The 57,671-nt window shown below is 71.1% G+C and carries 41 protein-coding genes (1 of these 41 running past the window's edge); 17 read left to right on the top strand and 24 right to left on the bottom strand.

All coding sequences use genetic code 11. From position 1 onward, the window contains the following. From V6U81_RS01615 to V6U81_RS01600, 4 genes are all read left to right on the top strand, one after another. Window positions 1-2,557, top strand: the 3' portion of a protein-coding gene (locus tag V6U81_RS01615) for a hypothetical protein (protein WP_334483288.1). It extends 317 nt beyond the left edge of the window; only the last 2,557 of its 2,874 coding nucleotides appear in the window; its start codon lies off the left edge, out of view; it ends in the stop codon at window positions 2,555-2,557. Window positions 2,558-2,591: 34 nt separating this feature from the next. Continuing rightward, window positions 2,592-3,770, top strand: a complete 1,179-nt coding sequence (locus V6U81_RS01610) for a hypothetical protein (RefSeq protein WP_334483286.1) — start codon at window positions 2,592-2,594, stop codon at window positions 3,768-3,770. Window positions 3,771-3,880: 110 nt separating this feature from the next. Further along, a complete protein-coding gene (locus tag V6U81_RS01605; protein WP_334483283.1) occupies window positions 3,881-4,480 on the top strand; it encodes a DUF6642 family protein in 600 nt (199 codons plus the stop codon). A gap of 94 nt (window positions 4,481-4,574) precedes the next feature. Further along, window positions 4,575-5,261 carry a hypothetical protein gene (locus V6U81_RS01600; protein WP_334483280.1) on the top strand — a complete coding sequence of 229 codons (687 nt, stop codon included), beginning with the start codon at window positions 4,575-4,577 and terminating at the stop codon, window positions 5,259-5,261. A gap of 89 nt (window positions 5,262-5,350) precedes the next feature. Here the strand turns inward: V6U81_RS01600 and V6U81_RS01595 are convergent, their stop codons facing one another. From V6U81_RS01595 to V6U81_RS01585, 3 genes are read right to left on the bottom strand one after another with little or no spacing between them, the layout of a single operon-like run. Then, window positions 5,351-5,590 (bottom strand): DUF7662 domain-containing protein, encoded by a 240-nt coding sequence (locus tag V6U81_RS01595; RefSeq protein ID WP_420883949.1) that lies wholly within the window; start codon window positions 5,588-5,590, stop codon window positions 5,351-5,353. 17 nt (window positions 5,591-5,607) lie between these two features. Then, on the bottom strand, window positions 5,608-6,801 hold the full coding sequence (locus V6U81_RS01590; RefSeq protein WP_334483275.1) for a restriction endonuclease: 1,194 nt from the start codon (window positions 6,799-6,801) through the stop codon (window positions 5,608-5,610). Between the two features lie 11 nt (window positions 6,802-6,812). Further along, window positions 6,813-8,798, bottom strand: a complete 1,986-nt coding sequence (locus tag V6U81_RS01585) for a GmrSD restriction endonuclease domain-containing protein (protein WP_334483272.1) — start codon at window positions 8,796-8,798, stop codon at window positions 6,813-6,815. A 940-nt stretch (window positions 8,799-9,738) separates the two neighbouring features. Here V6U81_RS01585 and V6U81_RS01580 point away from each other — a divergent pair. Continuing rightward, window positions 9,739-9,954 (top strand): hypothetical protein, encoded by a 216-nt coding sequence (locus tag V6U81_RS01580; RefSeq protein ID WP_334483270.1) that lies wholly within the window; start codon window positions 9,739-9,741, stop codon window positions 9,952-9,954. A gap of 92 nt (window positions 9,955-10,046) precedes the next feature. Here V6U81_RS01580 and V6U81_RS01575 read toward each other — a convergent pair whose 3' ends face one another. Continuing rightward, window positions 10,047-11,363, bottom strand: coding sequence for a hypothetical protein (locus V6U81_RS01575; RefSeq protein WP_334483268.1), 1,317 nt, complete (start codon window positions 11,361-11,363; stop codon window positions 10,047-10,049). Between the two features lie 861 nt (window positions 11,364-12,224). Between V6U81_RS01575 and V6U81_RS01570 the strand changes: the two genes are divergently transcribed. The 6 genes from V6U81_RS01570 (at window position 12,225) to V6U81_RS01545 (ending at window position 26,349) form a co-directional block, all read left to right on the top strand. Then, window positions 12,225-14,225, top strand: a complete 2,001-nt coding sequence (locus V6U81_RS01570) for a hypothetical protein (protein WP_334483265.1) — start codon at window positions 12,225-12,227, stop codon at window positions 14,223-14,225. A gap of 38 nt (window positions 14,226-14,263) precedes the next feature. After that, window positions 14,264-16,321 (top strand): hypothetical protein, encoded by a 2,058-nt coding sequence (locus V6U81_RS01565; protein ID WP_334483263.1) that lies wholly within the window; start codon window positions 14,264-14,266, stop codon window positions 16,319-16,321. A 94-nt stretch (window positions 16,322-16,415) separates the two neighbouring features. Beyond that, on the top strand, window positions 16,416-20,186 hold the full coding sequence (gene pglY / locus V6U81_RS01560; RefSeq protein ID WP_334483261.1) for a BREX-2 system ATPase PglY: 3,771 nt from the start codon (window positions 16,416-16,418) through the stop codon (window positions 20,184-20,186). After that, a complete protein-coding gene (pglZ, locus tag V6U81_RS01555; protein ID WP_334483259.1) occupies window positions 20,183-22,927 on the top strand; it encodes a BREX-2 system phosphatase PglZ in 2,745 nt (914 codons plus the stop codon). The genes pglY and pglZ overlap by 4 nt, the downstream gene beginning before the upstream one ends. Next, window positions 22,924-24,237: a BREX system ATP-binding protein BrxD gene (gene brxD / locus V6U81_RS01550; RefSeq protein ID WP_334483257.1), complete on the top strand. Its 1,314-nt coding sequence runs from the start codon at window positions 22,924-22,926 to the stop codon at window positions 24,235-24,237. Before pglZ ends, brxD begins: the two co-directional genes overlap by 4 nt. Further along, on the top strand, window positions 24,238-26,349 hold the full coding sequence (locus V6U81_RS01545) for a DEAD/DEAH box helicase (protein WP_334483255.1): 2,112 nt from the start codon (window positions 24,238-24,240) through the stop codon (window positions 26,347-26,349). Here V6U81_RS01545 and V6U81_RS01540 read toward each other — a convergent pair. After that, complete coding sequence (locus tag V6U81_RS01540; protein ID WP_334483253.1) at window positions 26,340-26,624, bottom strand: hypothetical protein; 285 nt, start codon at window positions 26,622-26,624, stop codon at window positions 26,340-26,342. The two genes, V6U81_RS01545 and V6U81_RS01540, sit on opposite strands and share 10 nt — an antisense overlap. A gap of 257 nt (window positions 26,625-26,881) precedes the next feature. On the opposite strand from V6U81_RS01540, the gene V6U81_RS01535 reads away from it, so the two are divergent. The 4 genes from V6U81_RS01535 to V6U81_RS01520 all read left to right on the top strand — a co-directional run bounded on the left by V6U81_RS01535 (window position 26,882) and on the right by V6U81_RS01520 (window position 33,721). Next, on the top strand, window positions 26,882-27,352 hold the full coding sequence (locus tag V6U81_RS01535) for a peptidoglycan-binding domain-containing protein (RefSeq protein WP_334483251.1): 471 nt from the start codon (window positions 26,882-26,884) through the stop codon (window positions 27,350-27,352). A gap of 165 nt (window positions 27,353-27,517) precedes the next feature. Continuing rightward, a complete protein-coding gene (locus V6U81_RS01530) occupies window positions 27,518-31,678 on the top strand; it encodes a golvesin C-terminal-like domain-containing protein (protein ID WP_334483249.1) in 4,161 nt (1,386 codons plus the stop codon). Window positions 31,679-31,772: 94 nt separating this feature from the next. Then, window positions 31,773-33,035 (top strand): sensor histidine kinase, encoded by a 1,263-nt coding sequence (locus tag V6U81_RS01525; protein WP_334483247.1) that lies wholly within the window; start codon window positions 31,773-31,775, stop codon window positions 33,033-33,035. Between the two features lie 14 nt (window positions 33,036-33,049). Further along, window positions 33,050-33,721: a DNA-binding response regulator gene (locus V6U81_RS01520; protein ID WP_334483245.1), complete on the top strand. Its 672-nt coding sequence runs from the start codon at window positions 33,050-33,052 to the stop codon at window positions 33,719-33,721. 235 nt (window positions 33,722-33,956) lie between these two features. Here the strand turns inward: V6U81_RS01520 and V6U81_RS01515 are convergent, their stop codons facing one another. The 6 genes from V6U81_RS01515 to V6U81_RS01490 form a co-directional block, all read right to left on the bottom strand. Then, a complete protein-coding gene (locus V6U81_RS01515; RefSeq protein ID WP_334483242.1) occupies window positions 33,957-35,177 on the bottom strand; it encodes an RNA polymerase sigma factor in 1,221 nt (406 codons plus the stop codon). Then, the gene (locus tag V6U81_RS01510; protein ID WP_334483240.1) at window positions 35,174-35,506 is read right to left on the bottom strand and encodes a YciI family protein; all 333 of its coding nucleotides are present in this window, start codon (window positions 35,504-35,506) and stop codon (window positions 35,174-35,176) included. The genes V6U81_RS01515 and V6U81_RS01510 overlap by 4 nt, the downstream gene beginning before the upstream one ends. 365 nt (window positions 35,507-35,871) lie before the next feature. Next, window positions 35,872-36,696 carry a hypothetical protein gene (locus V6U81_RS01505; protein ID WP_334483237.1) on the bottom strand — a complete coding sequence of 275 codons (825 nt, stop codon included), beginning with the start codon at window positions 36,694-36,696 and terminating at the stop codon, window positions 35,872-35,874. A 471-nt stretch (window positions 36,697-37,167) separates the two neighbouring features. Next, the gene (locus tag V6U81_RS01500) at window positions 37,168-37,716 is read right to left on the bottom strand and encodes a hypothetical protein (protein WP_334483234.1); all 549 of its coding nucleotides are present in this window, start codon (window positions 37,714-37,716) and stop codon (window positions 37,168-37,170) included. Between the two features lie 68 nt (window positions 37,717-37,784). Further along, complete coding sequence (locus V6U81_RS01495) at window positions 37,785-38,501, bottom strand: HD domain-containing protein (protein WP_334483231.1); 717 nt, start codon at window positions 38,499-38,501, stop codon at window positions 37,785-37,787. 61 nt (window positions 38,502-38,562) lie between these two features. Further along, complete coding sequence (locus V6U81_RS01490; RefSeq protein WP_334483228.1) at window positions 38,563-42,744, bottom strand: SpoIIE family protein phosphatase; 4,182 nt, start codon at window positions 42,742-42,744, stop codon at window positions 38,563-38,565. A 159-nt stretch (window positions 42,745-42,903) separates the two neighbouring features. On the opposite strand from V6U81_RS01490, the gene V6U81_RS01485 reads away from it, so the two are divergent. Continuing rightward, window positions 42,904-43,524 (top strand): DedA family protein, encoded by a 621-nt coding sequence (locus tag V6U81_RS01485; protein ID WP_334483225.1) that lies wholly within the window; start codon window positions 42,904-42,906, stop codon window positions 43,522-43,524. 421 nt (window positions 43,525-43,945) lie between these two features. Continuing rightward, on the top strand, window positions 43,946-44,110 hold the full coding sequence (locus V6U81_RS01480; protein ID WP_334483223.1) for a hypothetical protein: 165 nt from the start codon (window positions 43,946-43,948) through the stop codon (window positions 44,108-44,110). On the opposite strand, the gene V6U81_RS01475 is transcribed toward V6U81_RS01480, so the two are convergent. The 13 genes from V6U81_RS01475 to V6U81_RS01415 form a co-directional block, all read right to left on the bottom strand. After that, window positions 44,103-46,343 carry a hypothetical protein gene (locus V6U81_RS01475; protein ID WP_334483221.1) on the bottom strand — a complete coding sequence of 747 codons (2,241 nt, stop codon included), beginning with the start codon at window positions 46,341-46,343 and terminating at the stop codon, window positions 44,103-44,105. The genes V6U81_RS01480 and V6U81_RS01475 overlap by 8 nt on opposite strands. A 68-nt stretch (window positions 46,344-46,411) precedes the next feature. Beyond that, entirely contained in the window at window positions 46,412-47,257 is an 846-nt protein-coding gene (locus tag V6U81_RS01470) for a formate/nitrite transporter family protein (protein ID WP_334483219.1), read from the bottom strand. Between the two features lie 261 nt (window positions 47,258-47,518). Further along, complete coding sequence (locus V6U81_RS01465; RefSeq protein WP_334483216.1) at window positions 47,519-48,400, bottom strand: S1 family peptidase; 882 nt, start codon at window positions 48,398-48,400, stop codon at window positions 47,519-47,521. A 198-nt stretch (window positions 48,401-48,598) separates the two neighbouring features. After that, entirely contained in the window at window positions 48,599-49,354 is a 756-nt protein-coding gene (locus V6U81_RS01460; protein ID WP_334483213.1) for a hypothetical protein, read from the bottom strand. A gap of 27 nt (window positions 49,355-49,381) precedes the next feature. Further along, window positions 49,382-49,840: a hypothetical protein gene (locus V6U81_RS01455; RefSeq protein ID WP_334483211.1), complete on the bottom strand. Its 459-nt coding sequence runs from the start codon at window positions 49,838-49,840 to the stop codon at window positions 49,382-49,384. After that, window positions 49,837-50,772 carry a hypothetical protein gene (locus V6U81_RS01450; protein WP_334483209.1) on the bottom strand — a complete coding sequence of 312 codons (936 nt, stop codon included), beginning with the start codon at window positions 50,770-50,772 and terminating at the stop codon, window positions 49,837-49,839. The genes V6U81_RS01455 and V6U81_RS01450 overlap by 4 nt, the downstream gene beginning before the upstream one ends. Then, entirely contained in the window at window positions 50,769-51,329 is a 561-nt protein-coding gene (locus V6U81_RS01445) for a phage tail protein (protein WP_334483206.1), read from the bottom strand. The genes V6U81_RS01450 and V6U81_RS01445 overlap by 4 nt, the downstream gene beginning before the upstream one ends. Next, a complete protein-coding gene (locus V6U81_RS01440) occupies window positions 51,310-53,922 on the bottom strand; it encodes a putative baseplate assembly protein (RefSeq protein WP_334483203.1) in 2,613 nt (870 codons plus the stop codon). The genes V6U81_RS01445 and V6U81_RS01440 overlap by 20 nt, the downstream gene beginning before the upstream one ends. Then, window positions 53,919-54,380, bottom strand: a complete 462-nt coding sequence (locus V6U81_RS01435; RefSeq protein WP_334483200.1) for a GPW/gp25 family protein — start codon at window positions 54,378-54,380, stop codon at window positions 53,919-53,921. Before V6U81_RS01435 ends, V6U81_RS01440 begins: the two co-directional genes overlap by 4 nt. Then, window positions 54,377-54,715 (bottom strand): hypothetical protein, encoded by a 339-nt coding sequence (locus tag V6U81_RS01430; RefSeq protein ID WP_334483197.1) that lies wholly within the window; start codon window positions 54,713-54,715, stop codon window positions 54,377-54,379. Before V6U81_RS01430 ends, V6U81_RS01435 begins: the two co-directional genes overlap by 4 nt. Continuing rightward, window positions 54,715-56,301: a phage baseplate assembly protein V gene (locus tag V6U81_RS01425; RefSeq protein ID WP_334483194.1), complete on the bottom strand. Its 1,587-nt coding sequence runs from the start codon at window positions 56,299-56,301 to the stop codon at window positions 54,715-54,717. Before V6U81_RS01425 ends, V6U81_RS01430 begins: the two co-directional genes overlap by 1 nt. Next, window positions 56,298-57,041 carry a CIS tube protein gene (locus V6U81_RS01420; RefSeq protein WP_334483191.1) on the bottom strand — a complete coding sequence of 248 codons (744 nt, stop codon included), beginning with the start codon at window positions 57,039-57,041 and terminating at the stop codon, window positions 56,298-56,300. The genes V6U81_RS01425 and V6U81_RS01420 overlap by 4 nt, the downstream gene beginning before the upstream one ends. Further along, the gene (locus V6U81_RS01415) at window positions 57,041-57,250 is read right to left on the bottom strand and encodes a hypothetical protein (protein WP_334483190.1); all 210 of its coding nucleotides are present in this window, start codon (window positions 57,248-57,250) and stop codon (window positions 57,041-57,043) included. Before V6U81_RS01415 ends, V6U81_RS01420 begins: the two co-directional genes overlap by 1 nt. Window positions 57,251-57,671: the final 421 nt, after the last annotated feature.

The raw sequence follows: 57,671 nt of genomic DNA, 5'->3' as shown, positions 1-57,671 counted from the left end.
GCTGTCGCCGGCCCAGATGGACCTGCTCCGAAGGGGAAGCGGTGAACCGGCGGGAATCGCCGCGGCCCGCTACGCAGAACTGCTCGTCGACACGGAGGCGCGGCTCGCTCGGCTGGCCGGTGACACTGATGCGGCAGAGCGCCTGATCCGCGCCCGGGACGTTCTCAGCGGCACCTGCCAGGCAGCGGCCCTGGCTTTCAAGGACACGTACCAGCGGGAACTGATGGCGGCGGAAGCTCCTGCGCTCGCCCCTGAGCCGCTGGAGACGCGAGTCATGCGGGAGGTCGCTGCCGACCTGTTCAACGACGCGTGGGCAGGTGTGCTGACGCGACGAGAGCTGCCTGCACACGTGTGGGAATGGCCGACTCGGGATCTCTGGGCGTGGTTGAACGCGCACGAGAAAGCAAGCGGGGAGCTCCTGCCCGAAGCCGTGCCCGGTCTACGTCAGCTGGATGCGCCCGCGTTCGTCCGCCGTGCCCTTGACGACCTCAATGGCCGGCAGGTCGAGGCGGGGCTGGCCCACGTCGCGGTGGCGGAGCAGTGGGTGGCCTACGCCGTCGACATCGTGTCATCCCTACAGGAGGCCCGAGACTCTGCGGAGACCCAGCTCCGACGTGCCGCTCCCTTCGCGCCGGTCAATCTGGTGGCCCGGCTGCGCCAAACCGGAGAGACGTACGCGCGAGGCAGCGCCCGCTGCCTCGAGGCGAGGCTGATCGTCGGAGGATTTCACCTCCGGATCGCGCGGATGTGTCAGGAGGGCTCCGTACAGCGGCTCCGCGCCGAGTGCCTCGCCGAGGCGGTGACCGCCCTGGAAAGGAACGACCCCGTGCTCGGCGCCCTGGTGGCAGCGGCTTGCCAAGAGCACCTGGCTGACTGCGCCGATGCCGGCGTCCGCCACCCGTTCGTCGCTTGCGTTTCGGCGGTTGCAGAGGTGGTGCGGGAGCGCAGGAAGCACGCGTCGCCGCAGCCGCAACCAGCGCTGGCCCCAGCGCCCCAGGAACATGAGCCGCCGTCAGCACCCGCCAAGGACGAGCCCCGCCCGGCGAAGACCCCGGTCGAGCAGCCACCCGATGGGCACATCATCTGCCCGACAGTTCTCAAGCAGTCGCCCGGCAGGACGAAGCTGATGGTCGTGGCCGTCGAGACCTCCTCCCGGCAGGGCAGCTGGTTCGGCTACGGCTGGGTGGACCAGAGCGGACAGAAGGGCCAAGGGACCGGTCAGGCAGTCAACGAGCTGGACGAGGCGGTGCAGGCGTTGTGCCGGATCGCCCTGCGTCTCAGCGAGAAAGCGCCCAGCCTTCATCTCGTCAGCCGGCACCAGCGGGCGGTCAACGTCGTGCAGCTCGCGCTCCGCGCCGGTCAGGTGTTCGCTCCCCTGGACGCGCCCCTGTCGGAAGACACCCGAAAGCAGCTCGAGCGGCTCACCCATCGGCGTCGGTACGTCTCCGTCTCCGCCGAGGCGTGCGTCCGGCGCCACGCGGGTTCCGCGCAGGCAGAGGCGCTGGCTCGGCACACCACGGAGTCCGAGTACGCCCCGGATGGGCAGCACGTGGCGCGCGGCGTTGCCGACCCGTCGTCGGCCGTCCCTGTCGACGACCGGCTCAGCAAGCTCGAGGAGGAGAACGGCACCGCGCGCTGGCTGGACACGCCGGAGAAGGGGTCGATGTCGTGGCGGGTCGCCTTGCACCGAGCGCACCTCGACGGGCATTGGTGTCCGCTGCCCGACAGCCCTCTGTCGGACGACTCACCCGGACGGCAGCTCCGCCTACACCTCAACCACGAGGCACACGGCCAGTCGACCTTCTCACCCGTGCAGCGTGTGGCACTACGACGGCGCGACGGCCGATGGGAGCTTGCCCACCTCCACTGGCCGGCGGACATGCGCCCGGGAACCCTGGTCACCGTCACCATGCATCCCGACCGGGATGTCGCCACCGCCCAGACGACACCACTGTCCCCGCCGGAGCGTGTGGACGGTGTCTACTTCGCCCACCGCTACGACGTGCGTGTGGCGACCCGCGAGAACGGCCCGGGATCCGACCAGTACGGCCGCGTGCCCGACCTCACCGACATGAGCTGGGTCCTGCACACGCTGCGGAAGCTCGGCTACCTCACGGAAGACGGCGAGGCGATCCTCGCCGAGGACGCCCTGGTGCAGAACTGTCTGCGGCTGGGACTGCCGCCCCAGCGGACGAAGGGCATCCACAAGGCGGTCGAGCGGCTCATCGCCGATCACGCGGTATACCGGGTGAAGGGCAGCGTCGACCCGGACGGGCGGCCCTGGTATCCGCCGCGGCCGGGAAGCAGACGATTTCCCCTGCTGCGCTATGTCCCCCGGGTAGAAGCGGTGACGGCGCCGCGCAACACATCCGGCGAGTGGCATCAGCACAAGAAGGGGCACGAGGTGACCGGATTCCTCCGGCGTCTGCCCGCCGGCGCGCAGGCGTCACCCGAACAGGAAGAGGCCTACCTCGAAACGGTTCGCGACGCCAGGATCGTCGATCGGGGACTTCCCAAGGGACGCACCTACGTGAAGCCGCACTACCGCAAGCGATGACAGTCGAAGACCGAACCACGAACGAGGCGGTGGAATGTCGGACCTGACGGAAGAGTCAACCGGTGCCAACTGGTGGACGGCAGCCGAGGTGGCGGAGACCGCCGAAATGCTGGCATCCCGCAGGTCCCGGCTGTGGCAGCGGGTCGCGCCCGAGGACCTGGCCGCATGGGTGTTCGCCGATCCTGACCCGGTGCCGCTCCAGCCGGCGCCGAGTGACGTCGGCACGGACTGGGCGACCGGTCGCAACCGGACCGCCCGTCGCGCCTGGGGCCTGGCCGGTTGGGTCGCTCGGACGGCAATCCCGGAGGCGGCTGCGACTGCCGGGAAGACCTGGCATCTGTCGTACCTGGAGAACGACGGGCCCGCGGTCCTCCGACTGACGGTCGGGGTGCTGGAGATTCTCGGCCTCTACGAGGCCGGTGGGGTCGTCTGGCTGCGGGTACACGCGGGCCCCATCGTGCTGGCCATGGATGCCGGCGTCGCCGACCTCGAAGAGTGGGGGCGGCGTGGCATCGACGTGGAAAGGGACGGTACGAAGACACTGGCGGAGGAGAAGCTTCTACTGACCTGCCCGGATCTGGATACCGCATTCTGGCTGCTGCAACAGCCGTCCGTCGTCGCCGGGTTGCGGCTACTGAGCTCCTGGGTCGCCGCCGGGCCGTATCCGTTCGAGGGCCGTTACCGGCCGGAGGTGGCTGGCCGTGCCTGGCAGGCCTCGGCATCTCTCGACCCGTCGGATCGGGGCGACGGCCGTGACCAGGGCTACGACCGACCGTACGCCGGTCCCGCCATGACCGCCGATCTTCCGACGCAGCGCTCCTTCGACGCGGCGGCATACGGCGCCGGCGTGGCAGAACACGACCGGCTCTGCCGACTGCTGATCGATCACCTGCTCCGTTCCGGCGTACGAGCTGGAGCCGGGCTGGTCGGCATCCCCGTCGACCTGGCCTGGCGCGACAGTGCCGGGCGACCGATCATCGCCGAGGTGAAGAGCGTCGTCGGCGACAACGAGGTGGAGCAGCTCCGGTTGGGGCTCGGTCAGGTGCTCGAGTATCGGCATCGTCTTGCCGCACGTTCGGTCCCGGTGACGGCGGTGCTGTTGGTGTCCCGGTGCGGCGATCTGGCCTGGTGGGATATCTGCGCAGGTGGCGACGTGGTCCTGCTCTCCGCCGAGGACCCAACGACATGGACGCTCGGCGAGACCTCTGGCTGAACCGCTCGTCCGAGGCAGCGTGTGTCCGTAAGCTGACTTGCCGATCAATCGCTGCGTGTTGACCGCCTTGTTAGGGTCGGTGCTCCGACGGGCGAGGGGGCGGCTGCAACGTGGCAAAGCCGGGCGGCGTGTTCTGCGTGGAGGGTCAGTGGAACGACGACCTCGAAGAACGAGGCTCGGTGCTGCCGACACTGGAACTGCTCGAACGGCTCGGCGCGCTCCGCTACATCCACCGGGATACCGCCACGCCCCAGGAGCTGCGCTACTTCCTCGAACGATGGCTGTCCAAGAAGTACGCGGCCTACGAGGTAGGTTTCTTCGCGCTGCACGGCGCCCCCACTCAACTGCAGCTCTCCGACAAATACACCGTCGGGCTGGCGGAGATTGCGAGCTGGCTGTCCGGGCGGTGTGAGGGCAAGCGACTGTACTTCGGGAGCTGCTCCTCCCTGCGGGCCTCCGACATCACGCTCGCCGAGTTCCTACGCGAAACCAAAGCCTCGATGATCTGTGGGTTCACCAAGAACATCGACTGGATCGAGTCCGCCGCGTTCGAGACGGTGGTCCTCAACCGACTCGTCTCCAGCAGCAGGGCCAACGGCATCGAGCAGCTGATGAAATCGGAGCGCTGGGCCCCGCTGGCTCGGCACCTGGGTTTCCGGGTGGTCTACCGCAACGGGGTCTCGTGGGAGAGCGCAGCTTCACGTCGATGACACGTCTCCGTCCCCACTCGACATCGGCCGACGGCGGGATGTTGTCGTACCCGTGCGCTTCGCTGATCGGGCCGCACGACGGGGAGGAAGGCGAATGAATCAGACGGACTGCCCGCCGGGCCATGCCGAGCTGCTGGCCGCCCAAGTGCTCAAGGTGCTCGGCCCCGCCGACGCCTGGCGGCCGGCGCCGTCTGGGTATCCGGACAGCCTCGCCCTGTGCATCCTCGATGCCATTTGGTCGATGGGCGTGCGGTACGGCGCGGTGGAGAACGTCGTGCGCCGTTATCGGGACGTACGACGGGCCGGTGGTGGAGACGTTGACCGGGACGGAGCGTCAGACCTGCTCCGATGCATCGAGACTCTCCACGGGGCCGACGCGTTCGCGGAGCGTCTGCGGAACCGGCAGCGGGTGTCGACGCACGCGAATGCGGTGCGGAAGGCCGAAGCGGTCCACCGGGCGGCTCAGGCCCTGTGCCAGGCCGGGGTAGAGACGGTGGAGGACCTCCGGGCTGCGACGACCAGTCCGGATGAGGCCCGGGTGAAGGGCCTGTGGCTGGCGCTGCCGGGGCAGGGCTCTGGTATTTCCTGGCACTACCTGCTCATGCTGGCCGGTCTTCCCGGGGTCAAGCCGGACCGGATGATCTGCCGGTTCGTGGGCCGGGCCCTCGGCCGCAAGCGGGTCCCACCGGCGGAGGCCGCCTGTCTCGTCAAGCGCGCCGCCGTGCTCCTCGACGTGTCACCCACGAGGCTCGACCACGAGATCTGGCGATACGAACGCTAGGGCGGCAGGTTGGCTCGACCGCGTGCCGTGGCCGTCGGATCCACCTCCCAGCCGGCGGCCACGCCGCAAGCCTCGCCTGAGAGCCCGGTTCAAAGCCGCGGCACGAAGCGAACCCGCTGTCGGGGAATGTCCGCGTGCGCGTCGAACCCGGCGTCACCCCACGACCGGCAGTGCGAGTGGGTCTCGTCGCCGTTGTTCCACCAGGCTGCGTAACGGTAGGCCGAGTTCGGCAGGCCGCCCGGCACCAGGTCCGACACCTCGGCGAAACTCAGCTCCACCGCGCCGGACCGTCGACGGAGATGGTCCCGCAAGAGGTCGTACTTTGCCACGGCGCTCCATTCGCTTCCTATTTGCCGGCCGAGGTGTTCGTGTCCAGGACGACGAGGATGGCCGCGGCGGTCTGCTCGATCCAGTCGATGGTCTTGGTGGCAGTCGGCGCGTCGATGGCGCGCTTCCTGGCGGGGTTGCCAGGGTCCTCGTCGTACTCGTGAGCGATCTTGTGGCGGCGCTGCACTATCTGACGTAGCTGGTCCTGGACCTCGGCCCCGGTGAACGAGATGCCGTCGCCACTCTGCTCGGTGAGCACCTTGGCGACCCTGTTCCAGAATCCGTTGACATCGGCAACCAGCGCGAAGCCTTCCCGGATCTTGTCCGGGTGTTGGTAGACGAGGTGGCCACGGTCGCGCAATTGCTGGTCCAGCGCGTCGACCAGGGTGGCTTTGCCCATGTGCACCTGTTCGACCAGCCCCAGGGAGATCTGGAAGGCTGCGAAGGCCTGTGGCTTCTCTGTGCCGGGCTGCGCCGCCAGTCGAAGCATCCGGGCTCGGATCTCCTGGCGTACCCAGTGGTCCAGCGCCGCGACGCTCTGCACCCAAGCGGCACGGAAGACATCCGAGATCTCGAACGCGCCGACCTTGAGCAGGGCCAGGTGCTGGCCGGCGGTGGCGAGACTGCGGGCGTAGTTGAGGTTCCGCTGAAGGTTGGCGAAGGGCCCAGACATCTCATCCGGCCGGGCTGCGGCGACCACCTCAGGTGGGATGACGACCGCGTCAGGTACCGGTTGCGGGTCGCCAGCGAGCCGTTGAAGACGAGCGACGGTCTCGGCTTGATTAATGCGGTAGACGGTGGTCAGGGTAGGCAGGGCGAGCAGCTCACGCTCCACCGATGCGCGGGGCAGATCGGTACGCGCCCAGGTCACCGCCCGCACATGACCAATCCCGGCGGCCAAGTCCTGGCGAAACTCGTAGGCACCCGTGATCCGACCGAGCGCCACGTCCGGACTCGATCGGCGCAGCAGGAGCACGACGTCGCCCGGGGCCATGCGGGCTCGGAAGGCGAGGAGCTGGATGGAGTATCCGTCCGCGGCCTGGTACGCCACGGATGGATAGGCGGCCAGCACCCGATTGCGGATGGCAGTGAGTGTCGTCGCCTCGCTGAGGTCACCGGTCGCCGACCAGCCCACAGCGATCAGATTCTTGTCGAGGGCCAACTCCTCGTAGCTGTCGTCCCGTCCCGCCCGGACGATCCACGCCTGCGCCATGTTTCCCTCCCTCAATCGGTGCTGGTCACGGGGAACTCGATCCGGTCGCCGCTCCATGGAGCCGGAGCCAGCGGCGGAGCCGCCGACAGGGGTTGCGAAGCGAGTCGCTCACGGTCGAACACCGCACGCCACTCCTCTGGAGTGCCGGTCACGAGGAAGGGGCCGATGGGAACATGGAGAGAGTCCTCCATCATCTGGACCGGCACGGATTCACCCGCGATAGTCACGTCACTGTCGATTCCGGCGATACGAGCCGACTCGATGGCGGCTTCCAGCTCTGTCACACTGGCCGAGCCGATCCAGGAGATTCCGTCGCCGGTGGCGGTGAAGACCATCTGCCCGTCGTCGCGGCGGCTCTCGTAGAGCGCGAGATCCAGCGAGTTGCCGGCGTTCGGGTCGGCTGGCCCGGCCGGCACCTCATCCAGGAACTCCGGCCGGAACCGGTCGAGCAGGGCGTTCATCGCGTCCGCTAACGTGCGGCGTCGCTCGACCAGGAAGCGGGCATAACCGTCCGCGTCGCGCAGGGGCTCGTCCAAAGGCACGCAGTGCGCTCTGAGCTCCTGTTCTTCCAGCGTGGGGAAGTACTCGGCGGGGCTCCTGCCGTTGATCTGCTTGTTGGCCTTCGTCGAGATGAAGACCAGGTTGGCGAGGTCGTTGACGACCCCCTTGTCGAACCGATCGTCGAGCGTCGTGGGTGGATGGACGTGGTGGTGCTCGAGTTTCTGCCCGTCATCGTGTCCGGGCAGGATCTCGGTGCCGTACCACCAGTCCCGTGCGCCGTTGGCCAGCGAGACCAGAAGACTGAGGAAGAAGTACGGGCTCTCTTTCGTGCGTCCCCGCAGCGCGCGATCGGTCACCTCGGCACGCGAGTGCTCCACCTCGAGTCCCTCAAGCAGCGCCCGCACCGGATCGGACTGGCGGACGGCCCGAATGTCCTGGCTCAACTTGGTGTCCGTGGAGATGCTGTAGCGGGTCTGGATCGTGGCAAGGAGCAGCCAGTAGACGATGCCGTCGGTGGTCGTCCGGTCGATCGGCTCGTCATCCCGCTCGCCGAGCAGCACGACCAGCGGGATGAGGACGACCATAGATGGGAACGGATCGGAGCGGGTGAGCCCTAGATTCGCCTGGAGCAGCGGCACCAACCGCCGAAGACCTCGTTTGACAACCTCCCAGCCCCGTTCTAGCTCCACATCCTCCGTCTGTCGGAGGCGGCTGTGCGACCAGATCGAGAGTCCTCGTCCGAGCACCACCCCGGCCAGGGCGCGGGAGAGGAAGTTGACGTCGACGTCCGCGTAACCTCGCTGCGCCCAGTACTGCGCCTCGTCCTTCAGCCTGGCGAGCACGCCAGTCCAGCGGGTCGAGAGAGTCGCCATGGCGAGGTCGAGGGTGCCGAGCCGGCGACCGCCGCTGTTGACCCGCACGAAGATCTCGGCGACCTCGTCGTACGGGAAGCCCTTGAGCACCTCCATCACGAACCGTCGGTCTCGCAGCCGCTTGATCTGGCTGAGACGGTCCTCGATGTCGTGGTCAGGCAGAGTGGAACCCGCTTCGAGTAGTTGCTTGGTGAGCCGCAGCATGCTGGCCTTCGGGTCGAGCACATCCGCCACTTTGATCCACTTTGGGTCGCGCTGGGTGGCCGCGCTCTGGTTCTGAAACTTCTGGGTCTCGACGTTGAAGACCACCTGCGCCTCCGGGTGGTCGTTGAAGACCCGGTGCAGCGACGTCAGTCGCTGTTGCCCGTCGAGGAGGAACAGGGGAGGACGGAGTGGACTGATTTCGGCACCACTCACGGACATCTCGCGGGTCTGCGGAGTGTCGTCGGTCTCCCAGAACAGCAACGAGCCGAAGGGGTAGCCCCGGTAGATCGAGTCCATCAGTTTCGCTACCTGTGTCGGCTTCCAGACATATTCCCGCTGGATCTCCGGCAGGAGGATCTCGGCGTTGGAAATCTGGTCGATGAGTTCACCGATGGACCGGTCGATCCTGTCTACGTGCATGCACAGCCCTCTTCGTCGTGGCCGGACGTTTGTGCAGGCCAGCCAGCTCCCCGCATGGTGAACCCGTGGCAGCGACTCGCCGGTCCCGTGCGGTGACGCAGGGGCGACGCTCCGAAAGGGTTCGATGTTTACTACCCTGCCACGATTGCGGTGTCCACCCCGCTCTCGGGCGAACTGTCCTCCGAATCGACGAGCGGGAGTTACGTCTGAATCCTTCAGGGTCCCTCCCACATCCCCACGATGAGGGCATCCGGCGTGCGACGCTGTCGCCGAGGCGACCACCCCGGGTGCCGGGACGGTGTCGTCAACCAGCCCGACCGCCACCTGGACCGGTGGGCCGTTCGCGGTGCCCAACGCCACGGCGACGACCGGCACGCTGACGTGCAACGCCGCCGCGCCCTGTGACGACTACGCACTCACCGTTGACGTCCCGACAGGGTACGACGCCGCCAACGACCTGAAGATCAAGGTGAGCCGGCTTAACTCCGCCGCCGACTTCGACGTCTACCTGTACGACAGCAGCGGCGCCGAGGTGGGGCAGGCGGCCTCGACCGCCGACCCGGAGACCCTGGTAGTGCCGCCGGTGGCCGGTCGGTACACGGTGCGGATCGTGCCGTTCCCCCCTGGGCGAAAGCTACTCGGCGACCGCCGAGCTCGCGGCGAAGCCGGCCGCCCCCGGCGCCAGGGCCGGTGGGTGCCGCCTCCTTCACCAACAAACCCGGCACCGGGACGCTGCCGCGCGCCCATGACGCCGGAGAGCCGTCGATCGGGGTCAACTGGAAGACCGGCAAGATCATGTACCAGGCGTACACCGACACGTACCGGCTTTCCTTCGACGACACGAAGTCCCCGGCCACGGCGGCGTGGGAGGACAAGAGCGCCCACCTGCCCAAGTGCACGGCCAACGCCTCGCTGGACCCGATCCTCCGGCGGGCGGCTGGTGGTCACGGCGGTGACGCCGGGCGACTTTCGCTCGACCCTCGCGTTCATGCAGCGGGCCCACCCGGCGGGACTGACGCTCAAGGACAGTGAGGTCGAGGACCGCGGCGCGGTGTCGAACTTCGCCGGCAAGGGTTTGGTCGGGCGCTGGACGCTGCGCGAGATACCGGACTGCGATGGCGACACCCTGGTCACCGTGCTCGTGGCCAGGGCCTGACGGAGGCGCCGAGGCCGAGCAGCACGCCGCTCGGCCTCGGCCAGGCCCCTTGAAGAGCCGAGGTGGTCAATCAGTTTGCGCGCGGCGTCCGGTCAGGCAGCGACTGGAGGGAACACTACGAGCGATCCGTCACTGCTTCGTTCGATCTCGATCGCAACGTCAGCTTGGTGGATTCCCACGTTGAGGCCATCGCCCAAGGCGTGGAGACGATATGCGGCTCTGAGCAGGTCGTCGACCTCGCCCTGCGTGAACATGATGCTTCGGAAGCCGCCGTGCCGCCGCAACTCGAGAGTCGACAGTCGAAGTAGGACCGAGTTGATGCCTGATTCCAACTCGTCGACCCGACGCTCGTCGTCCTGCAAGGTGGCGATAAAGCTCTTGAACGGATTGTTCGTTCCCGCCTGTTGAGCGTGTTCGACCGCTTGGAGCACGAGCACCCGGCGTTTGAGAGCAATGGCGAGTCGGGCAAGCTCCAAGTGTGCGCGGAATGCGCCGCCTTCCTCGTTGATGCCGGGGAACGAAGTCGTCAACGCACCGACTTCAACCGGGCCGTCGGGCAGTTTGGCCAGCGCCTTTTGCCATTCTGTAAGCCGACGCTTGGTTCGTTCGATCGCCGTGCTGATCGCGAACGACGAGGAATCCAGTCCCAACGATAGGCCGATCCTGCCCTGGTCGAGGAGGACCGAGGTCGCCTTGTCGATCGCGTCACGACAACCGTCCAGCTCGCTGCGTTCCCTCTCGAGGTTGTCCTCGTGCAGCTGCTCCAGGAGGTCGGTGATCCGCTCGATCGCTTTCTGGCGTTGGTGATCAGCGTAGGCGCTGACGCCGACCGCGACGGCCATCAGCACGAGTGGCGCGGCCACTGTCAACGCTCCGGCGCTGGCCACGGCCACACCCGCTGTGGTGGCCGAGCCGGCTGCGGCACCCGCAACGGCGGTCTTGCCGGCAACGGGCACAAACGTGGCCGCGCCTGCGATGCGGCCGGTGGAGTTGACGAGCGCGCCGCGAATCCCTCCGGCAGCTGCCTTCGCAGCCATGGGCCGCACAAGTCCTCTACCGAACTGTGCGGCGACCTTTGCCGGTACCACCATTCGGTAGAGCACGTCACCGGTAGCGGCGACGTTCAGCGTCGGAGGCGCTGACTTCGCCGTCTGAGTCACGAGTTGCGACAACTGCTGAGCGAGGGGACTGGCGGCGTGAAGCGGAATACCGCCGTTCCGGTCGCGTCTGGTTGATATCGGATGCGCTTCCAGCGTGGCGATCGGGGAATCAGCGAGTGTGGCCAGGACTGTTCTCAGTTCTCCGAGTCGGGCCGGTGTCATGCCCTCATCGCCCAGCACGGCCGGCACGCTCACGGCCTCCGTGGCGAGTGTCCATACTGGAACGGTTGCCTTGTTGTCAGTGGTCACGTCTTGTCCCCTCCCGAACTGACGTACACCATAGGTGGTGGTAGCGACACCAACAACAACCTCAGCCGCAGACCGCAGTCCTTGCCTGGTGTCACCGCTCATCGTTATCGGGCTCTTCGGACATTTGGTGGGGTGGTGAGGCTCGCCGGGTGATGGTCGGCGGGAGGGGTCGAGGTTCGCGTTGCCTCGGCATGGCGGGACGCCGTCCGGGACATCGAACGGACAGCACGAGCACTGCCGAATCCGCCAATCGACCTTCCTGAGTTGAGACGCCGCGCCGACGAGGGGCGAGACCGCTTCTACCACGCCGCTCGTGGCAGTCTGTCCCTCCGCGGCGGATCAGTATTGGCTGTTGTCCCGGGTACAAGAAGCGGGCCTGCGGCGGCAGCGCATGACCGTTGGTCCGGTGGCCTTCCTCCGGCTGAACGTACGCGGCGATGAGGTGCGGCTCAGGTTGGCCCTGCACGACGACGGCGACCCGGTCAGCGTCGGCTGAGGGACCCGGGCTGGGAGGGGCGGCCCACCCCGCCCGGCCTCGGCCCCGGGACGTCCAGGCCCTTGTCGACGAGCCCGTCGCGCGCGCCAGGAAGTAGCGGTTCCTGCTCCACTTCAGATATTGACGGAGCGACGGATTGCTGACCGCTGACCTGGCTGCGGTGGATTGCCCAACCACTCGCTTGCCGAGCAGGTCGGCGACTGCGGCGGCGCCGGCGCTTCGAGCAGGGGTGGAACTCCCGCCCGAGCAAGTGAAAGGAACTCGACTGTTGTCAGCCTTCCGTCACTCTCCACAGTTGTCGGGCTGACCCGCCTCCGTCAGGGTGTGGCTGGACGACCAACTCGCCACGGGCATCTGGAGTCAACATGGCTGACAGCAAAGTGGAACCATCCCCTTCGAAGTCGAATCCGATTCCAGCCCCTTCGAGGCCGGATCCGATTCCAGCCCGTTCGAGGCCGGATCCGATTCCAGCCCGTTCGAAGCCGGATCCGGGCATCGTCCAGGCGTCCGACTCGCCCATCGGCTTTGTTCAGGCTCCCGCGGATCGCTTGGTCCGCAGCGCGACCTTCATCCAGGCGTCCGATGCGTTGACCAACCAGGCCCGGGGAATAGCCTACATCGGCGATGCTTCAATGCGCGGCCACGTCGAATCCCTTGCCGCCGCGTCGTCAGGTACCGAACGGGCGTTGATGCAGGGCGAAGAATTTCAAGATCTCGGATACATGCTGCTGGATCAGATACGCCTCCGGCCGGCTGGCGCGGTGGTCGGCGACCTGCAGTTCACGATGGGCCTCGCACCAAAGGAGCGCATGGTCCTGACGCAGAAGGCGTGGACCAAGAGAAACGTTTCCCTGGAGGAGGTCCTCAGCCAGTCCGAGGAGACGTCGATCGAATACTCAAGCGCGTTCTCCACGGAGATTGGTGAGAACACCGAGCATCAGCAACAAGAGCAGCAGTCACAAAGCCTGAGCGCAAGCGTGTCGGGCGGGTATGGTCCGGTCTCCGCCTCGGTCGGCTACGCGGCGTCCGCCTCTCAGGCGCAGACCGCCACCGCTCAGACGACGGCAAGCCAGGCGCGCGAACAAACTCGGAAGACCGCGGACAAGGCCAAGAAGGAACACCGCATCACGTTCAGCGTGCAGACGGAAACGGGGATCGAGAACCTCTCGCAGCGGACCATCGAAAACCCCAACTCTTGTCACTCCCTGATGCTGAACATCTACCGCGTGCATCAGAAGTTTGCGGTGTCGCAGGAGCGGTGGGGTATCCGGGCGTGCTGGGCACCCTGCATACAGGACCCCGGAAGCGATGTGCGACCGAAGCCGGGGCAGCAGGCCGGCATGACCGACGCGGACCGAGCCACGCTGGCTGACGTGGCGAGCTGGATTCCCCCGGACCTTCCGGCGCCGCCGGGCGATGAAGTCCTCGAATCCGGCTGGTCCGAGGTGGTGCACTCGGGAGTGTTCGGATTCCGCGCGGACGTCAAGACAGAAATCACGGTACCGGCGGGCAAGGTTCTTGTTTCCCTTGATGCCGAGCGCCATCCCGACACGCAGTGGGGCAGCCTGGGGTGGCCGTGGGACCACACCAACCCGGGACCCGGATCGACCGGTGGGCAGGAGATCTGGTGGCACGTCGGTCTGAAGGACTGCAATCCGGTTGGGTGTCCTGAGCCGCGGATGCAGATCAGGACCAAATACACAGTGGGTCCGAGCAGTGACGCCCTCGCGGCCTACGCGGACACGCTTCGGCAGCGTCGGGAGGCGGAATACCAGCGTCGCCTCCAGATCATCCAGGAGCGCCTGAAGCAGGAATCGACTCCCGCCTCCGAGGGCGGCGCCTTTGATCCCTTGACCGAGCTCATGCGCCGGGTCGTCGGGGGTATCGAGAGAGACAGCTACAACAGCTGTTCGGAGGTTGTTCGCTGGCACGACGCCTTCGAATGGGAGAACGCTGCGTACGAGCTGTATCCAACGTGGTGGCGGGGTTGGGCGCCGAATGGGGAGCAGAGCCGGAAGACCGACTTTCTCAATGCCTCCTGGGCGCGTCTCTACATCCCGATCCGAGCCGGGATGGAGGAACTGGCATTCGAGCTCCTGTACGGCCAGGGCGGGAAAGACCCAGGACTCCAGAAATTCATCGGGGATCTGCGTACCTACCGGACGGAGGCGTTCGGTCAGCCCGGTGCCGAGAGAGTGATTGAGCTTGCCTCGTGGGATGAACTCATGCCGACGGACGGCACCTACCTGGAGCCGGTACTCGGGGTGAACAACGCGTGTGAGGAGTCGCTTCTCGCCCTGATGGAGGCGGAACGTGGTCTGATCGAGGCGCAGGCGAAGGCGTTGAATCCGGGTCGTCCGAAATGAGTTCTCCGCCCGGGGCGGGGAACTCGTCCACCAGGCTCGTGACGGATGCCCTGACCGAACTCGGCAGGTACGCGCCGACCGTCAGCGAGATCCGTGACGCCTACCTGAGTCTGCACAAGTCGCTCAGCGCCGCCTACGTGTCGGCATTCCGGTTGATCGCAAACACCGACCGCGGGCGATACGTCGAGACGTTCCGGGCTGACCACCAAAAGAGCAGCAAGGTGCTCACCGAGGCGGTCGGGGTTCTGCGAGGGGCCAGAGAAGTTCCCGGGCTCGTCGAGGATCTCGCGAAGTCGATGCAGGTGGCGACGGCTGTGTGCTCATCGGCGCAGCCGCCGCCGGCCTTGGCGTCGTTGCTTTTCCTCGGTGACCCCTCGGTCGGATACGCACAGTCGTTGCTGGGTCGGTCCGCCGGCCCCTTCCAGGTGGCTTTCGAACGGTACTTGCGGGCCGCCGCACCACGGTTGCTGGCGCTCGGGCGAGGCAAGCCTCGCCCGTTTGACGCGCCTGATTCGCCGTTGACCCAGTACCAGGCCGCCCTGGCGCACCTTGTCGTGGCCAACTTCGCCTTCCTCGCCGTCTACGCCGCGCTGCCCGCGAGGGCGCTGTACGAGTCGGTGGACGGCAACGCCGGCGCGCGGGCGGCTGTCACGAAACTGGGTGGGCATCTGCGCGGCGCCGACGGGCGCGAGTGCACGGACGCCGATCTGCTCGGGTTCGTCTCCACCGCCGGGTCACTCTCCGACTTCGAGACGGGCCTCTGGTTGGGTCTCGGCGTGAACCAGTCGACCAACTCGCAACCCCTGGCCGGGCTGCGCGACCTCTCCACCGACCTTCTCCTGGCGGAGGTCGGTCGTGAGGACAGGAAGGTCCGTGGCCTGGCCGGTGATGCCCTGGAAGGCTGGAAACTGAGCGACAAGAGCGGGAACCACCTGCCGTCCGTGGCCGGCGGCGGTGTTGACCGCTTCAATCCCACCTGGCCGCGCATCGTGGAGCGGTCCAAGTCATACGTTCTGTCGGGGAGCGCGAGACGCGCTGATCCCCTGGTCGTCATGCACGCGATGCCCGGCACTCAGCTCGGGCTGCTCGTGGCGGCCTCCCTCTACAAGAAGGCAGCGCGATTCGTCGTGCCGAGCAACGCCTCGCCGCCGGACCTACCTGCTCCCACCGTCAACGCGGGATCACTCGAGTTCGGCGGACGACACCAACCGCACGACACCCACAGGAGCGGCGCGGAGATTGATCTTGACCTGACAGACCTACCGAATCTTAAGAACTTTCAGCTCCCCAGGGCGACAACCGTCATCGCCAGGGCGCAGCAGGATGGAGGCGAATTCGCGTTCGATGCGATGACCCAAGGTGATGTCACCTCGTTCATGCGGCATGTCGTGTGGTTTTCGCTGCTCAAAGATGCGATCAACGCGGCGGCCGTGGGGCCGGGTCAACCGTTCGACTCCTTCCGGCCGCCGAACTTCGACAGCTACGCGACAGCTGATCCGGACCCGAATTCAGAACGGGAGCCGCACCGTCTCCGGCCGCCCGACAGCGCTCGGACCGTCGCACAAGCCCGCGCCTTCGGTCTCAGCGTCCTCCTGAGCGGAACCAGTTGGCTTCTGTTCGGAGATCCGTGGGTCTTCGTCGACTGCTTCCGGCGACTCAATGCAGCCCACACCACGCTTGAGGAGAAAGTCGGCAAGGACGTCCTCAGGCCGCTTGGATGGCCGGACGTGGAGAAGGTGCGAGTGGAGCCGTACGTCCATCACAATCACTGGCACGCGGAGTGGAAACTGCGGCTTGACCGGGCCAAACCTCGCGAGCCCAAAGATGTGCAGACGGCACCCGGACCCGATGTGTTCGCCTGGGCTCCTGTCTGGCGGGCTCTCGGCCTCGAGCTGCAACCGCTCAAGGATCTCCTTGCCGAGATCGGCGGACAGAGCCCGGTGGCCGCCCCACAGTGCAAAGAATTGATCAGTCTGTTGGAGCGTCGCTGGTCGGCCGCCGAGCACCTACCCGACCTTTTCGGCATCATCTATGGCGGAGACAGCGAGGGCGACCGCGAACTTCTGCGCGACACCGACCACACCGGCTCCCCGTGATCGCGTCGGCCGGGGCGCTCCGGCCCCGTTCGGAGTCCGAATGGAGGCCGTGTGGCTACCTGCGGCCCGTTCGGTCCTCGGTACGGTATGCAGCATGTCTTCGCCCACCCCTGCGCCGCTGCTCCGGGAGTTCATCGAGATCCCTGAGCGCACGAGCCAGAGCGACTTCGTGCTCAAGCTCGCCGACAGTGTCGCCGACGCCGACGCCACCCTCCGCGATTACGTCGTCACGGATCGGTTGTTGGGCAACTTCGACGAGGCGCTCGGGCTGATCCGCTCCGCGGTCGAGGGGCACGCCTCCAAGGCCGCCTACCTGCACGGCTCCTTCGGCTCCGGTAAGTCGCACTTCATGGCGGTGCTGCACGCGCTGCTGCGCGGCGAGGCGGCAGCCCGGGGCCGCGACGAGCTGGCCCCGCTGGTCGCCAAGCACAGCGTCTGGCTGGACGGCCGCAAGTTTCTGCTCATCCCGTACCACCTGCTCGACGCCCGCTCGCTGGAGCAGCGGGTGCTCGGCGGCTACGTCGACCGGGTCCGCGCCCTGCACCCCGACGCGCCCATCCCGGCGGTACACCGCACCGACGCGCTGCTGGATCAGGCCGCCTCGCTGCGGGAGAAGATCGGTGACAAGCAGTTCATCGACGGCCTGCCCGGCGGCGACGTCGAGGACGAGTGGGGCGAGAGCGAGACCTTCTGGACGTCCGAGCGGCTGGACCAGGCGTTCGCCGGCGCGTACTCCGACGAGCTGCGTCGCAAGCTGGTCAACGACCTGCTGACCAGCTGGAACAAGGGCTTCTTCAGCAACGCCCGGGAGGACGCCGAGGCGTTCGTCTCGCTCGACCGCGGCCTTACCGAGATCAGCCGGCACGCCAAGGAGCTCGGCTACCACGGCCTGATCCTCTTCCTCGACGAGCTCATCCTCTGGCTGGCCAACTCCATCGGCGACCAGCAGTTCGTCTCCCGGGAAATCCAGAAGATCACCAACTTCGTCGAGGGCGGCGACACCCGCCGGCCCATCCCGGTGGTCAGCTTCATCGCCCGCCAGCGTGACCTGCGCGAACTCGTCGGCGAGGAGGTCACCGGCGCGAACGAGCTCACCTACCAGGACACCCTCAACCTGGCCAGCGGCCGGTTCGACGTGATCAAGCTGGAGGACCGCAACCTCCCGGAGATCGCCCGCCGCCGGCTGCTCAAACCCCGCGACACCACGGCCGCCGCGGCGATCGGAAAGGCCTTCGACGCCACCACCAAGGTACGGCGGGAGGTGTTCGACACCCTGCTCGGCACCGACTCGGGCAGCGGCGCCGACATCGACGCCTTCCGGTCCACGTACCCGTTCAGCCCGGCGTTCCTCTCCACCCTCGTGCACGTCTCCAGCGCGCTGCAGCGCTCCCGGACCGCGTTGAAGCTGATGCGCCAGCTGCTGGTCGACCGCCGCGACACGCTGCGCCTTGGTCAGCTCGTCCCGCTCGGCGACCTCTACGACGTGATCAGCAGCGGCGGCGACCAGCCGTTCACCGAGAAGCTCAAGGCCGAGTTCGAGATGGCCCAGAAGCTCTACGACCTGAAGCTGCGCCCCTACCTGCTCAGCCAGTACGACCTCACCGACGACGATCTGGAGGCCGCCCGTCGGGGCGCCGTGCTGCCGGGCGAGGTGGCCGGGCGGGTGCGCGCCTTCACCGGCGATGACCGGCTGGTGAAGACGCTGCTGCTGGCCGCGCTCGCGCCCAGCGTGCCGGCCCTGCGGAACCTGACCGCCCGGCGGCTCTCCGCGCTCAACCACGGCAGCATCACCAGCCCGATCCCCGGCGGTGAGGTTGCCCAGGTCAACCGGAAGCTTACCGACTGGGCCGGCCGGTTCGCCGAGATCCGCATCGGCGAGGGCGACGACCCGATCGTCTCGCTGGAGCTGGTCGGCGTGGACGTCGACAGCGTCCTCGCCACCGCCAAGCACTACGACAACGAGGGCGCCCGCAAGCACATCGTCCAGCGGCTGCTGTGGCAGCAGCTCGGTGTGCCGTGGAGCGACTCGTTCTTCGCCGAGGCTGGGCTGAGCTGGCGGGGCAGCCGCCGCGTCATCGAACTGGTCTACGGCAACGTGCGCGACGGCAACGACATCCGCGACGAGGCGTTCCACCCGAACGACCCGACCGCCTGGCGGATGATCATCGACTATCCGTTCGACGACGGCAGCCACGGCCCGGCCGACGACCGGCAGCGGGTGCAGGAACTGATCAGCCGTACCGCATCCCGCACGGTCTGCTGGATCCCCGCGGCGCTGACTGTCGAACGCCGCACCGAGCTGGGCAAGCTCGTCATCATCGACAAGCTGCTCGAAGGGCAGCGCTTCGACAGCCACGCCGAGCACCTCAACCCCGACGACCGGCGCCGCGCGCACGGCGCGCTGACCAACCAGCGCAGCGCGCTGCTGGCGAAGATGCAGGCCGTGCTGCGCCAGGCGTACGGGCTGGCCGCCAAGCAGCCCACCGACGTCGTCCTCGGCTTCGACGACCACCTCCAGTCGCTCACCCGCGCGCTGGAACCGAAGCTGCCGATGGGCGCCACCTTCAACGACGCGCTGCGCAGCATCGGCGACCAGATGCTCAGCCAGCAGTACCCGGCGCACCCGGACTTCGACCCCGACCGCAAGGGCGACCCGATCCGCCTTGCCGACGTCAAGGTGGTGCTCGACCACGTCCGCCGAGCGGTCGAGTCCCCCGAGGGGCGCGTCGAGGTCGACCGCACCCACCGGCAGACCGTGCGACGCATCGCCAACCCGCTCGGCCTGGGCACCATGCACGAGGCGGCCTTCGTCATCGAGGGGGAGTGGGTCCAGCACTTCCAGCGCAAGGCGTCCAGCGAGGGCATCAAGGGCGAGCTGCGGGTGGCCGACCTGTTGGGCTGGATCGACGACCCCAAGCCGCGCGGCCTCGACCCGATGGTCGCGCAGCTCGTCGTGGCGACCTTCGCCGAGCAGACCGACCGTGCCTTCTACTTCCATGGCAGCGAGGTGATCCCCGCTCCCGAGCTGGGGAAGATCACCGCGGATCACACGCTCCGCGAGGAGCGGCTGCCCAGCGAGGAGGACTGGCAGTCGGCCCGCGCCCGCTCCGCTGCCATCTTCGGCGTCCAGCCGCTCGACCTGCGGCGGGGCCGGCTGGTGGCGCTCTTCGGCCGCGACCTGACGACCCAGGCGCACCGCCTCCGGGAAGCCGCTCACGGGCTGGTCGCCCGCCTGGAACAGCACGCCACCTGGCTGGGTATCGACAAGGAGGCCGGCACCGGACGGCTGGCCACCGCCCGGGCAGCCGCCGACCTGCTGGAGGCGTTGGCCAACGGAGGGTCGGCGGTGGAGACCGTCGAACGGCTCGCCCGTGCTGAACTCGCCGGCCCGGCCGACCGGACCGGTAAGAGCATCATGAGCGCGGCACAGGTCTCGGCGGCGCTCGCCGCCGCGCCCTGGGACACCTTCGAGATCGTCGCCGGGCTGCCCGAGCCCTACGCGGCCGAGGCGGCGGCGATTCTCGCCGAGCTTCGCCGGGTGGCCCAGACCGACGAGCTGACCGCCCCGCTCGCCCCGGCCCTGCGCCGCGCCCAGACCGACTCCACCGCCCTGATCCGCCGCGCCACCCGAAAGCCGAACGTCGTCCACGTGCCCGAACGCGACGAGGACACGGCCGACCTCGTCCATCCGCGCCGCCCGATCGACCAGGTCACTCCCCGGGTTCCTGAGGTCTTGGTCGACCAGCCGAGCGGGCGGATCTCGGTGCCGGCCGGCGACCTTGACCGAGCTGTGGAGCAGCTGCGCGCCTTCGCCGCTGACCAGGGCGACGCGACCATTGAGGTGACCTGGAGAATCGTGCCGTGACTCAGGCACCCGCGCCCTCTCAGGCGCTGCGGATCAACCCGGTGGCGCTGCGGCAGAAGGTGACGCAGCAACTCGACCGGCACCGCAACGGTGACGCGTACCCGGTGATGGTCGTGCGCGCGGAGCCGGCCTGGCCGCACGACCCGGCGATGCTGCTGCCCGGCGGACGCCAGGCCCGGGTCGTGCCGTGCGTGTCGCCGCTGGCCATCTGGGAGCACCTCGCCGCCGACCGCGGCGACGAGGTGCTGGTCCTGCTCACTGACATTCCCGAGTCCAGCCTTGGCCACGGGGTGCGGAGCCGGATCTTCCGGCAGCGGGTGATCACCGTCGAGCCCTGGGACCTGGTCGTGGACGCCTTCGGCGCCCAACTGCCCGACAGCGCCCTGGAGCGGGAAGGCTGGGCCGGTGAGGCGCTGCTCGACGCGATGCCGCCCGCCGGCTGGCCGAAGCTCACCACCTCCGTGCTCACCCGCGATGTGGCGCTGCGGCACCTCGCCGCCGTACGCCTCGGTCTGGACCGCCGGGGTGACAGCCCCGACGACCTGGACGTGACGACGCTGCTGCGGTGGAGCGCCGAGCCGGGGGCGGTCGAGGCGTTCGGGCTGCTCCGGGAGGGGGAGCGCGACGGCCTGGCCGGGTGGCTCATCGAACAGTTCGGGCGGCCCGCCAAGGCGCTCTTCGCGCTCATCGCCGCCGGGCACGGCGGCGACGCGCTTCCGCTCGGTCTGGTCTGCGACGCCCTCTGGACCACCGACACCGCCGAGGCGGTACGGGCGCAGGGGCGCATCGACCAGTACTTCGGCAACCTCAACGACGACGCCACGTTACGCGGGTTCGCCGACGCCACGGTTCAGGTGGCTGGCGGGATGCTGACCGCCCCGGACCGGGAAACGCGGCTGCAGGGACACGCGGTGCTGGACCGGGCGGAGGAACTGCTCATCCAGTTCGGCGCGGTCGGCAGCGCCGGCCACAGCCCGATCCTGCGGGCCGGCTTCACCCAGCGGATCAACGCCGCCGCCGAGGCGCTCCTGGCCGGCTTGAGAAAGCCGGGGGACCCGGCGCTCGAAGCGGCGGTCGAGAGTCTCGCAGGCCATCGGCTTGCCGACGCGGAAGCCGGGCGGATCCGTCGGATCCGGATGGCCCACCGGCTCGTCCGTTGGCTCGACGCCCAGGTAACTCCGCCCGCCAGCGTCGCTGACGGCGTGGACCGCCAGATCGCCGAATGGGGTTGGGTCGACCTCGCGCTCAACCACGTCTGGGCGGGCGAGGACGTCCACGCGAAGCTGCAGCGCGCGTTCCGCGAGATCCACGAGCGGGCGCAGGAGCGGCGGCGGGACCTCGACGACGCGTTCGCAATGCGCCTCGCCGCCTGGTCGACCACGGGTCCGGGCAACGATGGCGGCCTGCTCACCGTGGAGAACCTTCTCGCGCGCGTCGTCGACCCGCTGGTCCGCGCCGACCGGCCGGTGCTGCTGGTCGTCCTGGACGGGATGAGCGCGGCCGTCGCCGTCGAACTCGCCGACGAACTGTCACAGCACTGGGTCGAGTACGACCCCCTGGCCGGCAGCGACCGTGGCCGGCGACGCGGCGTGGTGGCCGCTCTGCCGACCCTGACCGCAGTCTCCCGCACGTCGCTCTTCGCCGGCGCCCTGCGCGTCGGCAACCAGGGCAACGAGACGCGGATGTTCAACGAGGGCCGATGGGGCAGGGACGCCCAGATCTTCCACAAGGGCCCGGCCCGTGGCTCAGCCGGTGAGGTCTACGCCGGGGAACTGGCCGAGGCGGTGGCCGGCGCGACGCGACTTGTGGCTGTCGTCATCAACACCGTCGACGACTCGCTGGCCCACGGACGTGAGGGCGACGAACCGGGCTGGCAGCTCGGCGATCTCGGCTTCCTGAGCAGCCTGCTCGACCAGGCCCGCTCCTCCGGACGCGCGGTCATCATCACCAGCGACCACGGACACGTCCTCGAGCGCGGTGGCCAACTGGTCAAGGCGGCCGACGCCGCCTCCGCCCGACACCGCGCCGGACCCGGTCCGGCCGGCCCCGGAGAGGTCGAGTTGAGCGGTCCACGGGTGGTCGCTCCGGGAAACCGGATCATCGCCCTCTGGGACCCGCTGCTGCGCTACCGCCCCAGCAAGGCCGGTTACCACGGCGGCGCATCGCTGGCCGAGGTGACCATTCCGCTGCTGGCCTTCCTGCTGCCGAATGTGACCGACACCCCGACCGGTTGGATGCCGGTCGAGGGGCGTCAGCCCGACTGGTGGCAGGCGGCGGCCCCGGTCCCCATAGTGGCGGCCGCGTCGCCTCCCGCACCCGCTGCATCGAAGTCGCGCCGGAAGCCGCCTGCCGTTGCTGGGGACGCGCTTTTCGACGTACCCGAAGCGGCGCCAGCACCCCCTGTGGCGTCTGCGCCGCCCGGCGGCGATCTGGTCACCGCACTGCTGGCCACCGAGCTCTTCCAGGCGCAGCACAGCCTGACCCCGCGACGGGTGGAGACCAAGAAGATCGAGGCCGCGTTGCGGGCGCTGGTCGAGGCCAAGGGCGTGCTGTCCGTGGCCGTGCTGGCGCAGCGGGCCGGCGAGGTGCCGGGCCGAGCGGTCGGTTTCGTCAGCACGCTCCAGCGGATCTTCAACGTGGACAACTACGCGGTGCTGTCGTTGATCGACAACTCGCGGACCGCCCGGCTGGACATCCCGCTGCTGCGGGAGCAGTTCCGGCTGCCCGGAGGGGCGACATGAGCGCGGCCAGTCCCGCCCGACGGCGGGAGGTCATCGATGCCCTGCGCCGGGGCGCGGTGCCCTCGGCCGGGCTGGACCTCTTCGCCGTCGGCCTCGACCGGTTCGTCACCGCCGTGGGCGAGGATCTGGACACCGTCGCCGCCGGCGGCTCGGTCTTCAAGGCCGTCCGGGGTGAGTACGGCTCGGGTAAGACGTTCTTCACGCGGTGGATCGCCGAGCAGGCCAAGCGGGCCAACCTCGCCATTGCTGAGGTGCAGATCTCGGAGAACGAGACGCCGCTGCACAAGTTGGAGACCGTCTACCGGCGGCTCACCGAGCGGCTGACCACGTCGACGTTCCCGCCCAGCGCGCTCCGGCCGGTCGTGGACGGCTGGTTCTACGCCCTGGAGGAGGATGTCCTCGCTCCCGGAGAGGTCAGTCCCGACGACGAGGAAGCCCTCGACCGCGCCGTCACCGCGCTGCTCGACCAGCGCCTCGCCGCGGTCAGCCGCAGCGCACCCGCCTTCGCCGCCGCGCTGCGCGGCTACCGCGCCGCCACCACCGCAGGCGATCCGGCCACGGCCGAGGCTGTACTGGCATGGCTCGGTGGCCAGCCGCACGTCGCCGCCTCCGCCCGCCGGGTGGCCGGCGTACGCGGCGACCTCGACCACTTCGCCGCACTGAGTTTCCTGCAGGGCCTGCTGGCGGTGCTGCGCGACAGCGGCCACCCGGGCCTGCTGCTGGTGCTCGACGAGGTGGAGACGCTGCAGCGGGTGCGCTCAGACGCTCGGGACAAGGCGCTCAACGCGCTGCGTCAGCTGATAGACGAGGTGCACTCCGGCCGCTTCCCAGGGCTGTACCTCGTCATCACCGGCACACCGGCCTTCTATGACGGGCCGCAGGGTGTCCAGCGATTGGCGCCCCTGGCCCAGCGGCTCGCCGTTGACTTCACCACTGATTCACGGTTCGACAACCCGCGCGCGGTGCAGATCCGCCTTGCCGGCTTTACAGTCGAGTCCCTGGTCGAGCTGGGCGGGCGGGTACGCGACCTCTACGCCGACGGGTCCGCCGCGCCGGACCGGGTGTGTCGCCTGGTTGACGACGCGTACCTGGGAGAACTGGCCCGGGCAGTCGCCGGCGGGCTTGGCGGCAAGGTCGGCGTGGCACCACGCCTCTTCCTCAAGAAGCTGGTGGGGGAGGTTCTCGACCGGGTCGACCAGTTCCCCGCATTCGACCCGCGGCGGGATTACGCACTGACGCTGTCCGCCACCGAGATGACCGACGTGGAACGCAACGCCACCAGCGCCGACGAGATCAGCCTGGACGTCTAGGTGTCCGCGGAGCTGCTCCACCCGGTAGTGCTGCACCACGTGGTGAACTCGTTGCAGTGGCCGGCGCTACGGCCGCTGCAGGAGGCCGCCGTGCAGCCGCTGCTCGACGGCGACGACGCGCTGCTGCTCGCGCCGACCGCCGGCGGCAAGACCGAAGCCGCGATGTTCCCCCTGCTGTCCCGGATGGCTCAGGAGAACTGGTCCGGCACCTCGGTGCTCTACGTCTGCCCGCTGAAGGCGCTGCTCAACAACCTGCTTCCGCGAGTGGAGAACTACACCGGCTGGTTGGGCCGCCGGGCGGCGCTCTGGCACGGCGATGTCACCATGGGGCGCCGCCGAACGATCCTCCGGGAACGGCCGGACGTGCTGCTGACCACCCCCGAGTCGTTGGAGTCGATGCTGGTCAGCACCGCGGTGGACCACGACGAGTTCTTCCGGCACCTGCGCGCGATCGTGGTGGACGAGGTGCACGCGTTCGCGGGCGACGACCGAGGGTGGCACCTGCTGGCGGTGCTGGAACGGCTCAGCCGGGTGGCGGGCCGGCCGGTCCAGCGGATCGGGCTCTCCGCGACAGTGGGCAACCCCGATGAGCTGCTGAGCTGGCTGCAGGGCGCGGGCCGGGGACAGCGGCCCGCGCGGGTGGTGGCACCCGATCTGGCGGTCACAGCACGATCCGTCGCACCACCACCTGGCGAGGTCGAGCTCGACTACGTGGGGTCGGTGCACAACGCGGCGAAGGTGATCGCGGCGCTGCACCGAGGCGAGAAACGGTTGGTGTTCTGCGACTCGCGGGCCCTGGTCGAGGAACTCGGCCAGAAGCTGCGCGCACTGGGCGTCACGACGTTCCTCTCCCACGCGTCACTCTCCGTCGATGAGCGGCGGCGGGCCGAGGAGGCGTTCGCCCAGGAACGCGACTGCGTCATCGTGTCGACCAGCACCCTCGAGTTGGGCATCGACGTTGGCGACCTCGACCGGGTCATCCAGATCAATGCCCCGCGCAGCGTCGCCGCCTTCCTGCAGCGGATCGGCCGGACCGGCAGGCGCCCCGGCAGCAACCGGAACTGCCTCTTCCTCGCATTGGACGGCGACGGACTGCTGCACGCGGCGGGGCTGCTCAAGCTCTGGAGTGAGGGGTGGGTCGAAGCCGTCGTCCCACCGCCGGAGCCGCGACACATCGTCGCTCAGCAGCTCCTCGCGCTCTCGCTTCAGCAGCACCGGTTCGGCGACCAGCTGTGGCCGGAGGAGTGGAACGGCCTGGCCCCCTTCGACAAGAGTGCCGACGTCATCGTGCGGCATCTGGTCGAGCAGGGGTACCTCGACTCGGACTCCGGGATGCTCTTCATCGGTCCGGAAGCCGAGCTGCGGTTCGGTCGCCGGCACTTCATGGACATGCTCGCCGTCTTCACCGCTCCGCCGCAGTTCACCGTGCTCTCCGGGCGTACCGAGATCGGCCGTACCGACCCGGCGTTGCTGACGGCCAAGGTGCAGGGACCGCGCCTGCTGCTGCTGGCCGGGCGGAGCTGGCGGGTCACCTACATCGACTGGAAGCGGCACCGCTGCTTCGTCGAGCCGGCCGAGAACGGTGGCAAGGCGCTCTGGATGACCGGCGCTTCGCCGCAGGGCCTGTCGTACCGGATGGTCCGGGCGATGCGCGACGTGCTGCTCGGTGCCGACCCGCCGGTCGCACTCACCGCTCGGGCAACGACGAGGCTGGCTGCGCTCCGTGACGATGCCTCCGCCACGGTCCACCCCGGCGGCCCCGTGGTGGTTCGGGACAAGGACGGCGAGGTGCGCTGGTGGACCTGGGCAGGGTTCCGGGCCAACGCCACCCTGATCGCCACGCTCGGAGACCTGGCCGACGCGACGCAGCGCTACGACGACGCGGGCATCCGGCTGCGCCCCGACCTCGACCGGCAGTTGTGGCGGGCGGCAACGGCGGACGCGGCGGAACGGATCTGTCTGCCGGACGTCTCCGAGAAGGCGGTCGCCGGGCTCAAATTCAGCGCCGCCCTACCTCGGCGCCTGGCGACCGCCACCCTCGCGGCCCGGTTCGCTGATGTCGAGGCAGCCGCTGCTGTCCTCCGCGAACCTGTCAGGTTCGCCTACCTCTGACATGTCGAGGGCGCTTCAGGTCGGCTCTGGCCGCTCGGGCACACCTCAACCGCTCGGGGACGAGCCCTCATCAGGTCGGACAGGGCTCGGTGCGGAAAACCGTGCCGGACCTGGTACGCCTCGTGCCCCTCGTCGGAGCGCAGGTCCGCGCCGTAGCGCACCAGCCTGCGCATCCGGACGAGTTCGTGGAAGGCGACCTCGCCAGCCGCCACCAGCTCCGGCGTGCCGGACATCAGCAGCCGCTTCCGGGCCAGGTACGCCCCGGACTCCGTCATCGCCCGATCGGCATCCAGCTGTCTCGCGGTCGGAGCTGCCCGGGTACGCCGTGCACCCGCACACGCAGGGCGGCCGGAACCGCGCGCGGTTTTCGCGGATTCGTTGGGTGCGGGCGACCGCACCCGATGACTAGCGTCGATCGCACGAAGCACGGGTCATCACGATCGCACAGCGCACGAGGAATCAGCGGTTGCCGACACCGTAGGTGCCTGCGGGAATCCCTTACGCACCACTTTGTCGATCGCAGAGTCTGATCATGCGAACGTTCTCGGAGAGGAACAACATGAACTGGAAGCGAACCCCCGCGGTCGCCGTCGCGCTGAGCATGTCGCTCGCCGGCTTGGCGTTCGCCCAGCCGGCCCAGGCGGCCAACTCCAGCATCACCCCGTACTGCATGGCCAACATGTACGTCATGACGTACAGCGGGAGTTCCACCGACATGCCGATGTGGTGCCGCGTCCAGGCCGGACCGGCGGCGAGCTACGGCTACACCGGACCTGCCGACGGGTACCCCGGGGTGAACACGTGGAAGGGCGTCCAGCGGTACCTGACGGCCAAGAATGTCTACAGCGGACCGATCGACGGCGTCCCCGGCAAGTACACCTACATGGGCATCCAGCTCATCGCCCGAGATGGCGGCTACCAGGGCCTGATCGACGGTATCCCCGGCCCCAACACCTGGCGCGGCTTCGACCAGGCCATCCGTACCGGGTGGTTCGGACTCTGACAGCCGGCGGGTGGGTGCCGGGCCGGCGACCGTCGGCCCGGCATCCACGCGGTTCGTCCCCTCGCTCCACGGCGGTCATCGGCCGACCGGCGGAACCCCCTGCCACCTGCACCTCGACGGCGTGAACGCGAGCCCCCGTAGCCCTCCCACCCCCCGGAGACGCACATGCAGACCCGTCCCACGGTTGTCCGCGCCCGCAGGCAGGCCGCACTGCTGCTCGTGGCCGCGCTCCTCAGCATTCCCGCCGCGTCCGCCCAGGCGGCGCGGCCCGCCGACGACGGGCGGAGCAGTGCGACGCCCGGCGGCCGGCAGTCCGAGCCGTCAGGCGGGGGGCTCGCGCCGCAGGCGGTTCCGGAGCAGAACCGTGACCGCGTCCTCGCTCGGGGCTGGAAGACCTCGGGCGACGTCGCCTGGGCCACCACGGCCGACGGGCGTGGGTTCCACATCCTCAAGGCCGACGCGGCCGAGGGATACGAGTGGCGAGTCGTCGCGACGCTGCGGGAGAGCCTGGTCGACGTCGACCAGTGGATCGGACAGGCCTGCCTGACGTCCTCCGGCGGCAAGGTCGTCGCCGTGTACGCGCCCCGCTCGTTCGCGAACAAGCCCGACCTCTACGACCGGGGCGGCTTCACCGCGGTGGTCGACCTCCGGACCGGCAAGGTGACCAAGCTGGGCGTCACCGCCTCCCTCGCCTACTTCAACCCCGGGTGCGGCGCCGACGACCTCGCCGTGCTGACCCAGGCGAAAGCACACGACGACCAGGGGCGAACCCGGCTGGCGGTCGTCGACGCACGCCGCGGCACGGTCGGCGCGAAGCCGGTCGAGCTCGACGGGCAGGTGACGTCGGCGATTCCCCTGAGTCGGACCGAGATCGTGGCGGCCAAGGGCGCGCACGTCGTGCGGGTCGACGACCACGGCGCGGTCGCGACCGTCGCCAAGACCACCGGTGTGCCCTTCCGGCTGACCGCCGACGCCGACGGCGGCGTGGTGCTCCTGGACCGGATTCCGGCGGCGGCACCGGGCAGCGACGCGAAGCGCGCGCCCACCCCGTCGGCGGCGGGAACGCCCGCACGCGACGAACTGGTCGTGCTGCGCCTGAGCCGCAAGCAGCTCGCGCAGGGCTCGCCCCGGTCCGCCTCCACCGCCGACGCCACGCTGACCAAGCCGGCAGAGATCGCCCGCGGCGCCTTCGGCGACTTCAGTCTGGCCCCGGCCGCGCACGGCAAAATCGCGATTCTCGGCGCGGCGAAGGTCCGAGGCTCGGCGGGCTATCTCAAGCACGTCCCGGAGGTCGCGCCGGGCGCGAGCGCCAGCACCACGGCCGCGGCCTTCGTCCACGACATCGACTGGAAGAACGGGCGCGTCCCGCAGGCCGAGGATGAGCCGGCCCCCATCGAGCTGTCACTCACCGTCCCGGCCACCGACGAGACGGTCCGGCTGGGCATCGACCTGGCCCACCCCACGACCGCCAGAACCTCACCCGGCCAGAAATCCCCGCCGGTCGCCGGCACCGCGACCGACGGCGCGAAGCCTGGCGCCGGTAGCCCTGCCACCGCGGCACCCGCGCCAGCGGCACCCGGAGACGAGATCTCGCCGGCGCTGAACCTCGCATCGACGACCGCGGCGAGCAGTCTGGTCGGCGACGACCTTCCCGAGTCCGCCGGTGAACGTACCTGCGCGATCGCCCGCAACGACCACCGACGGCAGGCCATGCAGCCGAAGCCGCGGCAGGTCGAATGGGCGGTGAACCAGGCAGTCACGAAAAACCTCGACGCGCTGTGGAATCCCACCGGTGTGGACGGCTGGCGCACCCGGGTCGAGCTGGGAAGCACCAAGCCGCTGGCACTCTTCCCCACCCCGGCGATCGCTGGTTGGCCCACAAGTCAGGTCCCGGCGCAGGTCGTCCTCGGTATCGCCATGCAGGAATCCAACCTGTGGCAGGCCGCGAGATACGCCATGCCCGGCGTCACCGGAAACCCGCTCATCGGCAACTACTACGGCATCGACATCTACAACAGTGACGAGAGCGACGACTGGGACATCTCCATGGCCGACGCGGACTGCGGATACGGCGTGATGCAGGTGACCGACGGGATGCGGATCGGCGAGCGCACGTATGAGCAGCAACACGCGATCGCGCTGGACTACGCCTCCAACGTCGCCGCCGGACTGCAGATCCTCGTGCAGAAGTGGAACCAGACGTACAACGCCGGCCTGATCATCAACAACGGCAACCCGCGGAACATCGAGAACTGGTTCTACGCCCTCTGGGCGTACAACTCGGGGTTCTACCCGCAGTCCGACGCCGCGAAGAACAACGGCGCGTGGGGGGTGGGCTGGCACAACAACCCCGCCAATCCCAAGTACGACCCTGAGCGCTGGCCGTTCCTGCACGACAACCACTTCATCGACGCCGTCCACCCGAACTGGTGGCCCTACCCGGAGCGGGTCATGGGCTGGGCGGCATGGCCCATGGGGCTGTACGAGGCGCCCGGTAAGGAGGTGCCGGCGTTCCGCGGCGCCTGGTGGAACGGCGACGGCTACCGGTTTGCGGTGAAGCCCCCGATGGACCTCTTCTGCGACACGACGAACCGGTGCGCCAAGGAACTGGTCGGCACGTTCCCGTGGGATGGAGAGGCACCCCCGGAAATCCCAGGGCCGTGTCTGAGCACCTATCAGGGCGTCCCCGACTATCGCTGCTGGTACAACCGTCCCGCCAAGTGGAAGGACTGCAGCGTCGAGTGCGGGTACGAGTTCATCCGGTTCCCCGAGGACTGGAAGGAGGAGGCGAACGGCACCGCGTACCCGCCGAACTGCAGCCGCAGCGCGTCGGCGTCGGGGAATGCCGCGCCGCCGGGTGCGTTGATCGTCGACAACGACGTGAACGGCGTGCCCTCCGTCCGCCCCTGCGCGGACATCCTGAGCGACGGCACCTTCACCATGAGCTTTGCCGAAGACCCCGACGGCACGATGCCGTCCAAGATCGATGTTCATCAGCTCGGAGCCGGCTTCGGTGGGCGCTTCATCTTCGGCCACACCAGGTCGGGTAGCCCCGGAGGAACGCAGGACCGCCTCGAGGTGGTCGGCACCTGGACGCTGAACCGCGCCTCGTACGGCTGGATGCGGGTGGCTGTGCACCTGCCCGACCACGGTGCGCGGACCCAGCAGGCCAAGTACACGATCCACCTGGGCGACGGACGCTCGACCGTGCGCTACCTCAACCAGAAGCGCCAGGCCAACAACTGGGTCTCGTTGGGCGCCTTCAAGTTCAACGGTGTGCCGAGCGTGAGCCTCACCAACGTCACCCTCGACGGTGACGGGACCGAGAACGTCGCGTGGGATGCCGTGGCGTTCCAGCCGTTGACCCGCAAACCCGTCAACGTGGCCGTCCTCGGTGACTCCTACGCGTCGGGCGAGGGGACCGGCGACCCGGCGGACACGGGGTCGGCTGGCTACTACGCGGAGACCAACACCGACGGTGGCGATCTGAAGTGGCAGAACTCGTGCCGGCGCAGCCCCGAGGCGTGGGCGCGGAAACTGGTGATGCCCGGCATGAGCCAGTCGGTAGGCGCGCTGGAGGACCAGTGGAGTTCCGCCGTCGAGCTGGGCTTCGTCGCGTGCTCCGGGGCGGTGACCGAGCAGTTGACCGTGCCCTGGTACTCGCGCGTCTCGGCGGAAGGGTACGACGGAAAGGGGCAGTGGTCGGAGTATCCGCAGGTCTACTCGGGGGTCCTGAGCGCGGACACGGACTACGTCGTCCTGACCATCGGCGGAAATGACGGGGATCTCTTCTCGAACGTGCTCACCACCTGCGTGACCCTGCCGCTGTGTCAGGAGTCCTCGATCTGGGACACCGTGTACGACCAGCTGGACGACCACACGATCCCCGACACTGAAGCGCTCCTGCGCAAGATCCACCTGCAGGCGCCGAACGCCAAGGTCGTTCTCGCGACGTACCCGACGGTGTTCAAGATCGACGACGCCGAGGCCTGCTGGGTCGAGCCCTGGGAGCTGAACGAGATCCTTCCGCTCCAGACCTACCTGACCCGGAGTCAGGGAGATCTGGTCCTGAAGTTGTGGGCGACCGACGGGCTGAAAGTGGCATTTGCGCCCGTCGACGACCGGTTCCTCCGGCACGACGCCTGCGAGCCACTGGGTTTCAACTGGATCAACGGACTGACGCTGGCGAAGCAGGGAGACGGCGACAACTCGCCGAGCATGGCCTCGTTCCACCCGAACGACCAGGGCACCACCGCCTATGCGGCGGCGATCAGCGCGGCCCTGGCCGCCCCGGTGCCCAACGTGCCGTGGAACCCGGTCCCGTAGAGCCTGGCCCGTAGTGCCACGGCCGGGCGGCTATCTTGGCACCGCCACGGACCGGTCGGACGAGAGTACGGCCGCACAGCGGATCAGGAGAGCCATGAGGCTGTACGTCGCCCGGAACAGGCTCGGCGCCCTGCCCACGACGACGGCTGGCGTGGAGCGTGCGTTCACCATCTTCATCGCCGGCGTCCGCCTGGGCACCGTCGCTCAGATGGTCCCGACCCTCTACCCGGGGATGCAGTCATCCCCACGGCCAGGTCTCTACCTCACGACCTGGCTGGCCGCGACGTTCGCCGCACTGGCGGTGAGCGTGGCGTCGCTGGTGAAGGGCCGGCCACTGGGTGCCGGTTTCGTCCTCGCGGACTTCGCCCTCGCGAGCGCCGTGATGCTCGTGGGACCCTTGGTCGTCGGCCCCGCGGACCGCGTCGGCACCTGGGTGGGATTCCAGCCAGGGAACGCGCTGTCCGTGATCATCACAGCCATCGGGCCGAGGTCACCGGTCGTGCTGGCGGTCGGCCTGCTCTGCGTCACGGGCAGCTACGTGGTCCACGTGTCCGGCGCCACCCTTCAGGGGCCGGTGTTCACCACCGTCATGGGCAACGGGCTGACGTTCGTGGTCTACGCGCTGGTGTGCCGCATGTTCAGCACGTTCATGCGGCGCATCGCGCGGGACGCCGACGCGTCCCGCGCCGTCGCGGCCGAGCTGGCCCGCCGCGAGGAGGAACGCCGTGCCCAGGTCCTCATGCACAACGGCGTGGCCGTGATGCGGCTCCTCACCGAGCCCAACCTCCCGGACACGACCCGGGTACGCCTGCTCGAGCACGCGGAGGTGGAGCTACGGCGAATGCGGGCCTACCTGAGCCGCCAGTCGTCGCCCGGCACGACGACGCAACCCGCCGGTCCTCCCGACCCACGTCCGTCGCAGGCGGGCGCGACCTCACTCGCGGACGAGGTTCGCCGCACCTGCACCAGGTTCAGAGACCTGCCGATCGAGCTCGCACTCGATCTCGGCACGGGGGTCAGGATGACCCCGACGGAGATCGAGGTCGTGACGCGAGCACTGGACAGCCTGCTGCTGAACGTCCGCGAGCACGCAAAGGCCGAGATGGTCGTCGTCCACCTCGACGCCGAGCCCGACGGGTCGTGGATCCTGACCGTCAACGACAACGGGTCCGGCTTCGACTCGACGTCGGCCAGCCAGGGGATCGGCCTTCGTGAGGTGGTGGTCGGCGAACTGGAGCGCGAGGGGTACTCCGTGGCGGTGAACTCTCAGGTGGGGGACGGGACGACGGTGACGATCACGTACGCGGCGCGGGTCGTCCCACGGCCGCTCGGCAAGCGCGCGCGGGCGGCGTCGTGAGGCCAGCGGTCGCCGTGGTCGACGACGCCTCGGTCATCCGGGAGTCGATCGCGATACTGATGTCCGAAATCGAGGTCGTGGCGGCCTTCCCCACGGTGGAAGAGCTCATGCGAAGAAGCCCTCCGGCCGATCTGGTGGTCCTCGATCTGCACCTCGCCAACGCCGTACAGCCCGACGTGCGGCAGGGCATCGCCGCGATCCGCGCGTTGACCGAGGGCGGGTACCGGGTCTGCGTCTACAGCCAGGAGGAGCGTCGATTCGTCCTGGCGGCCTGCATCGCGGCGGGCGCACACGGGATCGTGTCGAAGTCGGTGTCGGCCGCCGCGGCACAGCAGAACTTCGTCGAGGTCGCCGCAGGAGGAACGGTGATCCCACATTCGGTCATCGCACTCCTCGAGGTACTGGTGCGGCGCAAGGCGATCACGGTGCTCACCGATCGGCAGCGTCAGGTGCTGCACGGTCGCGCGCGTGGATTCAGCTACGGCCAACTCGCGAGACGCCTCTTCACGGGCGAGAGCACGCTGCGCGGATACTGGAAAGACATCACTGAGACGTTGTCGGACTACCTCGCATCTGCGACGCCTGCTGAGATCGAGCATGCGCTCGGGCTTGCGCCGGGCGACCTGCTCGAGTTCTGGCCGGACGGGGGCACACCAACCAACTGGTGGAGGACAGGGTCAGGGTAGCCACGACGCGCGGACACCGCGTCACGCTGCCGGCCCCGTCAGACCCTCTTCAAGACGCTCCACGAGCCGGCCGAGGGCCCCGGCGCGTTGGGGCCACCACCCGGCCGATGATCCCGGCCATCGCACGCCACATGGCTCTGGAGTGAGGGGTGGGTCGAAGCCGTCGAGCGCGGCGACGTCGTCGCCTTGTCGCTGCTGGGGTATGCGGCTGTGGCGGTGTCCGGGGTGGTGCGGTTCAGGGGCCGGCCAGCTGGTCGCGGCGGCGGATGAGGTACGCCGTCTCGGCGGTGTTGCCGGCCAGCCCGATGGCCCGGTCGTACGCCGCCCGCGACTGCTCGCTGCGGCCCAGCCGGCGCAGCAGGTCGGCGCGGGTGGCGTGGAAGGCGTGGTAGCCCTCCAGCGGCAGACCGTCCACCTCCGCCAGGGCGACCTCCGGGCCGTCGAACTCGGCGACCGCGATCGCCCGGTTGAGCCGCACGATCGGCGAGGGGTCGAGGCGGACCAGCTGGTCGTAGAGCGCGACGACCTGCGACCAGTCGGTGTCACGGACGTCGCGGGTGTCGGTGTGCAGGGCGTTGATCGCGGCGAGGATCTGGTAACGCCCCGGAGCCTGGCCGGAGGCGAGGCGCGCGCGGACCAGGGCGTGGCCCTCGGCGATCAGCTCGCGGTCCCAGGCGCCGCGGTCCTGCTCGCCGAGGGTGACGAGTTCACCGCTCGCCGACACCCGCGCCGCCCGGCGGGCCTCCGTCAGCAGCATCAGCGCCAGGAGTCCGGCGACCTCGCCGTCGGCCGGCATCAGGGCACGGACCAGCCGGGTCAGCCGGATCGCCTCGGCGGTCAGGTCGCTGCGGACGGCTTCCTTCTCGGGGTCCGAGGCCAGGTAGCCCTCGTTGAAGATCAGGTAGAGGACGGCGAGCACCCCGGTGACCCGGGCCGGGATGTCCTCCCGTAACGGCACGCCATAGGGGATCCTCGCCGCCTTGATCTTCGCCTTCGCGCGGGTGATCCGTCGGCCCATGGCGGTCTCCTGGACCAGGAACGCGCGGGCGATCTCGGGCACGGTGAGCCCGCCGACCATCCGCAGGGTCAGCGCAATGCGTACCTCCATGGCGAGAGCGGGGTGGCAGCAGGTGAAGACGAGGCGGAGCCGATCGTCGTCGATGGCGCCGAGCGGCTCAGGGGTGTCGGACAGCATCAGCGCCTCCTTGTGCTTTTCCTCGCGCCTGACCTCGCGCCGGATCCGGTCGATGGCCTTGCGGTGGGCGGTGGTGGTGAGCCACGCGCCGGGACTCGGAGGGACGCCGTCGACCGGCCAGCGCTCGACGGCGGTCGCGAACGCCTCGGCGGCCATCTCCTCGGCGATGTCGAGGTCGCCGAAGCGCCTGGCCAGGGTCGCGACCACCCGGGCCCACTCCTCACGGTGGACCCGGGTGATCACCTCGTCTACGTCGGTCATGCGGCCAGGAACGGCCGGAGCTCGACCTTCCGGTTGCAGTGCTTCGACCCCAGGGCGGCGAGCCGGAGCGCCACGTCGAGGTGAGGGGCCTCGATGATCCAGAAGCCGGCAATGTGCTCCTTCGATTCCAGGTAGGGCCCGTCGGTGAACACCGCCTCCCCGTCCCGGCCGTCGATGACGGTGGCCGTGCTGGGCGACGCGAGGCCGCCGGCGAAGACCCAGTGGCCGTCGGCCTGGAGCTGCTCGTTGAAGACATCGATCGCGGCCATCTCCTCCGCGGTGGCGAGGTCGGTCGTGTCGAAGAGAACGGAAATCAGGTACTGCGCCATCGGGGTCATCTCCTGTCGTCGCGTGGCCGCCCCCTCGGGCCGCCTTCCACCCCTGCTACGAACGCCGCTGCTTCGATCCGACACGCTCCGCAGATTCTTCGAGGATTCTCGTACGCCGCGCGGCGCGGCGGGCGCTCGGACGCGTTGGCAGCGGGAACCCGGCCGCGTCGGTCAGCAGCCCGATGCTGATCTGCGGCTCCGGGCGACCCCGGCCTCCTCCAGCACCCGCAAGGAATCCAGCTTGCTCGGCGGACCGGACTGCGTGGTCCTGGAGGGCAGGGGAGTGTTCCGTGGCCACGCCCGGGTCCAGGAGGGGGCGCCGACCCCGGACCCGCGACGAGGCGGACCGTGGCCGCCCGGGCACCTCAACCGCTCGGGGATGAGCCCTCATCAGGTCGACCGGAGTTCGGTGCGGAACCACCAGGTGCTGACGCTGTCGGATTGCCCGGCCGCTCGGACGCTTCTTGAGCCTGGCGCTGGCGCGGCTTGGTCGACGTATCGAACGAGGTGGCTCGCGTGAGGATGTCGCTGTCGCGCAGCGTTTCGTCCAGCAGGTCTCTGAGCCGCCGCAGGGCGGCCTTGTGCTCGGCGACCATGCGCTGCACCGCGTGGGCCAGATCTCTGTTCGCCGCCTGCCCCGCACCGCCGGCAACGGAACCGTCGACGGACCCCTCCAGGATCGTCAGCCACTGCAGACTGAGCCGCTCGAAGTGATTCGCCCGCCTCAGGGCTACGTCGAGCTCGCAGTCGAGCTTGATCCGCTGCCTCCAGTACGGCATGACGAGCTGCTTGACACGCTCGTCGAGCTCCACGCGGACATAGGGTTGACACTTGATCATTACGTCGCCTCGGTCATAGCGCCAGGGGCACTTCTTGGCGAGCTTCCGCTGCAGGTCCGCTTCCAGGTCCGCCGCCTGGTGCGGCGGGAAGTTGCCGGCGCGCTCTGCCGCGAGGTGCGTCAGCCTCAGGACGACGTCGGGCATGTAGTAGTTCGCGTAGCCGCTCAGCGTCTCCTGCCGGAGGCGGTCGGATGACCAGGTGAAACTGGCATGGATGATGAAGTCGTACACATGGCCTTGAGCGGAGACCCGGATCGGCGCTGGCGCATAACGTCGTTCGACGCGACGGCCGAGTGGGGTTGTTGATTGCCAGACCCCTGCACGGTCCTCATCCTTGAGAGCGTCGAGCATGCTTCCCCAGAGCCTGACCAGTTTCGCCCACATCTTGATCAGGTGCTCCCGGAGCGCCGGTGACCGGTTGCCCAGTCGTCGCCACCGGCCAGGGGGCGCTGACTCCGTGCTGGGCTCGTCGGTCAGGTGGCCTCCCTCATCGGGGACCTGATCCGCTCCGGCCGCCCCGTCCCGGGGCTCCGCATCTCCAACGGGGGCAGCCGCGCGGGAGTTGTCGCCGGGCGGAGAGCCCGCAGGCGGCACCGCGTTGGACGGCGAAGGGCCTGTTGTCGGGGAGGCATCCGCGTCGTCGGCCATTCCTCACGGTAACCAGGGATTGACCGATTTGTCGGCAGTCGCCCCCACGCCAGGGCTTGCCATTCAAATATTTCGACAAATACCCCTTATGCGGAGCGTTGGCCGCACTCCGGGCGGACGGCTCGTCCTGGTCCGGTGTGCGGCGATCCCCCGGTCGAGGGGCGATCCGGCCGGTCAACCCTCACCATCCGGCCGGCTGGCTGGCGCGCAGTACGCGCACTCGTTCCGCTCCGACCAGTCCACCCGGTCCAGCACCCCCGGCGCGATCGTCCGGTGCCCGAAGTGCCGCCGTACCCCCATCCGGAAGGTCCAGAGCGCCTCGGCGAACTCGTGGTACGCGTCGTGCCCCTCGTCGGACCGCAGGTCCCCGCCGGAGCGGACCAGCCTCCGCATCCGGATCAGCCGGTGGAAGGCGATCTCGCCGGCCGCCACCAGCTCGGGTGTGCCGGACATCAGCAGCCGCTCCCGTGCCTGGTACGCCCCGGACTCCGTCATCGCCCGGTCGGCGCCCGGCTCCCCGTCCGCAGATGTGGGGGTGCGGAGCAGGCCGTGCGCCGTGGCCAGGGCCAGCGCGAAGTCCACGCAGGTACGCCAGCGTTCCTGTTCCCGGTCCCGGGACCTAGTGTCCCGCTCACGCCGCAGGTCGACCAGAAAGGTGCCGGAGAGCGCGATGAGCGCACCCGCTCCCGTGCTCAGCAACGGCATCCAGTCCACACCGGACATGCTGCCATCCCCGGTCGCGCTCGGATCGCCCGGCGGGTCGGGGCCGGTCCGGGTGGTGGGCGCCGACCTCAGTTGGGCTGGTCGAGGATCGCGCTGAACCGCTCCTCGGCCAGGTCGAGCTGGGCGAAGATGTGCCGCTTCACCGGCGGCGACAGTGGCGTGTCCGGTCGGGCGATCAGGTCGCGGAAGACCGGCACCAGCGGCCGGTACTTCGCCGCCGACCGGGCCACCTTCGGCCCGGCGCTGTAGACCACGCCCACCCCGTTGTCGGTGAAGTCGGAGACCTTGATGACCCGGGCCCACGGCTCCCGGTCCAGGCTCGCCGCCACGTGCTCCCGGTACTGGGCGTTGCGGTCCCGCTCCGGGTCGTACGCCGGATTGGTGACCGCGCCGACCAGGCGGGCGACGCGCGGGCCGAAGCGGTCGGCGAGCGTGGCCAGCGCCGCCCCGGTCGGATCGGCCGCCGCCGGGCCGGCCAGCTCGTCGGGGTGGTCCTCCACCGCGTCGTGCAGCAGCCCGGCGACGATCACGTCCACGTCGCGCACCTGGTAGTGGTGCATCATCCGGATCGCCACCCGCAGCAGGTGGTTCAGGTACGGCTCGCGGACCCGGCGGTCGTCGCGGTGCAGCTCGGCGGCGAGGTCCAGCGCCGCGGTCAGCCGGCCCCGGGCGGGCGGGTCGAAGGCCCGGATCTCCAGCCGGAACCGCTCCAGCAGGCCGGGTTCGCCGTGGATCTCGGTGATCGCGTGCATCGGCATGGTGGCCAGGTACGGCGGGAAGTCCATGGCACCACTTATAGCGGATCTTCACTACCTGGCGGACCCGACGGTCACCGACCCGACGGCGTCAGGCGGTGCCGGACAGGCGCTTGACCAACCGGACGGTCGTCCCCTCCGGGGTGCCGTCGATGCGCGTCTGGTCCATCAGCCGCGCCATGATCAACCGGCCGCGGCCCCGTTCCGTGCCCTCCGAGTGGGACTCCCGCCAGCCGCCGGTGTCGGTGACCTCGATCTCCAGCCGGTCGGCGCGCAGCCGCCCGCGTACCGTGGTGGTCGCCCCCGGCGCGAAGCGGTAGCCGTGCTCGATGGCGTTCGCGCAGGCCTCGCCGACCGCGATGAGCACCGCCTCGACGTCCGACTCGCCGGCGCCCAGGCCGGTCAGCCAGGCGCGCAGCGCCTCCCGGGTGGGGGAGAGCTGGGCCGGGTCGGCCGCCAGCGCGGCGTGGAACAGCGCCGGCTCGCGGTGCCGGTAGATGAGCACCGCCACGTCGTCGTCGCGGACGTCGGGCAGCAGGTCGCGCACCATCCGGTCGGCCAGCTCGCCCTCGGGCAGCTGTCGCCCCTCGGAGAGGCTGTCCACCGCCCGGGCGATGCCCGCGTCGATCAGCTCGCGTCGCCGCTCCACCAGGCCGTCGGTGTAGAGCAGCAGCGTGGAGCCCCCGCGCAGCTGCGCGCCCGCCTCCGGCCGGCCGCGCACCGCGACGCTGGCCAGCGGCACCGACCCCGCCTGGTCGAGCATCTCCGCGGTGCCGTCGGGGTGCATCAGGATGCCCGGCGGATGCCCGGCCGACGAGTAGCGCAGCACCCCCAGCGATCGGTCGATGATGGCGCAGAAGACCGTGGTGTTGCCGCCGCCGGGGACCGTCCGGGCGAAGTCGTCGAGCGCGGCCAGCACCTCCGCCGGGCCCTTGGCCTGCAACAGCAGCGCCCGGCAGGCGTTGCGCAGCTGCCCCATCACGGTCGCCGCGGACAGGCCCCGGCCCACGCAGTCGCCGACCACCACCGCGACCAGGTCGCCGGGGAGCGGGACCACGTCGTACCAGTCGCCGCCGACCTCCAGCGGGCGGTACGCCGGCTCGTAGCGGACCGCGAAACCGGCCGGCAGGTCCACCGGGCCGAGCATCGCCCGCTGCATGGCCAGCGCCACCGTCCGCTGCGTCTCGTACGCCCGGGCCCGGGCCAGCGCCTGCGCCAGCGCGCCGCAGAGCTGCCGGACCAGCGGACGGTCCAGCGCGGGCAACGCCCGGGGCGGATCCAGCTCCAACCAGACCCCGGCGGGGGCGGTGCCCGGCTCGATCCGGGTGCCCAGGCCGGTCACCCGGCCCGCGTCGTCCCGGGTCAGGTACGGCTCCCCGTCCGGCCCCAACCCGGCGAGGATCCGCCGTACCCGGTCGGAGTCCGCCACCCCGACGCTGACCACCACCGGCGTCCCGGCGCCGTCCGGCGCCACCGCGATCCCGCGCGCGCCCCCGACCAGCTCGCCCAGCTCGGCGAGGCCGGCGTCGAGCACCTCGGTGAGGTCGGTGGCGCCCGCCAGCCGGGAGGAGAGCGCGGCCAACGCGGCGTTGCGGGCCGCCGTGCCCACCTCGGTCGTCACGTCGCGCAGGGTGGCCACGTGCAGGCGGCGATCGGTGCGCGGCTCGCGAACCGTGTTGTGGACCGCCTCCACCCACATCCGGTGCCCGTCGGTGTGCCGCAGCGGCAGGGTCACCCGGCCGCGTCCGGTCCGGGCGGCGTCCGCCAGCGCCTGGGTGATTTCGGCCAGCCCCTCCGGTTCGCGCTCGGGTTCCGGCCACCACACGTACGGGGGGTGCATCGGCAGATCGAGCCGCTCGGCGCCGACCAGCCGGCAGAACGCCTCGTTCGCCTCCACCAGGGTGCCGTCCGGCTCCACCACCACGAACGCGTCCTGCAACGAGTCGATCAGCGCGGCCCGCCAGGTCGCCTCGTGGTTGCGCAGCCGGGAGAGCTCCAGGTGCGCCCGCACCCGGGCCAGCAGCTCGTCCGAGGAGAAGGGCTTGGGCAGGTAGTCGTCGGCGCCGGCCCGCAGTCCCTCCACCGCCGCCCCCTCTCCGGCGCGGGCGGAGAGCACGATGACCGGCACGGTCGCCGTGCGCCGGTCCGCCCGCAGCTCGCGCAGCAACCCGAAGCCGTCCAGCCGGGGCATCATGATGTCGGTCAGCACCAGGTCCGGTGGGGCGGCGAGGGCCGTCTCCAGCCCGTCCCGGCCGTCCACCGCCGTGACCACCCGGAAGTGCGGGGCCAGCAGCCCGCTCAGGAACGTCCGCAGGTCGGCATTGTCCTCCACCACCAGCACGGTCGGGACGCTCTGGGCATGGGCGGGTGCGGCGGCGGGCGCGGCGCGCCGGGCGTCGTCCGTCGAGGCCGCCCAGTCGAAGGCCGCCTGCCGGTACGCCGGCCCCGTGGGCGCCACCCGGCCCGTCGTCGGGCTCTGCCGGCCGTACGGCAACCGGACGGTGAAGGTACTGCCCTCGCCCTCGACCGAGCGGACCCCCACCTCGCCACCGTGCAGCCGGACCAGCTCCTGCACCAGGGCCAGCCCGATGCCGGTGCCCTCGATCGACCGGCCGGCGCTGCCGCGCACCCGGTGGAACCGGCGGAACAGCAGCGGCTGCTGATCGGCGGGAACGCCCACCCCGGTGTCGCTGACCGACAGGGTGACCGCCTCGTCGTCGCCGTGCAGGCGCAGCCGGACCGTGCCGGCCAGGGTGTACTTCAGGGCGTTGGAGAGCAGGTTGACGACGATCTTCTCCCACATGTCGCGGTCCACGTACGCGGTGTGCGGCAGCGGTGCGACGTCGACCTGGTAGGCCAGCCCACCCTCGCGCATGGCGTGGTCGAAGGACTCGGCGATGCCGGCCGTGAGGGCGGCCAGGTCGGTCGCGGTCCGCTCCGCCTCCAGCCGGCCACCCTCGACCCGGGCGAAGTCCAGCATGTCGTTGACCAGCTTGCGCAGCCGGCCGGCGTTGCGTTGCACCAGCTCCAGCCGCTCCCGCTGGGCCGGCGGCAGCGGGTCACGTTGATCGGCCAGGCTCTCCTGCACCGGCCCCGTGATCAGCGTCAACGGGGTCCGCAGCTCGTGGCTGACGTCGGTGAAGAACTCCGTCTTGACCGCGTCGAGCTCGGCCAGCGCGGCGGCCCGGCGGCGCTGGGCCTCGTAGGCCAGCACGTCGGTCAGCGCGGTGGAGACCCGGCTGGCCACCAGGTCGAGGAACTGCCGGTACGGCTCGTCCAGCTCCCGGTACGGGCTGACTCCCAGCACGAGCACGCCGACCGGCCGGGCCCGCCCGGTCGCCACCAGCGGCAGCGCCACCGCGTCGTCCACCAGCGTCCCGCCCGGCACGTCGGTCCCCGGGACGGTGGCCCGGTGGCGCCGGGACAACCGGGTGATCCGGACCGGCCGCCCGGTCCGCAGCACCTCCGCCACCTCGGGAAACTGCTCCGGGACGGGCAGCCCGTCGGACGGGCCGTCCGCGGCGGTGACCCCGAACGATGCCACCAGGGTCAGCTCCCCGCCCGCCCCGCCCTTCGGCGGCTGCTGCCCGTACTCGTCGTCGAAGAGCCGGTCCTCGCGGAGGTAGACCATGCCCAGCGGCAGGTCGGCGCGGCTGCCGGCGAGGATCCGGGCGGCTGCCCGGGTGGCGTCGCCGGGGCTGTCCGCCTCGGCGATCGACAGCTCGCCCAGGTTGCGGAGCAGGGCGAGGCGGCGGTCGCCCACCACCCGGCCCGTCGCGTCGCTGGTGGCCACGAAGATCCCGATGACCTTGCCGTCCTGGTCGTGCACCGGGCTGTAGGAGAAGGTCCAGTAGGTTTCCTCCCGGTAGCCGTGCCGCTCGAGGAAGAGCATCTGGTTCTGCGCGTACGTGGCGCCCGCGCCGCTGAGCACCTGCTCGGTCAGCGGGCCGAGGGCGTCCCACGCCTCGGCCCAGCACTCCGCGCCGGCCTCGCCGACGGCGGCCGGGAACTTCTCGCCGATTATGCCGGTGTAGGCGTCGTTGAAGATCTGCACCAGCTCGGGCCCCCACCAGAGCAGCATCGGGATCTTCGACGGCAGGACGGTGCGCACCGCCGCGCGCAGCTCCGGCGACCAGGACTCCACCGGCCCCAGCGGGGTGGCCGCCCAGTCCCTCGCCCGGTGCGCGGCGCTGGTCGGGTCCGTGCCCGGGAACAGCTCTTCCACCGGCGAGCTGCCGCTCGCCGGTACGGCGCCGGCCCGGTCACCTGTCACGTCCCGTCCCCCCGATTTGCTCCTGACGGCGCGCTGAGCTGCGCCTGCCACCGACCCATTGTCCCCGCTCGGCGTCGGGTCCACTCCTGGGGAGCGTGATCATCGGTCCGGTTCGGTCCAGCCGACCCGGCGGTGGGCCCCACGGGCGACAATCGGCGAATGGGCCGGGTGCTGGACGTGCTGGTGGCGCTGCCGCCCGCCCTGGTCCTGGCGCTGGTCTTCGCACTGCCCGCGCTGGAGGCGTCGACCTTCCTGGGTCTTGTCGTCCCGGGTGAGCTGGCCGTGCTGGTTGGCGGGGTACTGGCCCACGAGGGCCGGCTGCCGCTCTGGGCGGTCGCGTTCGCCGCGCTCGCCGGCGCGGCCCTCGGCGACCAGACCGGCTACCTGGTCGGCCGCCGGTACGGCCACCGCCTGCTGGCCCGTACCCCGCGCCGGTTCGTCCGCTCTGGGGAGCTCCAGCGGGCGCTGGACCTGGTCCGCCGGCGCGGCGCGGTCGCGGTGGTGCTCGGCCGGTGGGTGGCGGCGCTGCGCGCGCTGGTGCCCGGCCTGGCCGGGATGAGCGGCATCCCGCAGGGCACCTTCACCCTGGCCAACCTGACCGGCGGCGCGCTCTGGGCGGTGACGGTCGCCGTGCTGGGCTACCTGTTCGGGGCGTCGTACCGGCTGCTGGAGCGGCGGCTGGGCTGGGGCGGCGAGGCGCTGCTCGCCCTGGTCGTGCTGCTGCTCGCCGTCCGGCTCTGGCGGAACCGCCGCGCGGCCCGCCGCGACACCGGCGCATGATCGACTACGCCGCACCGACCCGGACGCGGGACCGGGCCGGCGCCCCCGCGCCGGCCCGGTCGTCGCACGGGCCCAGCCGCTGACCCTGCCGGTGTCGGCGCCCGCGCTCACCGACGCCTTGACCGCCGCCGCGGCGTCCACGGCGTAGGAGTACGGGATGGCGGCCACGCTGCCGGCGGTGTGCGGCGTGCCGGCGTTGACGAACTCGGTGCGCCGACCGGTGCGTCATCGCCACCCTTGGCCAGGCCCTGGACATCGCCGAACGGTTCGACCCGGCCGTGGTCGGGGTGGTGGTCGACGCGTACCACGTCTGGTGGGACGAGAGCGTGTACGCGCAGATCGCACGGGCCGGCGCGCGGATCGCCGCCTTCCAGGTGGCGGACTGGGCGACCCCGCTGCCCGAGGGGGGCTGCTCGGCCGGGTGCTGCCGGGGGGCGTCGAGCTGCGCCAGCTCCGCGAGGCGGTCGACGCCGCCGGCTACACCGGCCCGGTCGAGGTCGAGGTCTTCGACGCCGCCTTCTGGTCCCGCCCGGGCCCGGAGATCCTGGCCGCCGCCGTCGCCGCACACCGGGACCACGTCAGGTGAACCGGCCGGGGTCGGTCAGCTCGCGGACGGCCGCCTGGTAGGCCGGCTGACTGTGGTACGGCCAGTGGCGCTCGACGGGGGGCGGCACGGTGTCGCTCGGGTCGATGTCCAGGCTGCTCGGGTCGCGGAGCCGGACGTCTACCCGACCGGCCGCCGGGTTGCCGCACGCGGGCCGCCCCGCGCCACCCTCGTCGAGGACCGGCCCGCCGATCGGGTCGGTGTCCCGCCACAGGTTCCGCCACCGCCATCCGATCCGCTCGCCCAGCTCGCAGAGCGTCCCGGGGCCTAGGTAGGCCGGGTAGAGGCGGGCGTAGATGCGGTGCAACGGGGCGCCCTGCGTCAGCAACGCCACCCTGGGCAGCACGGACGGCGGCAGTTGCAGGATGGTGGCGGCGGCGAGGACCGAGCCGTGACTGTGGCCCGAGATGACCACCGCTCCCCGCCCGGCGAGCGCGGTCACCCGCTTCGCCAGCTCCGGCACCGCCCGCGCGGCGTAGCAGGGCGGCGCGAACGGGTGGACAGTGCGCGGCCAGAAGGTGCCGAGGTCCCACAGGACCGCCACCACCCGCCGGGTCTCGGCCGACTGGTACGACCGCAGGCCGAGGACCATGAGGCCGATCACCAGCAGGCTGACCACCCAGACACCCGCGTCGGTGACGTAGGCGGCGAGCAGCGGGGCGTCGCCGTGTCGACCGCTGAGCCGGGCCGCGAGCTGGGTGGGACCGACCCCGAGCAGGTCCAGCGTGATGGTGGCCAAGCCGAGCGACGCGATCAGCAGGAACGCCAGCAGCACCGGCCCCAGCTCCTCGGTGACCCGGGAGCGGGCGATGGTCTCCCGGACCGCGCGGCGCCGGGCCTCCGCGTCGACCGGCACCGCCGGGTAGTCGCGTTCGACGATGCGCGCCGCCGCCGCGCGCCGCCGCCGACGGGTGAGCACGAGGGTGACAGAGGCCGTCACCGCGACGATCAGCAGGGCGGCGAGCCCCGCGAGCGCGGCCCACCAGTACGCGACCGGTGGTTCCAGGGGGCCGACGGCTGGCGGATCCGGCCGGAGCGGATCGGGGATGTTGCCCCGGTCCAAGCCGTCGGCGATCCGGAAGACCAGGGTGGCGGCGAACGCGGCGGCGACGCTCGCCGCCGCCGCCGCCACGATCGGGGTGCCGAGCCCGTGCAGGAAGGGGCGGACGTCGGGCGGGGTCGCCCGCTGGCGGACGTACGTGACGACGGTGAGCAGGACCAGCAGGACACCCTGCGCCGCCACCAGGCCAGCAGCGCTGCCCTCGTACCCCGGCAGCTGCCCGGGCGCGGTCGGCACGGCCCCCGCGACGACGGCGGAGCCGAGGCTCAGCACCGTCACCCCGGCGGTGGCCGCCCACAGCGGCCGCAGGAAACGGCGGGTGGTCGCGGCGTCCCTCGGCACCGGCAGGCAGAGCAGCACCACGCAGAACGCCAGCAGTACGACGGCGGCGGCGAACTGCCACGAGTGCCGGGACGCGCCGATCCGGCCCGGCGAGACGCCCGCGAGCAGGCTGGCGTCCAACGTGCCGGCGCCGATCGCGACGTGGATCTGGCGCAGCCAGCTCGCGGTCCGCTCGTCGTCCCAGAACCCGGCGTCGGTGAGCCCGCCGGTCGCCCCGCCGGTTTCCGGCCGCCTCGACCGGCCGAAGCCCTCGAACGCCCGCGCGGACCGCGCGCCGATTCCCCACACGAGACGCAGCGCGAGCAGCGGCACCAGTGAGAGCAGGGCCAGGCGGGGACCCGTAGGCAGCGCGGCCAACCAGGACAGGTAGGGGCGGTCGGCCCGGCACCCGTCGTAGGGCACGCACTGCCAGCCGACCAGGTCGAGGGTGCTGCCCACGATCGACACCACGAAGGCGGCGGTGAGGGTGCCGGCGAGCAGCCGGCACAGCACCCCGAGCAGCCCCCACCGGTCGCCTCCCGCCGGCCGCAGCCAGAGGGAGAGATTGCCCAGCATGAAGGGGAGCAGCAGCAGCATCGAGGCGGTGCGGACCGCGGTGCCGGCCGTCAGGGCGCCCCACCGGTACGCCTCGACGGCCACTCCGGCGGTGGCGCCTCCGGCGGTGCCACTTCCCGGTCGGGGCCGGTAGAAGCCGGCGTGCCGGTCCCCGGCGACGCGGACCACGATCGGATGGTCGAGGATCCGCTCCGCCGGCACGCCGGAGACCCCGTGCACACGCAACTCCACCGCGTCGCGTCCCGGCGCTGTGCCCACGCCGCCAGGGTCACAGACAATCCGTCCGCCCGCTGCCGATACCCGAAACGCCCGCGCCCTCAGCGGCGTCAGGCCTCCTCGCGGCGTTGCTCCGGCACGACCTTCGGCTCGTCCTTGAGGAACAGGTACCAGTAGGAGGTCGCCACGAACACCACGGCGCCCACCAGGTTGCCCAGGAAGGCGAAGAGCCAGTTGTTGAGCACGTCGAGCCAGCCGAGCTCCGGCACCCCCGCCCACATCGCGGCGGGCAGGAAGAACATGTTCGCCACCACGTGGTCGAAGCCCATCGCGACGAACGCCATGATCGGGAAGAAGATGGCGAGGATCTTCCCGGAGACGTTGTCGGCGGCCAGGGCCAGCCACACGCCGAGGCAGACCAGCCAGTTGCAGCCCACCCCGCGCAGGAAGATCTGCCAGTTGTCCTCGTGCAGCGCCTTGGCCTGGGCGATCGCCGCCAGCCGCTCGTACGCCATCCCGGCCGGCGCGCCAGCGTCGCTGCCCACGTCGCCGATCACGCCGGTGGAGATGGCCAGGAAGTACGCCACGAACAGCGCGCCGAGCAGGTTGCCGACGAGGGTGAGGGTGAGGTTGCGCGCGACGTCGCCGACGGAGAGCCGGCCGTTCATCGCGCCGATCGGCACGAGCAGCATGTTTCCGGTGACCAGGTGGGACCCGGCGATCAGCACGAGCACCAGGCCGAGGGTGAACGCCGCGCCGGTGAAGAGCGTCGGCAGGGTGCCCCAGATCTCCGGCTTCAGGCCGGCCGAGACGACGATGGCGACCAGCGCGCCGAAGGCGATGTACGCGCCGGCCAGGAACGACCCGACCAGGGTCTTGTCCCAGCGCAGCTCGGCCTTCTTGACGCCGGTCGCCACCGCGGCGCGGGCGATCTCTGCGGGTTCCTTGGCGGCCATCGCTTCTCCTTCCCCGGGCGGGCAACCGGGCGGCCGGTGCCGTCGGCGACGGTTCAACCGTGGGGCACCTGTTACCCAGGCCCGACGGAGACCACGCGTGAGCCGGCCGGGTCCTCGCCGAGGGGTGCCGGTCGGGTCGCAGCCAGGAAGGGTGCCGCAACCATCCGAGGCGCTCGACGTGGTGCGAGCCGGCCTGGTGCGGCACCCTTCCAAGGTCGTGCACGGCGCGGACGACAAGCCTGTCGTCCGCGCCGGGATGGATCAGTAGACGGTCACGTTGTACGCGTTGGCTGCCTCGCGTACGGGCTGGTAGAAGGTCGTGCCACCGGACCGGCAGTTACCGCTGCCGCCGGAGGTGATGCCGAGCGCCTTGGAGCCGTCGTAGAGCGGGCCGCCGGAGTCGCCGGACTCCGCGCAGACGGTGGTCTGGATCATGCCCTTCACGGTGCCGCTGCCGGTGTAGCGGACCGTGACGTTGAGCGCGGTGACGGTGCCGCTGTGGGTGCCGGTGGTCGAGCCGGTGCGCTTGACGGACTCGCCGACGTAGGCGTCCGCGACCGAGTACCCGCCGGAGTGGCTGAGCGAGGTGTTGTCGTAGCGGACCAGCGCGTAGTCGTTGCCCGGGAAGCTGGAGCCGATGGTCGGGCCGATGAGCGTGGTGTGGCTGGAGTTGGTGTACCAGGTGTTGGCCACGTCCCCGCAGTGCCCGGCGGTGAGGAAGTAGTAGGTGCTGCCGCTGACGACGTTGAAGCCGAGCGAGCACCGGTACTGGCCGCCGTAGATGGCGTCGCCGGCGGAGAGCAGCGGGGTGAAGACACCGGAGGCGCGCTCGACCCGGATGGCGGCGGCCTTGTCGCCGGCGCTCTGCCTGATCTTGGCGATCTCCGCCCGCGAGACGGTGCTGTCCGCGGTCACGACGACACGGCCGGACGCGGCGTCCACGTGCCAGGCGATGCCGGCGACGCCTGACTGCTGCACCGCGTCACTCACCTGGGAGAGCTGGCTGGCGCTGTAGACCTGAGGGGAGGCCGACGCGGCGGTCGGCAGGGCGAAGGCGGTGGTGGTGACCATGCCGACGGCGACGGCGAGCAGCTGGACGGATCGGGTGATGTGACTGCGGGACGGGCTGCGCGTGATCCTCAAGGTCTCCTCCTCAGGAGCGGTGGGGCCGGTGGGTGGCGGCCCCGGGGGGTCGTCGTCGGGGAGACGCATCGTCGGGGTGGTCGATGTCCTCGTCCTGACAAACGCCCTCGCAGTATCGACGTGCATCAACCAGTCCGCAAGGTGCAGATCGACGAACGTGCGGGTCATGAAATCGCCGATGCGAGACGGGGGCGCGGGTCAGCGGGTGGGAAGGGCGGCGGTGACGCGGACCGCCTTGACGATGGCGGGGATGGAGCCGACCAGGAGGACCAGGCCCCAGACGATGGCGACCACGGCGAAGACCAGCGCGCCGAATTCGTCGAGGATGCTCACCACGATGACCGGCACCAGCCGGTGCAGGAATTCCAGCACCACGGTGCAGACCAGAGTGGTCAGCGTCAGCGCCACCAGGCCCTTGTTCTGCAGGAAGCGGGGCTGGGCGAGCAGCAGCAGTGCCGCCCAGACCAGCTTCAGCAGCAGGATCAGCCCGAGCAGCAGACTCGCCTCGCCGACCGGGAAGAACCCCCACAACGCCAGGTACGCCAGGGTGCCGAACGGTGCGGCCAGGAAGAGCGACACCATGACGGACAGCTCCACGAAGGCCATCACCAGCAGCACCAGCGAGGCAAGGATGAGCAGGATCGAGAAGACCAACGTGGCAACGCCCTGGATCCGGCCCTGGATCCGCTCCGCCAGCACCAGGCTCAGGCAGAACAGCCCGGTCGTCCAGAGCGCCACCACGTCGATCAGGGCCAGGTAGCTCGTACCCCGCCCGGACGGCTCGCTGATCCCGCGGACGTCCCCGGGGTCCACGCCGAGGTCCGCCGCGCCGGTGCGCAGCGCGCCGGTGGCGTCCCCACCGCCGGTGAGCAGCGACGCGCCCAGCTCGACCCCGACCACCAGCAGCACCGCGACCAGCGCGAGCAGCAGGAACGGCTTGCGCAGCTCACCCACGGCGGGCCTCCTCCCCGGCGGTGCCGGTCACGACGCGGCGATGGTCACGGCGCACGCCACACCTCCCGGGCAGCCCAGCTCCACGTCGGTGGCCTCGTCCACGGCGACCGTCGCGACCGCCTCCCCGCCGTCGCCGGGGGTGACCTCGTCCCGGACGGTGAACCCGGCGTCGCCGGGCGCCGGGGCGGCCACGGTGAACGGGCCCGCGCTGCGCAGCACGAGCGTGCGCAGGCCATCCGGCTTCCCGACCCGCAGCACGCAGCCGCCGACGAAGCTGACCACGTCCCCGGTGCGGTCGCAGCCGGCCCGGACGGTGGCCGGGTCGACGGTGGCGGCCCCGCCGGTCAGCCGGCCCAGCCGCTCCACCAGGCGGGGACGGCTGTCCGCCCGCCCGGTGTCGCCGCCCCCGACGCCGACGGCCAGCACGAAGAACGCCACCAGCAGCACCGCCAGCGTCACCAGCACCAGCTTCTGCCGACCGCTCACGGCCGTGCCTCGGTCAGCTCGGTGAACCGGAGCTGGTCGATCCCGGCGAAGTACCGGTCGAAGCCCTGGGTCTTGCCCACCGCGACCAGGGTGAGCTGGTGCGGTCCCTTGCCCAGCCGTACGGTGCCGACGTCCTCGAAGTCCCGCAGGATCACCTGCGGGGTGAACCCGAAGAACGTCCCGCCGACCTGCGCGCCGTCGATCTGGAAAATGGTGTTGGCGTAGTCGAACGACGTGGTGCGGGCGGCGGAGAACCGCCAGGTGGCGTCCTTCGGGAAGGTGACGGTCAGGTTCACCCGGTCGCCGATCGCCCGCCCCTGGAAGAAGAGCTGCTTGTCTCCCGACCAGACCACCCCGCAGCAGTTCTCCTGCACCTCCACCGAGGCCGCCGTGCTGCCGCTGGCCCGCTCGAGCGTCGCGCCGGCCACCAGGGTCTCCGCCTCCACGGTGACCACCTGCGGCTCACCGGCGACCGGTGGTGCGGCGTCGTCGGGGCGGGTCACCAGGTAACCGACCACCCCGGCGACCAGCAGCACCAGCACCACCGCGGCGGCGATCCACGGCCACGGGGCCCGCTTCGGCGGGGCGACCGCGCGGACCTCGTACGTCACCCGGCCGCTGGAGCGGGAACTCTCCTCCGGCGCGGTGTTCGCCGAGTACGCGAAGCCGGTCATGTCGTACCGGCGGGGTGCGGTGCCGGGCGGCACGGCGAGGCGGACCAGGAAGGAGACCGAGCCCTGCCCGGGCACCACCCGCTGCGGCTCGGTCACGGTGAACCAGGACCGCTGGCTGCCCTCCCCGGGCGCGACGTCGAAGACCACGGTGTCCGGCGCCAGGCCGGGATTGGAGACGGTGAAGGTGAGTTCGCCGCGGTTGCCGGCGTCCAGGGTGAACTGCTCGGCGGCGGCGACGACGGCCCATTCGGTGGTCATGACGGCTCCTCTGCGGACGGTCCCGAGGGTGGAGTGGACGGCGGCGGGGGCTCGGCGAGGAGGGTGACCTCGGCGGTCACCGCGGCCGGCTTCTCCGCCTCGACGATCCGGGTGATCACCGCGAGCAGCCCCGCGGCGGCCGGCGGCACCCGGACGACCAGGTGGAACGGGCGCTCGGGCGGCTCGTCCAGCACGAACCCGGTCACCCCGGTGGCCAACTCCAGCGCGGTGCGCATCCCGTACGGGGTGCCCCGCCAGCGGGCCAGCAGCGCGCCGTGCGCGACCAGGTCCCGCAGCCGCCCCACCGGCAGCGGGAGCGGGGCGTCCGGCCGGGGCGAGGCCACCACGTGGTCCATCGCCACCCACCGGGTCAGGTACGCCACGAACCCGTCCGGCGTCCGGTACGGGGCGAAGAGCGCGTCGACGTCGGCGAGCACCGCCTCGTCCGGGGCGTGCAGCGCCTCCATCACCTCCAGCAGCGCGTACAGCACGCTGCTGGGAACGCTGGCCCGCTGGTATGCGGCGGGCAGCAGCCGCTCAATCGCCGCTCGGCGCATCGTGGCGCACCACCTCGATGTCGTGCTCGCCGGAGCAGAGCAGCCAGGTGTCGGGGACGGTCACCACGTCGGCGGTGGCCTGGTTGGCGCTGGCCGTCCAGTCGGCGGCGTCGACGCTGCGGTACACCCCGCGCTCGCCGCCGGCCAGGATCAGCCGCTCCGCCGGGCCGGTGCCGGCGCCGGTGGCCGCGATCGCCTCCACCGGCACGAACCGGGTCCGGTCCCGCAGCGGCAACCCGCAGTTGACCATCACCGGCTGCCACTGCGGCTGGGCGGCCAGGGTGTCCAGCCGGACCACCCCACCGCTCTGCGTGGCGGCCAGCGCGAGGGTCCCGGCGAAGGCCAGGTCGCGGCAGGTGCCCCCGATCCAGCCGGACTGCACCTGCTGCCACTTCACGTCCGACTCGAACAGTCGGGTGCGGTGGCAGCCCTGCCCGGGCCGCTTCGGGTCCGGCTCGCCCGCGCCGGCCCAGAGCAGGGTGGCCGGCCCGTCGTACTGGACGGCGAGCACCCGGTTGTCCACGTTGGCCAGCCCGACGTGGGCGAAGCTGCCGGGGCGACCGGCGGCGGTGGAGAGGTAGACCCCGAAGCCGGCCTGCGCGGCGACCGCCACGCCGGGGGCGCCGCGCTCGGAGACGAACGCGCGGACCGCGTAGAAGCCCCGGTCGGCGTCGGCCGGGTCGACCAGGATCTGCAACGGCACCGAGCCGGGCAGCAGGGAGACCTCGTACAGGCCGGTGTCGGTGGCCAGCAGCAGCGCGCCGGCGCCGTCCCGGTCGATCCAGGCGACGTCGGTGATCCGGGAGTCCAGGTCGGTCAGGAGCGACCAGGTCTCGCCGAGGTCGGTGCTCAGGTGCACCCGGGAGCCACCGGCGGCCCGGCCGGTCACCACCGCCACCGAGCCGGGGCGGGCGACCACGCCGGGGCGTACCGGGGCGGGGGCGGGGCAGACCCGGACCACCATCTCCCCGTCGAAGCGGCCGGCCGGTTCCCAGCCCGACCCGGCGTTGGTGGAGCGGAAGAGCACCGCGCCGCGGCCGGCGTACCAGGTGCGGGCCTGGTACTGGTCGACGGCGAGGGCACGTACCTCCGCGTCGGGGGCCTCGTCGACCTCGAACCGGACCGACTCGACGTAGCGCACGCCCGGCTCGGCGTGCTCCAGCATCCGGTACACGTTGGAGGCCCGCAGTGGCTCGCCGAACGCCCACCCGGCCGGGTTCAGCGTGGTCGGCAGCGGGCTGAGCGTCTGGTGCAGCCGGTCGTGGATCCGCCGCCGCACCGCGTCGGCGTCCTCCTCCCGGCGGACCACCACCCGGGCCCGGATGGAGACCGCCTTGTAGCGGGCCCAGCCGGCCCGGCAGGTGGTGCCCAGCGCCCGGCGCCGGTCCAGGTCCGCCTCGACCCGGCGGCGGGCCTCCTCCACCTCGTGCTCACGCAGCACCGACACCGGCAGCCGGCCACCGGGCCGGGCCTCCTCCGGCACGTACGGCACCAGCACCACCTCGACCTCGCCGGGGCGGGCGAAGCTGTAGACCGCCGCGCGGGTGAAGGCGCGGGCCCGGGCCACCGCGCCGGAGCCGGCGGCGAGGATCTCGAAGTCCCGCGCGGTGACCGCCCGCTGCTGGGCGAAGAACTCGTACGGCCCGCGGACCAGCGCCGACTCCAGCGTCTCCATGTCCCGCCCGCCGCCGGCCGGCTCGGGGTTGTCGGCGCGTACCCCGGGCAGTGGGTCGCGCAGGCTGGTCAGCGTGCCTGCGGCGACGTTGCCGGCGCGCCCGCCACCGGCCCGGTACCAGAGCCGGACCGTGGCGCCGGACGGCGGCACCGCGGCCACGGTCACCGGTCCCGCGCCGCCGAGCGGCTCGCCGTCGGGGGAGCGCAGGTCCAGCGCCGGGGCGAAGGTGAGCACGCCGGAGCAGCGGTCGACCAGGTAGACCTTGGCCTGCGGGCCGACCCCGGCGAAGCTGTCCACCGGCCGCCAGATCTCGTACGTCCGCCCCTCGTGCTCGCGGGCCGCCGCGCCCAGCTCCACCGAACCGGCCGGCACCTCCACCCCGAGCAGCAGGTCCAGGGGCTCGGCGGTGCGCGCCAGCGGCGCCCGCGCCGCGCGCAGCACCTGCCCGGGCTGGCCGGTGCCGACGCCCAGCAGTTCGGCCTCCACCGGCTCGCAGTGGTGCATCCGGACGGTCACCTCGTCGGCGTCGGCCGGCAGCAGCGCCGGCTCGGTGGTGACGAAGACGACCGGCTTCGGGTCGGCGCCCCGGGCGGCGGCGACCCGGGTGCCGGCGGGGATCCGCACCGCGCCCCGGTCCCCGCCGGCCCGGGTGAACCGGACGTCCGCCCAGGCCGCCGAGGGGGCGTGCCGGGCCACCCCGAGCAGGTTGAGGAACTGCACGTACGCCTTCTCCGGCAGCTGGTTGAGCCGGTAGATCATCACCTCGGTGAGGTGGGCGAACGCCTCGACGAGGGCGATCCCCGGGTCGTGCGCGGACAGGTCGGTCCAGGCCGGGCAGGATTGCCGGATCCGCTCCCGGGCCTCGGTGACGAGGTCGAGGAAGCCGCGGTCGTCGAGGTGCGGCACGGGCAGCGTCATAACGGGTCCCCCTCGGCGTGGTCGTGGTCCGCCGCGACATCGGCCGGTTCGTCGTCGGGCAGCAGGTCGACGGAGAAGACCAGCTGGCCGGGGGAGAGGCTGGCCTGGACCCGGTAGTCCAGCCGGACCACCAGCCGCCACGGGTCGTCCGGGTCCGGCCCGGCGTCCACGTCGAGCACCTCGACCCGTGGCTCCCAGCGCCGGATCGCCTGGCGGACGTAGTGGATGGCCAGCCCGGCGGTGGTGTCGTCGTTCGGGGCGAAGACCAGCCGGTGCAGCCGGGAGCCGTACCCGGGGCGCATCAGCCGCTCGCCCGGCGTGGTGGAGAGCAGCAGGTAGAGCGCCTGCCGTACGGTCTCGTCGCCGTCGGTCATGGCCAGGCCGCCGGCCGCGGTCAGCGCCAGGCCACCGGTGCGGCCGGCGTCGAAGCCGGCGCCGACGAAGCGGAACGCCCTCACCGGTCCGCCTCCACCAGGCTCTGCCGCGGGTCGCGGACCCGGTGATGGACCAGCCCCGGCGGGGTGCCGTCGGTGAGCCCGTCCAGGTGTGACAGCACGATCCGGTGCCCGTCGACCCGCAGCCAGTCGCTGTAACCGACGGTGACGGACAGCGTCGTGACGCAGGGCTTGATGGTCGGGCCGTAGTTGGGGCAGGCCACGATGTCCCGGCCCTCCGGGTCGGCGTCGACCAGCACCGGTTGGCCGGTGACCCGCAGCCAGCCCTGTGACGCCCGGTTGGTCACCCGCCCGTCGTGGTCGCAGGTGATCACGGATTGCCGGTGGATCCAGCGCATCAGCCACCTCCTGAGCTCGCGCGGGCGAGTGCGCCGGCCTGTTCCCGGGCGGTCGCCGCGTCCTCGGTCGCGTCGGCGTGCAGGAAGTCGACGCTGCGGGCGCGCACCACCATCGCGCGGCCGGGTGCGGAGAGCACCAGGTCGGTGGCGGCGTGCAGGGTGGTCAGGTCGGGCGTCATCTCCAGGAAGCTGCCGGCGTCGGTGGCCACCCGCAGGCTGCGGGCCACGTCGTCGACCACGATGGTCTGCCCGCCGGAGGTCCGTACCGACCAGCGCCGGGCCCGCCCGTCGGCGATCCCCGCGTCGTACGGCTCGACGGCGCCGAAGAGCGAGCCGAGCACGATCCCGGACGCCGGCTCGCCCCCGGGCAGCGCCACCAGCACGGTGTCCTCCGGGTCGGGCAGCGCCACGATCCCCTTGCCCCGCCCCGCGCCCGGGCTGAGCACGGCCAGCCAGCCGGCGTCCAGGTCCCCGTACGCGGGCAACGTCACCCGGGCCCGGCCGAGCCGGTCCGGATCGTCCACATCGGTGACCGTGCCGAGGGTGACGACCGCCGCGGGCACCGCCGCGGCCGGCGGGGCGGGCGGCGGGGCGGTGGAGAAGGTGGTCAGGTGCCCGTTGCCGTCGACGGTGTGGGTCACCTCGGTGAGCACGTACACCCCGGCGAGGTCGTCGGCGACGCCGGCGAGGGCGATCCGCCGGCCGGGGCGCAGCGCCGGGTCGCCCTCGGCGACGCCCTCGGCGGTCACCAGCGCGGCCACCCGGGCGTCCAGCCCGGCCTGGGCGAGCGCGGCGAGCTCGTCGTCGCTGCGACCGGGTTGGTCGACCGCCGTGCGGACCCCGTCGGCGCCGACGGCCGCCGGATCGGGCGCGAGGGGGATCCGCCGGCCGGTGCGGGCGGTGTCGGCGGACTGGCTGATCGGCTCGGCCCGCTGCGGATGCCAGCCCAGCGCGGCGCTCTGCCCGGCGGCCCGGTCCAGGTTGGCGGCCAACCGCAGCGAGTGCAGCGTCCGGCCGAGGGTCAGCTCGACCGGCTCGCCGTACCCGTCGAGGGTGACCAGCCGGAGCCGGTCGTCGTCGCCGGCCAGGTGCAGCCCGGCCCGGCCGGCCACCTCCACCAGCAGGTCGAGGTCGCTCTGCCGGTGCTGGAGCACCCGGTCCAACCGGGGGCCGTCGGCGTCGGCGTCGACGCTCAGCCCGACCTCGGCGCAGAGTTCCCGGGCCAGGTCGGCGGCGGTGACCGACTCGAAGACCCGCAACTGCTGCCGCTTGCGCAGCCGATGCACCGGGTCGTACCCGCGCAGCCGGAGCAGGGCGGCGCCGTCGGCCGCGTACTCCACCTCGACGCAGGTCACCTCGCCGGCGAAGAGCGGGTCGTCGGCGAGCCGGACGTCGAGCGTCGCGCCGGTCGGCACCGCCGGGCCGCGGCCGAGGTCCAGCGCGCCCGGGCCGGGACGGGTGGCCCAGACCACCTCACACTGGGTGGGCTGGTCCAGCCGGGCGGCGACCCGCACCGAGCGGAGCCGGTGGGCGGTGGCCCCGTCCAGCGGTACGCCGTCGAGCAGCACGGTCGGCCAGGCGGTCACGGGGTGCCTCCCGCCGCGGCGCCGCCCGCGCCGAGCGGCGGCACCGCGAGGGCGGTGCCGGCGGGCACGGTGAGCGGGTCGGTGATCCGGTTGTGCTCGGCGAGCAGCCGCCAGCGCAGCGGCGAGCCGAGCGCGTCGTGGGCGAGCAGGTCGAACCGGACGCCGGAGTAACCCGGCATCGCCGAGCCGTCGCCGGCGGCGACCACCGCCGAGCCGGGCGTGGCGGTGGGGGTCGCCGCGGCGGCCAGCTCCTCCTCGAACCCTTCGTGCGCCTGGTCGGCGGACTCGGCGACCCGGACCAGCTTCAGCCGCAGCCAGGACCGGCGCGGCGACCCGGTGAGGGTGAACGCGTCGAACCGTTCGGCGATGGCGACGATCACCCCGGGCACGTTCCAGGTCTTGCCCCAGACGAGCCGGATCAGCGGCGGGCGCAGCCGGCCCTGCTCGGCGGCGGAGTTCTCGGCCAGCATCCACAGCGGTCGGGTGAGGGTGCGGACGTCCTCGGGGCGGGCCTGCGCCTCCACCAGGTCGGTGTCGAAGAGCAGGTCCAGCACCAGCTCGGTGCGGCCGCCGCCGGTGTAGACCAGCGGGTCGTCGGCGAGGCCGGCCCCGACGAGCTGCCCGCCGCCGACACCCCGAGGGCGGATCCCGGCCAGCCGGGTGACCTGCACCGTCTCCGGGTTCAGCAGGCAGTCGACCCGGGCGCCGGTCTCGTCGACGAGGAAGGCGACGCGTTCCATCACGCCCCCCGCTGTTCGGCGGCGAGCCGGTCCAGGTGCGCCGGATCCGCGGCGGCGCCGGCCGGCAGCCGCGCCGGCCGGTCGTCGGGCAGCGCCGGCCAGCGGTTGCCCGTCCCGTACCGGGCCGTCGGGGTCGCTGTCGCCGGGGATACGACCACCGGGCCCCGCCCGGTGTCGAGCTGTTCGGGCAGGGCCGGCCAGGGGTCCACGGTGGAGGGTTGAGCGAACGGCTCGTTGCCCGCCGTGTCGACATCAACCCGGTCGATCCGTCGGTCACCGGTCGTGGTGGGGGCGGGCCCGACCGGCGTCAGGTGCGGCGGGAACCCGGCGGGGGTGGGGGACCGTGTGTCGGTCGGCAACCCGGCGTGGGCTTCCGTCGCCCGGCCGTCCGCCCACCGGCCGCGGACGGCACCCGGCAGCCGGTGCGGGCTGTCGGCGTCCGGAGCGGCCGGCCGGACTTCGCCTCCACGGCGGTCAGGGCGGGATCCGGACCGGCCGGCGCCCCGGGGGCCGGCGGGCGCGAGGTCCGCCGGGTCGGTGCCGGCGGGGCGCGGCGGGGTCCCCTCCACCGTCGCGCGGGGGCCCGGCCGGGCTGCCGGCCGGTCGCCGTCGACCAAGTCGGATCGTAGC

The sequence above is a fragment of the Micromonospora lacuserhaii genome (assembly GCF_036902735.1).
GTDB lineage: Bacteria > Actinomycetota > Actinomycetes > Mycobacteriales > Micromonosporaceae > Micromonospora.
This window is presented reverse-complemented; position numbering and strand designations above follow the sequence as displayed.

Coding starts and splice junctions, on each gene's coding strand:
- V6U81_RS01610 (WP_334483286.1), top strand. CDS start 2,592: ATGTCGGACCTGACGGAAGAGTCAACCGGTGCCAACTGGTGGACGGCA.
- V6U81_RS01600 (WP_334483280.1), top strand. CDS start 4,575: ATGAATCAGACGGACTGCCCGCCGGGCCATGCCGAGCTGCTGGCCGCC.
- V6U81_RS01590 (WP_334483275.1), bottom strand. CDS start 6,801: ATGGCGCAGGCGTGGATCGTCCGGGCGGGACGGGACGACAGCTACGAG.
- V6U81_RS01585 (WP_334483272.1), bottom strand. CDS start 8,798: ATGCACGTAGACAGGATCGACCGGTCCATCGGTGAACTCATCGACCAG.
- V6U81_RS01570 (WP_334483265.1), top strand. CDS start 12,225: ATGGCTGACAGCAAAGTGGAACCATCCCCTTCGAAGTCGAATCCGATT.
- pglY (WP_334483261.1), top strand. CDS start 16,416: ATGTCTTCGCCCACCCCTGCGCCGCTGCTCCGGGAGTTCATCGAGATC.
- brxD (WP_334483257.1), top strand. CDS start 22,924: ATGAGCGCGGCCAGTCCCGCCCGACGGCGGGAGGTCATCGATGCCCTG.
- V6U81_RS01540 (WP_334483253.1), bottom strand. CDS start 26,624: ATGACGGAGTCCGGGGCGTACCTGGCCCGGAAGCGGCTGCTGATGTCC.
- V6U81_RS01535 (WP_334483251.1), top strand. CDS start 26,882: ATGCGAACGTTCTCGGAGAGGAACAACATGAACTGGAAGCGAACCCCC.
- V6U81_RS01530 (WP_334483249.1), top strand. CDS start 27,518: ATGCAGACCCGTCCCACGGTTGTCCGCGCCCGCAGGCAGGCCGCACTG.
- V6U81_RS01525 (WP_334483247.1), top strand. CDS start 31,773: ATGAGGCTGTACGTCGCCCGGAACAGGCTCGGCGCCCTGCCCACGACG.
- V6U81_RS01515 (WP_334483242.1), bottom strand. CDS start 35,177: ATGACCGACGTAGACGAGGTGATCACCCGGGTCCACCGTGAGGAGTGG.
- V6U81_RS01510 (WP_334483240.1), bottom strand. CDS start 35,506: ATGGCGCAGTACCTGATTTCCGTTCTCTTCGACACGACCGACCTCGCC.
- V6U81_RS01505 (WP_334483237.1), bottom strand. CDS start 36,696: ATGCTCGACGCTCTCAAGGATGAGGACCGTGCAGGGGTCTGGCAATCA.
- V6U81_RS01500 (WP_334483234.1), bottom strand. CDS start 37,716: ATGTCCGGTGTGGACTGGATGCCGTTGCTGAGCACGGGAGCGGGTGCG.
- V6U81_RS01495 (WP_334483231.1), bottom strand. CDS start 38,501: ATGGACTTCCCGCCGTACCTGGCCACCATGCCGATGCACGCGATCACC.
- V6U81_RS01485 (WP_334483225.1), top strand. CDS start 42,904: ATGGGCCGGGTGCTGGACGTGCTGGTGGCGCTGCCGCCCGCCCTGGTC.
- V6U81_RS01470 (WP_334483219.1), bottom strand. CDS start 47,257: ATGGCCGCCAAGGAACCCGCAGAGATCGCCCGCGCCGCGGTGGCGACC.
- V6U81_RS01450 (WP_334483209.1), bottom strand. CDS start 50,772: ATGACCACCGAATGGGCCGTCGTCGCCGCCGCCGAGCAGTTCACCCTG.
- V6U81_RS01445 (WP_334483206.1), bottom strand. CDS start 51,329: ATGCGCCGAGCGGCGATTGAGCGGCTGCTGCCCGCCGCATACCAGCGG.
- V6U81_RS01440 (WP_334483203.1), bottom strand. CDS start 53,922: ATGACGCTGCCCGTGCCGCACCTCGACGACCGCGGCTTCCTCGACCTC.
- V6U81_RS01430 (WP_334483197.1), bottom strand. CDS start 54,715: ATGCGCTGGATCCACCGGCAATCCGTGATCACCTGCGACCACGACGGG.
- V6U81_RS01420 (WP_334483191.1), bottom strand. CDS start 57,041: ATGGAACGCGTCGCCTTCCTCGTCGACGAGACCGGCGCCCGGGTCGAC.